The organism is Mycobacterium asiaticum (genome assembly GCF_001668675.1).
GTDB lineage: Bacteria > Actinomycetota > Actinomycetes > Mycobacteriales > Mycobacteriaceae > Mycobacterium > Mycobacterium asiaticum_D.
This window is the reverse complement of sequence record NZ_LZKQ01000046.1, coordinates 1-44,460: the sequence shown is the minus strand read 5'-3', so window position 1 is coordinate 44,460 and position 44,460 is coordinate 1. Positions and strand designations below refer to the sequence as shown.

The following is a 44,460-nucleotide window of genomic DNA, read 5'->3' as shown; positions in this document are numbered from 1 at the left end:
AAGCTCACCCAGGTAGGGGCTGGAGTGGTCGCTGAGCTCCTGCTCACGCAGGTACGACTCGATCCGGGACCGCGACCAGGGCTTCTTCCAATACGTCGCGACCACCGGGTCGTTCATCCAGGAGTGCAGCACATCCAGGTCGCGGTCCACGTCGAGGGAACGCAACGAAAAAGTGCCGTCGAATCCCTGGTGTCCGAGTGCGGCACGCCGACCTGCGAGGTCCGGCCTGTTCGTCTGCACCGCGTCTTGCACGCGGGTATCTTCCCGCACCACTGACCACGTTGTACCGGTTTCGTGGCGAACCTCGCACAACTCAAATGGCCAGGCCACGCCCGGTTGCCGGCCGCAGTCGATTGACATGGCCGCACGCGTCCAGCAACTTAGCGAAGGCTAACATAATCTGCTGGTGCGGATTGGGTGCTGGAGGGGGCCGCAGCGGTGACGAACGAGACGGAGGGGTTCATGCAGGGATTCATAGCGGGCTCCACAGGGGGGAACGCTTGATGCGTGTCGTGTCGTTCGGATTCCAGACCTGGGGGCACAAGACCCTGCAGGCCCTGATCGACCTCGGTCACGAAGTTCCCCTCGCGGTGACGCACCCGGCCAGCGACCACTCCTATAAGGCGATCTTCTCGGCGTCCGTCGAGGAGCTGGCCCGCCAACACGGTATCCCGGTGCATCTCACCGATCGGGTCGACGCGGAAACCATCGACCGGGTGCGCCGCGCCGAACCCGACGCCATCGTGGTCAACAGCTGGTACACCTGGATGCCGGCCGAGCTGTACGACCTTCCGCCGCACGGCACCTTGAACCTGCACGATTCGTTGCTGCCGAAGTTCACCGGATTCTCTCCGGTGCTCTGGGCGCTGATTTCGGGCGAAACCGAATTCGGTCTGACCGTGCACCGGATGGACGACGGCCTGGACACGGGCGACATTCTGGTCCAGCACGCGCTGCCGATCGGGCCGACCGACACCGGCACCGAGCTGGTGATGCGGGGCATGGACCTCATTCCCGGGGCGCTCGCCGAAGCGTTGAGTGCGCTCGAGTCGGGCACCGCGGTCTGGCGTCCGCAGAACAAAGCCGAACGAACCTACTACCACAAGCGATCTGAGCGCGACAGCCTGATCGACTGGAGCTGGCCGGCCGCCGACCTCGAACGGTTCGTGCGCGCGTTGTCCGATCCCTACCCTCGTCCATTCGCGTTCTACCGCGGTGAACGGATCGAGGTGCTCGAAGCCCGGGTCTCCGAAGCCCGATACGGTGGCACCCCGGGCCGGGTGATCGTGCAGGAAGGCGGCGGTGCGGTGGTGTCGGGGCCGGAAGCGTTCCGGGGCCGAAACCACGCGCTGGTGGTCACGCTGGTGCGGACCGCCGACGGTGTCGAGCACAGCGGCGACAAGTTTTTCGCGCGCGGCGGCTATGTGACATCGGAAAGTGGTTCCTGGCCGCAGGCGGTATGAGAGAGGCAGTGAGACCGACGATGGCACCCGATGCCAAGACCGTGCAGGAGCGTCGCCGTGAGCTGCTGCGCCGTCGCATCGCCGAGAGCGGCGCGGCGGGAAGCATGCCCGCAACGGACGTGGCCGTCCTCGAAGCGGGGCGACGCTACGGTCTGTCCGCCGGTCAGCGCCGGATGTGGTTCGTGCAAGCCATGGACACCGCCGACACGACGCTGAACATCTGTGTGGCATACCGATTGACGGGCGCCCTGGATGAGGAGCGGCTGCGGGCCGCGGTCGGTGAGGTCATCGCGCGTCATGCGGTCCTGCGCTCCACCTACGGGGTGGACACCGAGGGTGAGCCGTATCAGGTCTTCCGCGATAACGTTGAAATTCCCTGGCAGACAAACGATCTGACGGAACTGGCCGGAAACGGGCAGACCGTCGAGGCACTGGCTCGCCGAGAGTTCGGCCGGCCCTTCGATCTCACCGGCGAATTGCCGCTGCGGGTCACCCTACTTCGGACCGGCACCGATGAATTCGTGTTGCTGCTGGTGGTGCATCACATCTGCTGGGACGACGATTCCTGGGCGGTGTTCTTCGACGAACTGAGTGCGGCCTACCACACCGGCGCGGTCAACGGCCAACCGCCGCAATATGTTGCGGTCGAGGTGCTGGGTCGCGCGGCCACCGAGGGGACGGACCCACCGGCCGCCGATATCGACTACTGGCGCAATAACCTGCTGCCGCTACCCGATCCGCTGCAGCTGCCCGGGGCGTCGTCCCCGAACCCGTCCAAGCACGCGCGGCGACATACCTGGCCGGTGCCGGCCGACCTGTTCGGTCGGCTCGAGGACTTCGCCCGTCATCGCTCCGCCACACCGTTCATGGTGCTGCTCGCGGCCTACGGAGCGCTGATACGTCGGTACACCGGTGCCACAGACTTCCTGATCTCGGTGCCGGTGACCGAACGGCGAGCCGCCGCCGAGCGCGCGATCGGATATTTCGGCAACACCCTGTTGCTGCGCATTGCCGTGCGACCGGACGACACGTTCACCTCGTTGGTCGACCGGGTGACCGAAACCTGTTTGCAGGCCTTCGCCCGGCAGTCCGTCGGTCTCGATCGCGTGGTGCGCGAGCTGAATCCGGAGCGGACCGCAGGCCGGGACGGGATGGACCGTCTGGTCCGTCTCGGCTTCAGCATGCGCAAGACGGTGTCCGGCCTGCGCCTCGACGGTGTCACCGTTCGACAACTCGAACTCGGCGCCGTCACCGCACCGGTGCCGCTGGCGCTCGCGGTGGTGCTCGACCCGGACGGCATGATCGCCGAATTCGAATATCAGACCGAGGTGCTCTCGAAGGCTCTGGTGGATCAGATGCTGTCGCATTACGTGCAGTTGCTGGACCATGCGTTGCGCGAGCCGGCACATCGCGTCGCGGCGCTCGACCTGCTGGGGCCCGGCGAGCGAGACGCCGTGCTGGCGCAATCGCATGGCGAGCTCGTCGCAACTCCCGCCACCACCATGGTTGCCGCGCTGGAAGCGGCGGCCGCCGCCGCGGCGGATTCCCTTGCCCTGGTGTCCGACGACGCGCAGCTGACGTATGCGCAGCTGCATGGCCGCGCTAATCGCTTGGCGCGCTGGCTGATCGGCAACGGAATAGGTGCCGAGGACATCGTCGGACTGCGCATGACGACGTCGATCGAGTTCATCGTCGCCATGTTCGCCGTACTGAAGGCCGGCGCGGCCTACCTGCCGATCGATCCTGCTTTTCCCGAGGACCGCATCGAGTATCTGGTGCGGGATGCGAACCCGGTGATGGTGATCGGGCAGGCCGAATTCGCGGCAGCGGAGAGCGCCGCGGCGAGTCTGTCCGACGCTGTGCTCAGCGACGCCGATCGGCTGCAGCCGCTGCGGCCCGATCACCTGGCGTACGTGATCTACACCTCCGGCTCCACCGGCCAACCCAAAGGCGTGGCGGTGCCGCATCACGCGATCGCCGAGCACATGGACGGTTTCCTCGCCGAATGGAGCTTGAACCCCGACGACCGGGTGTTCCAGTCGTCGTCGGTGAGTTTCGACGCCTCACTGATGGAGATCTTCGCACCGCTGTCCCTCGGGGCGCGACTGATCGTGCCAAAACCCAATGCTTTCAACGACATTCCGTATGTCGCCGAGCTGATCAGCCGCCACGGCGTCACGACTCTGCACATGGTGCCCTCGATGCTGAGCACGCTGTTGCTGCTGCCGCAGGTCAGTGAATGGCGGCAGTTGCGCCATGTGCCGGTGGGCGGAGAGGCGCTCTCCGGGGAGGTGGCCGACAAATTCGCCGGCTACTTCGACGCAAAGTTGCGCAACCACTACGGCCCGACGGAGGCCGTCATCTGTGCGACCCACCTGCCCGTCGAGGGGCCGCAAGGAACCGGGGTAGTGCCGATCGGCATTCCCAACCGGAATGTCTATACCTACGTGCTGGATGAGGAACTGCAGCCCGTGCCGGCCGAGGTGGTCGGCGAACTGTATCTGGGTGGCGCGCAACTGGCGCGCGGCTACTTGGGGCGACCGGCCCTGACCGCGCAGCGCTTCGTCGCCGACCCGTTCAACCCCGGACAGCGGCTGTACCGAACCGGGGATCTGGTCCGCCGCAACATTTCCGGGAAACTGGAGTTCGTCGGCCGCGCCGACGAGCAGGTCAAGGTCCGGGGCTTCCGCATCGAACTCGGCGAGGTCGAGTCGGTGATCGCGACACATCCCGCGGTGCGGCACTGCCTGGTTATCGCCGAAGACACCGAGGCCGGGCCCAGGCTGGTCACCTACGTCGTGCCCGGCGGCGAAAACGATATCGAACTGAGCGAGATTTACGCCCACGCCGCGGCGGTACTGCCCGAATACATGGTGCCCACCGCGTTCGGCGCAATCCCCGAGATCCCGATGACGGTGCACGGGAAACTGGATAAGCGGGCCTTACCGCCGGCCACCCCGGTCGCGCGTCGCAGCTACCGGGAGCCGACCACCGACGCCGAGCACCGCCTGTGCGCAATCTTCGGGCGGCTGTTCGGTTGCGAGCGGGTTAGCGTCGACGATTCGTTCTTCGACCTGGGTGGTCACTCGCTGCTGGCGGCGCGGCTGGTCGCCCAGATCCGCGCCGAGTTCGACGTCGACTGCAATGTCCGGGCCGTCTTCGACGCCCCGACGCCGGCGGGATTGGCGGAGCTGCTGGCCGAGCGGTCCGCGGCCGCCCGCCCCGGGCTGGAACATGAGGCACGGCCCGACCGGCCGCCCCTGTCCTACTCCCAACTCGCCATGTGGTTCCAGCACCGGATGCGCGGTGCGAACGATGTCTTCAATTTGGCTTTGTCACTTCGCTTTACCGGTCCGTTGAACATCGCCGCGCTCGCCGCCGCGCTCGACGACGTGGTGGCCCGGCATGAGGCGCTGCGCACGTCGTTCGCCGAACACGACGGCATGCCCTATCAACGCGTGCAGCCGGCCCTGAGCATTGAGCTCGCCGTCGCCGACATTGCCGCCGAGCAGCTCGACGAGAAGGCCGGCGAGTTGCGCCGGCACCTGTTCGATCTCGAGTCGGGGCCGCTGATCAGCCCCACGTTGTTGGCGCTCGGCCCAGACCAGCACGTGCTCGTGGTGCTGATCCACCACATCGTCACCGATCACAACTCGCTGGGGGTCATCTACGAGGACCTTGTCAGGGCCTACCGGGCCCGGCTGGGCGGGGCGGCTCCGCACTGGGATACCCTGCCGTTCCAATTCATCGATTACGCGCTGTGGCAACGCAATACCTTCGACGTGCCGAACGAGTGGGCCCAGGGTGAGCTGAGTTACTGGTGCGACACACTGGCGGGAATGCCCACCGAGCTCTCCCTGGCCGCCGATCATGCGCGGCCACCGGTGATCGGCAGGCGCGGCGCAGTGGCGGCCTTCACGCTCCCGGCCGGACGCCGCGCGGTACTCACCCGGCTCGCCGATGCGCAGGGCGCCAGCGAGTTCATGGTCTATCAGGCCGCGCTCGCGGTATTGCTGCACAAGTTGGGTGCCGGCACCGACATCGCGATCGGTAGCCCGGTGGCGGCCCGCGGTGAACTGGCCATCGCTGCGGCGAACGGGCCGTTCGCGAACGTGGTGGCGCTGCGTAATGACCTGTCGGGCGACCCGAGCCCGCGCACCGTGCTGGCGCGATCCCGCGAAGTGGTGCTCGATGCGTTGGCGCACCAGGAAATACCGATCGACCGGCTCGTCGAAGCGCTGAACCCACCGCGCTCGAGGTCGCGCAACCACCCGCTGTTCCAAACTTCGATCCACTTCCGGGCTGAGGACTGGGCGCTGGCGCCGCGTGATCTCACGCCTGAAACGACGGTCGTCGCGATTCCGATGGAATTCGATGTCTCGCTGCTGGATCTGAACGTCAGCATGAACGTGCTTGCGGACGGCGGGCTCGAGGTACGCATCGTCGCCAATGCCGACTTGTACGAACCCCAAACCGTGCAGCACATCGCCGAGGCACTGGACGCCGCGCTGGAAGCCTTTGCGGATCAGCCCGATTCGCCGTTGTCGGCGCTGCACCTGGCGCCGGCGGAAGTGATGGAGAAGCTGCTGGCGCCCCCGACGCCGGTCGGCGCCCGTTCCGAACAACCCGTGGCGGGCGGGTCACCGGAAACCCAGCGGGCGCTCATCGCCCTCCTGGAGGAACTCCTCGAGATCGACGGTGTCGAACCGGAAGACAATTTCTTTGCGCTCGGCGGTGACAGCATCATCGCCGTCCAGATGTCGGCCCGGGCCAACGCGCAGGGACTGGCACTGGCGCCCGCAATGGTGTTCGAGCACATGACGATCGCCGAGGTGGCCGCGGCGGTCGACGCTGCGGCCGATCAACCTGCCGACCTTGCGGAATCGCAGCCCGAGTCGACCGCGACCAGCGCACCGATGAGCGCATCCGGCTTGGACGCCGACGCGTTGGCGGCGCTCACCGCATCCTGGCAGAACCGGGCCTGAGCCGACCATGACCGCCGCGCCGCCGCAGATCGAGGATGTACTTGCGCTGAGCCCGTTGCAGGAGGGCCTGTTCGCCCTATACCGCCTGGCCGAGGACAGCCTCGACATCTACACCATGCAGTTGGTGGCCGATATCGACGGGCCGTTGGACGTCGCGCTGCTGCGCCGTAGCGCCCAGGTCATGCTGGACCGCCACCCGAACCTGCGCGCGGCGTTCTGGGATCGCGACGTCCCGCGGCCGGTGCAGATCGTTCCCGCCTATGCCGAGTTGCCGTGGTCCGAGCGAGTCACCACGGCAAGCGAATTCGACTCGATCGCGCGCTCGGAACGGCGCCGGCCGTTCGACCTGAGCCGCGGGCCGGCCCTGCGCGTCGTGCTGCTGTCGGTGCCCGGCGAAACCAGGCGCCGGATGATCTTCACCGCCCACCACATCCTGGTGGACGGTTGGGGACTCGGCATCTTCTTCACCGAGATGCTCGCGGTGTATCAGGCCGGCGGCTCGACCGATGGGTTACCCGTCCCGCGCCCTTACCGGGACTACATCGCCTGGCTGTCCCGGCAGGACCGCACGGTCGCGACCGCCAGGTGGACGGATTATCTGCAGCGCGTCTCCGCGCCGCTCATCGTGGCCGATGGCATACCCACGGCAGCTCACGGCGTGCCCGAAAAAGCGAACCTGCTGTTGTCTTCCGGTGACACGGCGCGGCTGCGCCGGTGGGCGGGCCGGAACGGGCTCACGCTCAACACCGCGGTGCTTTTCGCCTGGATCGTGGTGCTCAGCCGCCTCACCGACCGGCGCGACGTGGTCTTCGGGACCGTCGTCTCCGGCCGGCCTGAGCACCTGCCCGGCGTAGAGACCATGGTCGGGATGTTCATCAACACCGTTCCGGTGGTGCATCACCTCACCGGCACGGACCCTGTGGTCGAGCAATGCAGACTCTTACAGCGGGAATCCTCGTCGTTGCGTGACATCGGCTACCTCAGCCTGTCCGAGTTGCAACGGGCGCACGGCCACGGCAGCCTCTTCGATACGCTGTTCGTGTTCGAGAATGCCCCGCTCGAGGACGCCGTCCGGCCGGTCACCACCGCGGACGGCACCCGCTTCACCCCTGTCGAAGGGGAAAGCCTGACCCACTACCCGCTGACGGTGGTCTCGCACCTGATCGAGGACGCGTTGATTGTGGTCGTCGAGGCGATTCGTGAAGCGTTGCCGCATCTTTCGTCCGCGCAACTGTGCGAGCGATTGGCCTCGGTGTTGCGGCAGCTGCCCGACATCGAAGACCAAGGTCCCGACGCGCTGGATGTTCTCACCGCCGCGGAACGCGCGGAGTTGGACGAACTTGCCGCGGTCTTGGTACCGGCGACGGATCAATCGGTGTGGCAGAGCTTCGAGCGGCAGGTCCGCGCCACGCCGGACGCGGTCGCACTGATGACCGGTGACGGCGTGCGCTACACCTACGCCGGACTGTATGCCGAGGCGGCCCGGCTGGCCCGCGAGCTGGCCGAGCAGGGTGTGGGCCCGGAAACCGTTGTCGCGCTGGTGTTGCCGCGATCGGCTTCTTCGGTGGTCGCGATCATGGGGGTGCTCGCTGCCGGCGGCGCCTACCTGCCCGTCGACGTCGCACTGCCGGATGCTCGCATCGATTCGCTGCTGCGACAGTCAAACCCGGTTCTCGCCATCACCCAGACCGGTCAGGAGGAACGGATCGGCGGGCGGCTACCCACGCTGGTGTTGGACGAGCCCGCTGCGGCGCAACGTATCCGGCAGCACGACCCCGTCCCGCCCGCGGTTCGTCATCATCCCGGACACAGCGCCTACGTCATCTTCACTTCCGGCTCCACCGGGGAGCCCAAGGGCGTCGTCGGCACGAATGCCGCTCTGCTGAGCTATTTCGCCGACCACCGCGACCGTGTCCACCGGCCCGCCGTGACGCGGCTGGGGCGTCCGTTGCGGATCGCCCATGCGTGGTCGTTCAGCTTCGACGCGTCATGGCAGCCCCTGGTCGGCCTGCTCGACGGCCATTGTGTGCACCTGTTCGACGCGGACGAGATGCGCGACGCGGACCGTTTGGTGCGGGGGCTGGCCGACTTCGGCGTCGACATGATCGACACCACGCCGTCGATGTTCGTCCAACTGCGAGCCGCCGGCCTGGCCGAGCGCAACCTGTCCGTGCTCGCACTCGGCGGCGAGGCGATCAATGCCACGATGTGGCGACAACTGCGCGCGTTGGCGCCGACCGCGGTCCACAACTGTTACGGGCCCACCGAGACCACGGTCGAGGCGGTGGTGGCAGAAGTCAACGAATACCCCGCGCCGACGATCGGCACGGTCAACTCCGGAACCTTCGGCTATGTACTGGATTCGGAGCTGCGCGTGGTGCCCCACGGTGTGGTGGGCGAGCTGTACCTCTCCGGGGCGCAACTGGCCCGCGGTTACGTAGGCCAGCCCGCGCTGACCGCCGCGCGCTTCGTCGCGGATCCGTTCCGCCCCGGCCGGCGCATGTATCGCACCGGGGACCTGGTGCGCCGGCTGCCGCACGGCGGCTACGCGTACCTGGGACGGGAGGACGACCAGGTCAAGATCCGGGGCTACCGCGTGGAGATCGGGGAGATCGAGTCCGCACTGCGCAATCAGCCCGAGGTGCACGACGCGGCGGTGTCCGTCTTGCGTCGCGAATCTGGCCCCGTCCTGGTGGGATTCGTTGTCTGGCAACACGGCTCGGAATCGGATCCGGTCCGGCTGCGCGCCGCACTTTCCGAACACCTGCCGTCGTATATGGTCCCGGCCAGGATCGTGGCGTTGCCGCGCCTGCCGGTGAATGCCAACGGCAAGCTGGACGGGGCGGTGCTGGACCGGCTGGCTCACGATGCATTGACTTCTGTGACGGCGAGCGGCGCGGCGGTTTCCACCGAAACCGAACGTGCGTTGTGCGAGATATTCGCCGAGCAGTTCAGTGGCGTGATGCCACATGTCGACGACGACTTCTTCTCACTCGGGCTGGACAGCATCTCGGCCATCTCGGTGGTCCACAAGGCCCAGCGTCGCGACATCCCCGTGACACCGCGAATGGTGTTGAGCTGCCCGACCGTTCGCCAGCTGGCGGCCGCCGTCGACGCGTGGAACGGCGCGGACGATGCTGCCACGGTCGCCGACTACGGCGAGGTGCTGCCGTTGCCGATCGTGTCCTGGGTGAACGAGTTCGGTAACTACCGGCGCTTCACCAACACCATCCTGATGCGAGTGCCCGCCGGGGTCGAGCGGCCAGTCATCGAGCTGATACTCCAACTGCTGCTCGACGGACACGAAGTGCTGCGTTCGACGCTGACCGAAACGCCCGACGGTGCCCGCCTGGTGACCCGTCCGCCCGGCGTGGTGAGTGCCGCTGAGTTGCTGTCCGAGGTGAATGTGCCGACCGGAACCGCCGTGGCCGCGGCCATCCCGGATGCCGCGCGCGCGGTGATGGACGAGATCGATCCGCACGCGGGCGCGATGGTGCGGGCGGTGTGGTTCACCGGTGCCGGTGCCGACCTGCTGCTGCTTACCATTCACCACTTGGTGGTAGACGTGGTGTCCTGGCACATCCTGGTCAGCGACATCCAGGAGGCGTGGCGTTCCCTGCAGGCCGGCGAAACACCGAAGGCGTTGCCGGAGTTCACCTCCTACCGCCGCTGGTGCCGGCTGATCTGGGAGCGGGCGGCGCAACCCGAGGTGCTGGCTCAGCGCGACTACTGGCTGGCGCAGGTCCGCGACGCTGATCCCGCGCTGGGTACGCGGCACCCCGACCCGACCCGTGACACCTGGTCGCAACTCCAGGTGACCGCCGTGTACACCCCGGTCGAAATCACCGAACGCCTGCAGGCCGCGCTCACGCGCGAGGACCGCATGCGCGCGATCCTGTTGTGCGCGGCCACCATCGCCATCGGCAACTACCGCCGGGCCGCCGGGCACGATCCGTCTTCGGGCGCGTTGATCGCACTGGACAGCCACGGCCGCGCCGACGCGGTCCTGGATACCGACACCGCGAACACCGTCGGCTGGTTCACCAACACCTTCCCGGTGCGGCTGGGGGTGGGCAGCGGCACGGACACGATGGACAGCGATCGGCTCGAGGCGAACCCCGCGGCGGCACGCGGACTGCTCGACTCGGTGACGACGCACCTGGACGAGGTGCCGCACGAAGGCCTGGATTACGGGCTGCTTCGCTATATCGCCCGAATCCCCGAATTGCAAGAGGCGGCCGAGCCGCAATTGCTGTTCAACTACATGGGCCGACTGGACCTCAGCGGCGCCACGAACGAACCGTGGTCACTGCTCAGCGGAGCCGAAATCGAAACGCTGCCTGTCGATCCCGAACCGGAACTACCGCTGCGCTTCGCGCTGAACATGAGCGTGCTGATCGCCGCCACCCCGGCCGGTTGGGTGCTGATCAATAATGTGCTGTGGAGTGACGCCCTGTTCGGCAGCGCTGACATCGATCGCCTCAGCGAGCATTGGCAGCGGGCGATCGCGGTGTTGGCCGCCGCGCTGGACCTGAATCCCGAAGCGGATTAGGAAGGACTGCACATGCCGCCGCCCGGCGAGGAGTGGATCAGCAAGGACGAGATCAAGGCCACGATCGCGGCCCAACTGGGTTGCCCGGCCGCCGACGTCGCAGACCACGACGACCTGATCCAGCTGGGGCTCAACTCTATTCGCATGATGTCCCTGGCGGGCGGTTGGCGTAAGCGCGGCGCGGACATCACCTTCGCCGAGCTTGCCGCCAGTCCGACCGTCGAATCCTGGCACGGGTTGCTCAGCGGTGACCAGTCGCTGCCACCTACTCCGGAGCGGCCACAACCGGCCGAGCCATCCACCGACAACACCCCGTTCCCGCTGGCCCCGATGCAGCACGCCTACTGGATCGGGCGATCCGACGAACAGGAACTCGGCGGCGTCGCGGCCCACCTCTACGTTGAGTTCGACGGTGCCGCAATCGATCCGCAGCGGCTGCATCGAGCGGTGGACGCGCTCGTCGCGGCCCACCCAATGCTGCGCACCAGGTTCCTGCCGGACGGCACCCAGCACACCCTGGCGCGGCCGGGTCGACCGGTGTTTGAGGTTGTCGACCTGCGCGACCGTGACGCGGATGCGGTGGAAGCAGAGCTGGCGGCCATCCGAGACCGAAAGACCCACCAGCGGTTGGCAATCGAAGACGGGCAGGTCATCGACGTCACCCTGACGCTGTACAACGACCGGGCGCGGTTGCACCTGGACGTCGATATGCTGGCCGGCGACGCGATGAGCTATCGGGTGCTGGTCACCGATCTCGCCGATGCCTACGGCGGCGCCACACTGCCGATACCCGGCTACAGCTATCAACGCTACCTCGACCAACGCCGGGCCGGCCGCGATGGCGACGCCGCACACGAGCGGGACCGGCAGTGGTGGCAGCAGCGGCTTCCCGAAATGCCCGGTGCCCCTGAGCTTCCCCGGGCGCCGGAGCGCGCCGCGTCGCGCCGCACCGTCCGGTACGACCATTGGTTGGCACCGGAAGCCAAGGAGAGGCTGATCTCGGGGGCGCACGCGCGCGGCGTCACTCCGGCCGTGGCGTTGGCGGCGGTATTCGCCGACACCATCGGTGGCTGGTCGGCCCAGGACAGGTTCCTGCTGAATGTGCCGTTGTTCCACCGGGAACCCGTCCACCCCGACATCGACCGGGTGATCGGGGACTTCACCTCATCGATCATGCTCGAGGTCGACGTCAGCGAAAACATCTCGATCGCGGAGCGCGCCAAGGCCGTCCAGCGCAGCATGTACGACAGTGGCTCGCACGCCGCCTATTCCGGCCTCGAGGTGCTGCGCGATTTGGGCAGGCACCGCGGTGAACCGGTGCTGGCGCCGGTGGTCTTCACCAGCGCCCTCGATCTCGGGGAGCTGTTCTCCGACAAGGTGGTCCGAACGTTCGGCAATCCGGTGTGGATCATCTCGCAAGGACCGCAGGTGTTGCTCGATGCCCAGATCACCGAACTGTGCGGTGGATTACTGATCAACTGGGATGTGCGCGAGGCGGCCTTCCCGCCGGGTCTGGTCGACGCCATGTTCGACACGTTCACCAAGACCGTCCAACGCCTTGGGGACGGCGACACGGCCTGGGACGCCGAAGCGGCGGTGCGGCTGCCTGCCACCCAGGCGCAGGTGCGCGCGGCGGTCAACGCAACCGACGGCCCCGCCAGCGGCCGCTGCCTGCACCAGGGCTTTTTCGACCACGCCGCGGCACATCCTGAGGACGCGGCCGTTTTGTGGGATTACGACGATGTGGCCGGCGGCTGGAACTACGGGCAACTCGCCGGCGCTGCGCTGGCGGTCGCGGGTGCGCTGCGCGCGCAGGGTGTGGCTCCGGGTGACACGGTCGCCGTCCAGTTGCCCAAGGGCAGGGACCAGATCCTTGCCGTGCTGGGGGTGCTGGCCGCAGGCGCGGCCTACCTGCCGATCGGTATGGACCAACCCAAGGCGCGGCAAGCGAAGATCCTTGCGGCCGCCGATGCTGCCGCGGTGCTGACGGCCGACGGGTCGCCGGTGGACACCGGTATCGCCAGCCTGTCCCTCGAGGCGGCCCGCGAGTATCCGGAGCCGCTGCCGGCCGCGGTCGTTCCGGATGCCAGCGCTATCGCGTACGTGCTCTTCACATCGGGCTCTACCGGCCAGCCCAAGGGCGTGGAAGTGCCGCACAGCGCGGCGATGAACACGATCGACGCGGTCAACGATTGGTTCGGGGTGGGCACCGGGGATCGTTCGCTGGGATTCTCCGCGCTCGAATTCGACCTCTCGGTCTACGACATCTTTGGCATGTTCGCGGCGGGCGGGGCGGTGGTCGTGGTCGAAGACTCCCAGCGGTCATCGGCGGATGCCTGGGTGGAACTTATTCGGCGACACCGCGTTTCGATCCTTAATTGCGTGCCGGGCATTCTGGACATGATCCTGGAATGCGCCGGAAACCGCCTTGGCGATTCCCTGCGCGCGGTCATCCTCGGCGGTGACTGGGTGGCGGCTTCGTTGGCCCGCCGGCTGGCCGCAGTGATCCCCGGATGCCGATTCGCCGGACTCGGCGGAGCCACCGAGACCGCGATCCACAGCACCATCTGCGAAGTGGCGGGCGAACCGCCACCGCACTGGGTGACCGTGCCGTTCGGTGTGCCGCTGCGCAACGTGCGGTGCCGGGTCGTGTCGCCGTCGGGCCGGGACTGCCTCGACTGGGTACCGGGCGAACTCTGGGTGGGCGGGGCCAACGTCGCCGCGGGCTACCGCAACGAGCCGGAACGCACCAGGCAACGCTTCGTCGTGCACGAGGGCATGCGCTGGTACAAGACGGGCGACCTGGCCAGATATTGGCCCGACGGCACCATCGAATTCCTCGGCCGCGCCGATCACCAGGTGCAAGTCCGGGGATACCGTGTCGAACTCGGGGAGGTGGAGAGCGCGTTGCGCACCCTGCCCGGGGTACGGCACGCCGTCGCCGCCGTCGTCGGCACCAATGCGCCCCAACTTGTGGCGGCCATCGCCGGTGACGCGGTCGAGGGTGACGTCATGGTCGCGCTCGCCGAGCTGCTACCCAGCTACATGATCCCGTCTCGCATCACAATGCTTGAGCGAATCCCGTTGACTCCTAACGGGAAACTGGATCGCCGTGCCGTGGTGGCACTGCTCGGGGAACCGGACACCCCGGCGGGAGCGCACGCCGGCCCAACCAACGATCTGGAGGCCGCGCTGGCCGAGATCGTCGCCGAGGTGCTCGACGCGCACCCGGTTGGCGTGCGCGACGACTTCTTCGCCCTCGGCGGTGATTCGGTGTTGGCCACCGCCGTCGTCGCACGTGTGCGGGACTGGCTGGAGGTCGACCACGCGGTGGTCACCGACCTGTTCGCGACCCGCACGGTCGCAGGCTTCGCCGAACGCTTGAACAAGCGCGAGGCGGCCCGCGGCACCCCGCAGCGGCTGGCGGTCATCGCCCGGCACTATCTCGACGTCGCGGCGCTCAGCGACGAAGAGGTCCTCGCCGAAGGGTAACCGGCCGTCCCGAGCGGCGAACAGCAAAGTTAAGTACCGCACTACTCTATTCGGCCGACGCGGACCGCCCCATGCTCATCCGGTGGCCGAGGGTCTCAGCAAGCGCGAGCAAGCGTTACGTAAATTGCCGTTGCCGTACTCGTTGGCGTTGCGGCTGCGCGATGCCGGTGCCGCCCGCGAGGTGATCTGCGAGTACGTCGGCGTCGAGGATGAACACCTCGACGGTGTCTATCGACTTGCCGAGGCGAAACTCATTGCGCTGCAACAGCAGATCGGGGTCGGCTAATGGTGGGAGCGGTATGGGCCGCCGAGCCGTCCGTGGCTTCGCAACTGTGACAAACCCGTCGCAGCCGGGGAAAGATTCACACGCTAGGAGAAGAACATGAAGTATCTGGTTTCCTGGTCATACCGCCTCAACGGGACCGCGTCCGAGAACGAAGATTCGTTGCGGCGTGGCTTGGCCGTGTTCTCCAAGTGGGCGCCGCCGCCAGGTTCGACCTACCACGCGTTCCTGGGCCGCGTGGACAGCGGCGGCGGCTTCGCCCTGATCGAAACCGACAACCCGGCCGACCTCGCCGACGTCACCGGAAAGTTCGCTTTCATCGCGGACTACGAAATCCACCCTGTGGTTGACATCGACCAGTCCGTGCAGATGCTGCAGCAAGGCGTCGACTTCCTCGATTCCGTAGAAACTTGAGTGATTGACTGCGCGCGGGCCCAGAGCCTCCTACGCTGACCGGGTGCGATTGACGTGGCCGCTGGTCGGCCGGTCGCAGGAGTTGGCGGTCATCGAATCCGCCATCGCCGAGGCGGGCTCGTCCGGCATCATCGTCTGCGGCGGTGCCGGTGTCGGAAAGAGCCGCATAGCGCGCGAAGCGCTCGCGGCGGTGACCGCGCGTGGCTGTGAAATTCGTTGGGCGGTGGCCAGTTCGTCGGCGCGGTCGATCCCACTGGGTGCGTTTGCCGCGTGGGTCGGTACCCCCGAACCCGCAGAGGGTCAACTGGTCCACCTGCTCCGCGATGTCATCGGCGCGCTCACCGCCGCGCCGCCGGACGCTTCGGTGGTGGTCGCCGTCGACGATGCCCATCTGCTCGACGACCTGTCCGCGTTCGTGCTGCACCAGATCGTTCAGCGGCGGGCGGCGCGGGTGCTGTTGACCGTTCGCAACGGCGAACCGGTTCCGAATGCGGTACAGGACATCTGGCGCGGCGCCGGGTTCGAGCGCCTGGACCTGCAGCCGCTCTCCGCCGACGAAACCGCCACGCTGCTGGCTGCCGCACTGGGCGGCCCGGTGGATCCCGATGCCGCCCAACGGCTCTGGCGGCTGACGCGGGGCAACGTGCTGTACCTGCGCAACATCGTCGAGCAAGAGCTGGCCGACGGGCGGCTCGCGAAACGCCACGGCCACTGGCGCTGGCACGGTGATCCGATCGTGCCGCCCAGCCTGGCCGAGCTGATCGACTCGCGAATGGGAACGCTCTCAGCCGAGGTTGGCGACGTGGTGGACGCGCTGGCGGTAGGGGAGCCGATCGAGCTGGCGTCCTTGGCGCGGATCGCCGATGCCGAGGCGATCGAGGAGGCCGACGTGCGTGGCCTGATCACGGTCGGCGAGGTCGGCGGCCGGATGGAAGTCCGGCTTGCCCATCCGCTTTATGGCGAACTACGCCGCAAGCGGGCCGCGCCAACGAGATTACGCAGGCTGCGGGGCCGGGTCGCCGCAGAGCTGGCGGCCACCGCGGAACACGGCGATGTGCGGATGGTGGTGCGGCGCGCGGTATTGAGCGTCGATTCCGATCTGGTCCCCGACCCCGATCTGCTGGTCAGGGCCGCCGACGGAGCGATGTTCCTGGCGGACGCACCCTTGGCCGACCGGCTGTCCGCCGCGGCGATAAGGGCCGGAGCCGGAGCGCAGGCGTACAACATTCGCGCGTTCGCGCTGGCGTGGCAGGGCCGCGGCGAGGAGGCCGACGCGGTGGTGGCCGGCACGCCCACCGAGGGCCTGTCCGAGTCCGACCGGGTGTACCTGCTCGGGCATCGGGGCTTCTGCAAGCTGTGGGGGCTGGGAGATCCCGATGGTGCGAAGTCGCTTTTCGACGAGGCCGCGCGGATAGCGACGACGGCGGCGACCCGCAGCTGGATCAACGCGTATCTCACCGTTTACTGGGCGTCGATGGCTCGCCCGGACAAGGCGATCGAACTCGGTGCAGGCGTCGATCTGGAACAACTGCCCGCGATCATCAGCGCGGCCGCGGCCTGGGCTCTCGTCGTCGCCAACGGCGACGCAGGCAACGGCGTGGCGGCGGACCGGGCGGCGTCGGTCGGCTCCGCATACGCACAGCGCATGGGAACCGCAGCCCACATGCGATTGCTCATCGTCGACCGGCACGTCGGTGCGCTCCTGCAGGGCGGTCGGATGGCCGACGCGACTTCGTCGGCGGAGCAGGCCCGTGCGGACACCGTCGATGTGCCGGGCGTCGCTCGTCTGCTCAGCACCGCGATCGTGGGCCGGGTGGCGCTCGGCTCGGGCCGATTGACCGAGGCGAGATCGCTGCTGGAGACGGTTGCCGAGCTGTTCACGGGCGACTCCAACGGTTTTCGGTACCGGTACCTGATTCCGCTCACCACCACACTGGCAACCTGCGGTCTGGTCGACGAGGCGGCTGCTGCGCTGCAGGCCACCGAGGCCGAACACCATCGGAGTTGGGGATTCGTCGATTACGAGCGTGATCTGGCGCGCGCCTGGGTGGCTGCCTGCCAGGGCGCGGTCAGCGAAGCAGCCAAGGTCGCGGCGGTTGCAGCCCAAACAGCTAGGACCAACGGACAATTCGCCGCCGAGGTGATGTGTCTGCAGGCCGCGACGCAATTCGGTGACAGCTCCACCGCGCCCCGGCTGCGCGAGCTCGCCAATACGGTGGAGGGCCCCCGGGTCGGTATCGCCGCTCGATTCGCCGCCGCCCTGGCCGACGGTGACGCAGCCGGATTGGCAACGGCGTCTGAACAATTCGAAGGCATGGGCGATCTCGTCGCCGCGGTGGATGCGGCCGCGCACGCGGCAATTGCGTATCGCGGTAAGGGCCTACGGGGATCGGCGCTGGGTTGCTCGACCCGCGCGCAGGCGCTTGCCGAGCGGTGCGGCGGGGCCGCCACGCCCGCGCTACGAGAAGCCAGCATCGAAGTCCCGTTCACGTTCCGCGAACGGGAGATCGTCACGTTGCTCAGCGGCGGGTTGTCCACTCGGTCGGTCGCCGAGCGCCTGACGCTGTCCGTACGCACAGTCGAGGCCCACATATACCGGGCGATGGCGAAAACCGGGGTCTCGAGTCGCGAGGAACTTGCGGCTCTACTCCGTCCCCTCGGCTGACTGTGCCGGGTCCGCATCCGGCCCGACGCATAGCTGCTACACAGCTCCGCCATAGCTCCGTGAACCGCTCATGTGGCAATGTCGATGTAACGCGGTTCGTCCGCAGAACGACACACCAGTCACAATTGGCACAACGACAACACGCGCCAGCGTGCGAGGAACACCGATGTTCCCGCCCGTTTCCGCGCGAATCCGACAGGGGGAGAGCAATCGTGCGAACCATGAAATCACTGGCCTGGGGCGTGGCCGCGGTCGCCGCGATCGGCGCAGCTGCGGCCGGTGCGACGGCCGGCGCCGGCCCGCCGACGGAGTACCAGGTGCAGCCCGTCGTCTTCGGCGCGCCACTGCCATTGGACCCGGCACCGGTACCGGCGCCGGCCAACCTGCCGACCGCCCCGCAGCTGACCGGCATCCTGACCAACCTCGCCGATCCCAATGTGTCGTTCGCCAACAAGGGCAATCTGGTCGAGGGCGGCATCGGCGGGACCGAGGCGCGCCTCGCCGATCACCAGCTGAAGAAGGCGGCCAAGAACGGTCAGCTGCCCTTGCAGTTCAACATCGCCAACATCCAGCCGGCCGCCGAGCCCGGCGCGGCCACGGCCGACGTCGCCGTCTCCGGGCCCAAGCTGTCCCCGCCGGTGACGCAGAACATCACCTTCGTCAACCAGGGCGGTTGGGTGTTGTCGCGGAGCTCGGCGATGCAGCTGCTGCAGGCGGCCTCGGGCTAAGTCCCCCTCGCGAAAAGACGCAAAAGCACCCTTTTCGGGCCCGAAAAGGGTGCTTTTGCGTCTGCTCGCGCACCCTTCCGTCACATGCGCAGCTCGAGGCGGGCCAGCCGATCCGGGTCAGCCAGCACATCGATCGCCGCGATCCGGGCGTCCCGGACCAAAAATCCCATCACCGCGACAGCTCGCCCGGCGATGAACACCACCGCCCCGGCGGCTCCGTTGACGACCGCGGCCCGCACCTCGCGCTCCGGGCCCGCATAGCCGCGGGCCAACTCGGCCACCCGCGTCGCTCCCTGGGCGCGGAACCCGGGCGTGCCGCCACCGAAATCGCCGTGCAGCACCACCTGCGGGTGCAGCACCGCAACCAGGCGGTCGAAATCTCCGCTGCGCCCGGCCGCGAAGAAGGCGGCAACCGCGTCGTGCTGGGCCGTCAGGTCGCTGTCCGGAACGGGATCCGCCTGCTGGATCCGCCGCCTGGCGCGGCTCGCCAGCTTGCGGGTCGCCTCCGGTGACCTCTCCACGATCGGTGCGATCTGGTCGAAAGGCACCGCGAAGGCGTCGTGCAGCACGAACGCCAGCCGCTCGGCCGGCGGCAGGGTGCTGAGCACCACAAACAACGCCAGGCCCACCGCGTCGGCCAGCATGGCGCGATGTTCCGGGTCGAATTCGCCGTCCGTTTCCACGATCGGATCCGGCACCTGCGCAACCAGCTGCTCACCGGCGCGGACCCGACGCGACCGCAGGGTGTTCAAGCAGATCCGCGCCACCACGGTGGTCAGCCAGGCGTCCAGGTTGTCGATGCCCTCGGTCGCGCTGGTGCTCAGTCGCAACCACGCCTCCTGAACCACGTCCTCGGCGTCGTGGAGGGAGCCCAGCATCCGGTAGGCGATGGCGCCCAGCCGCGGGCGGGCCGCCTCGAAGCGGGTGGTAAGCGCCGGGTCGGGGGTCATCCGCGGTCGGCGTCGGGCAGCGCGCACACCATGCCCTCCGATAGACCCGCCGATCCGATATTCAGCGCAAGGTTGAACCGGGCGCGCAGGTTGCCCAGCGTGATGACGTGGGTGAGGCCGACCAGTTGCGCGGTGTCGAAATGCGCACGCAGCCGCTCGAACAGCTCGTCGGTCACCTCGACGGGTGTGCGGGTCATCGCCGTGGCGTAGTCCAGGATCAATTTGTCGACTTCGGAGAAGCAGTCGGCGTTGCGATAGTCGGACATTGCCAGCAGCTCCTCATCGGTGATGCCCCATCCGCGGGCGATTTGGGAGCCGAGGTCGATGCAGAATTCGCAGCGCGCCGTCATCGCCGACTTGAGTTCGGCGAGCGCGCGGTGCCGCGGGCTGAGGACGTCGAGTTTCGCCTCGGCCTGTTCCAGGCGCCCGTAAGCCCGCAACAGCCGGGGGATATGGGCATACATCCGCATCGGTTCCAGCATCGTCGCGGTTTCGCGGCCCGTCATCCGTTTGAACTGGCGCCTGGTGAAGAAAAACGCGATCTTTGCGCTCAAGCCGGCGTCGCGGTCGGCGACTCCGGTCAGTCGTGGCCCGGATTTCGGTGTCATGGCACCTCCTGGAATGTGTCCCTAGTTCTCTGACTAGATCGACACTCGGCCGCGCACGGATGTGACCGGTTCCCCGCGAGAAGACGCTAAAGCACCTTTTCGGGGACCGAAAAGGGCGCTTTAGCGTCTGTTCGGCCCAGTTACCCGACGGCCATATCCATGTCGTAGACCCGTGCGTGCAGCACGGTCCGGTTCCGCAGCGCCGCGCGCACCGCTCGGTGCAGCCCGTCCTCGAGGTAGACGATGCCGCGCCACTTCACCGCGTGCGGAAACAGATCGCCGTAAAACGTCGAGTCCTCCGACAGCAGACGATCCAGGGCGAGCACCGTGGTCGTCGTGACCAACTCGTCGAGCCGGATCTGTTGCGGCGGAATCTGGGACCAGTCTCTATAGGACAGCCCGTGCTCCGGATACGGCTTGCCCTCGCGTACGCCCTTGAAGATCATTCGCTGTCGCTTTCGCCTGGCGTGCTCCACGGGAACATTTGGGTAAGGCTATAGCGACACGGGCGCCGATGCCGTATCGGCCGCAGATCCCGGTTGGCAGGTCAGGTCCTGCTGAGACCGTAAAATGAACGCGGCCAGTGGGTGTATAGGAGGTGACAGTCGATGGGAAGCGCAGACGAGCGTCGTTTCGAGGTGCTCCGCGCAATCGTTGCCGACTTCGTTTCCACCCACGAGCCGATAGGTTCCAAATCCTTGGTGGAGCGTCACAATCTGGGCGTCTCCAGCGCCACCATCCGCAACGACATGGCGGTCCTGGAGGCCGAGGGTTACATCACTCAGCCACACACCAGTTCGGGCCGGGTGCCCACGGAGAAGGGCTACCGCGAATTCGTCGACCGACTCGACGACGTCAAGCCGCTGTCGTCGGCCGAACGGCGCGCGATCCAGAACTTCCTCGAGTCCGCCGTCGACCTCGACGACGTGCTGCGCCGGGCGGTGCGGCTGCTGGCCCAGCTGACGCGTCAGGTCGCCGTGGTGCAGTACCCGACGCTATCCACCTCCACCGTCCGCCACCTCGAAGTCATCGCGCTCACCCCGGCCCGGCTGCTCATGGTGGTGATCACCGACTCCGGCCGGGTCGATCAACGCATCGTCGAACTCGGCGACGTCATCGACGAGCACCAGCTCACCCAGCTCCGAGACATGCTCGGCCAGGCACTGGTGGGCAAGCGGCTGGCGGCGGCGTCGGTCGCGGTGGCCGATCTGGCCGGCGGGCTGCACAAGGGCGACGGCCTGGGCGACGCCGTGGGGCGCTCGGCGACGGTGTTGCTGGAATCGCTGGTGGAGCACACCGAGGAACGTCTGCTGATGGGCGGCACCGCCAATCTGACCCGCAATGCGGCCGATTTCGGCGGCTCCCTGCGCTCCATCCTGGAAGCGCTGGAGGAGCAGGTCGTCGTGCTGCGGTTGCTGGCTGCGCAACAGGAAGCCGGCAAGGTGACCGTGCGCATCGGCCACGAGACCGAGGCGGAGCAGATGGCCGGCACCTCGATGGTGACGACCGCCTACGGCACCAACGACACCGTTTACGGCGGTATGGGTGTGCTGGGACCCACTCGGATGGACTATCCGGGAACTATGGCCAGTGTTGCCGCGGTTGCCATGTATATCGGCGAAGTGCTGGGCGCTCGATGACCGCGCGCCCGCAACAGAGTTTGGGTACGGCCCCGTAGGGGGCGGGCTTACAGGGCTCTCGACAGAGCTTGGGAAGGGTTAATCGTGGCACGCGATTACTACGGGTTGCTGGGCGTCAGCAAGGGCGCCAGCGACACCGAGATCAAACGCGCTTATCGCAAGTTGGCGCGCGAACTGCATCCGGACGTTAACCCTGATGAGGCGGCGCAGGCCAAGTTCAAGGAGATCAGCGCCGCGTACGAGGTGTTGAGCGATCCGGAGAAACGCCGCATCGTCGACCTGGGCGGCGACCCGCTGGAAAGCGCCGGCGCGTCGGCGGGCGGGTTCGGCAACTTCGGTGGCCTGGGCGACGTGTTCGAGGCGTTCTTCGGCGGCGGGTTCGGCGGGGGCGGTTCGCGCGGCCCCATCGGCCGGGTGCGGCCGGGGTCGGACTCGCTGCTGCGGATGCGGCTGGACCTCGAGGAGTGCGCCACCGGCGTCACCAAGCAGGTCACCGTCGACACTGCGGTGCTGTGTGACCGATGCCAGGGCAAGGGAACCAACGGCGACTCGGCGCCGGTCCCGTGCGACACCTGCGCGGGCCGCGGCGAGGTGCAAACCGTGCAGCGATCGCTGCTCGGGCAGATGTTGACCTCGCGGCCGTGTCCGACCTGCCGCGGCGTGGGCGTGGTGATCCCCGACCCCTGCTATCAGTGCATGGGTGACGGCCGGGTGCGCGCCCGCCGGGACATCACCGTCAAGATCCCGGCCGGCGTCGCGGAAGGCATGCGAGTGCGACTCGCCGCGCAGGGCGAGGTGGGCCCGGGCGGGGGACCGGCCGGCGACCTCTACGTCGAGGTTCACGAGCAGGCCCACGACATCTTCGCGCGGGAGGGCGACGACCTGCACTGCACGGTCTCGGTGCCGATGATCGACGCCGCCCTGGGCACCACCGTCACCCTGGACGCGATCCTGGACGGCATGAGCGAGGTCGTCATTCCGCCCGGCACCCAACCCGGCGCAACGATCACGCTGCGCGGCCGCGGGATGCCCCAGCTGCGGTCCAGCACGCGCGGTGACCTGCATGTCCACGTCGAGGTGGTGGTGCCCACCCGGCTGGACCACCGCGACACCGAGTTGTTGCGCGAGCTGAAGAGCCGCCGCAGCCGCGACGTTGCTGAGGTCCGCTCGTCGCACGGCGGAGGCGGCGGGCTGTTCAGCCGGCTGCGCGAAACCTTCACCGGACGCTAGTCTCCGCGCGGGCCGCTCATGGTGGCGACGCTGTTCTACGTCGACGGGCTGCCCGACGTCGGCGGCCTCGCCGTCGTAGCCGGCGACGAAGGGTTTCATGCGGCCACCGTGCGGCGGATCCGGGTCGGCGAGGAGCTGGTGCTGGGCGACGGCGTCGGGGAACTCGCCCGTTGCGAGGTCGAGCAGTCCGGACGCGACGGTCTGCGGGCGCGGGTGCTGGAGCGCTGGAATGTCCAGGGCGCGCAACCACCCGTGACAATCGTGCAGGCGCTGCCCAAGTCCGAGCGCTCCGAACTGGCCATCGAGTCGGCGACCGAGGCCGGTGCCGACGCGTTCGTGGCCTGGCACGCGGCGCGCTGTGTCGCTCGCTGGGAGGGCGCCCGGGTCGACAAGGGCTTGCGCCGGTGGCGAGCCGTGGCGCGCGCGGCGGCGCGCCAATCCCGTCGGGCGCATATCCCGGCCGTCGACGGGGTGCTGTCCACCGCGGAATTGGTGACGCGGGTGGTTGACGAGGTCGCCGCCGGTGGTGTGGTGGCGGTGCTGCACGAGTCGGCGACGCAACGGATCGCTGATTGCCCTCTGGCGCAAGCCAATTCGGTGACCCTTGTGGTCGGTCCCGAGGGCGGCATCGCGCCGGACGAGCTGGCCGCCCTGACCGGTGCCGGCGCCGCGGCGATTCGGCTGGGGCCCACCGTGCTGCGCACCTCGACCGCGGCCGCGGTGGCGATGGGGGCGCTGGGAGTGCTTACCGCGCGGTGGGATTCGCCGTCCAGTCTCTAGCCAGTGAGTCGCGAGGAAATCTATGCCTCGGTCAAGTCGGCGAGTGGCGAGGCCACTCACGAATGGACAATTTGATCCGTTAATGTATCCTAAACGCAAATGTATCGGATTGCGGGGACGTGTCGTCCCCGCGTCGACGACGGACCGGGCGCATGGCGACAGGAGGAGGTCGCCCGCTCGCGAACCGGGTGACTTGCACTCAGGTGCAAGGAAAGGAACGGTTGTGCTGTGGTGAACTTCGCGGTGTTGCCGCCGAAAATCGGCTCTGCGCACATTTTCCCAGGCATCAGCGATCTGAGGCCTTCTGGCAGAACGGGTGTCAACAGCTGCCGAGTCATTCGCGGCAGTGACTTCTGAACTCACCGCATAGCGCAGCAGTACTTTCCTCGAAATTCCTTAATTCCCAGAGCTTTTCGACTTCATGGCCGGAGGGTGGTTTTGTCATGTCCTTTGTGTTTGTGGCGCCTGAGTTCGCGCAAGCCGCGGCAACCGATCTGGCCGGTATCGAGTGGGCGCTGGGCCAAACGAACGCCGCGATCGTGACCTCGACGACAAGCGTGGCGGGTGCCGGTGCCGACGAAGTGTCCGCGGCGATCGCGGCGCTGTTCAATGCTCATGGCGCGGCCTATCAGACGATCAGCGCTGAGGCCTCGCTGTTTCATCAGCAGTTCGTCGCGTTGTTGAGCGTGGGCACGCACTCTTACGCCACCGCCGAGGCCGGCAATGTCTCGATGCAAAGCGTCGATCAGCAGCTGCTCGGGGCGCTCAACGCGCCCACCAACGCGTTGCTGGGACGCCCGCTGATCGGTGACGGGACACCCGGAAGCGCGGCCAACCCCAACGGTGGAGCCGGTGGTCTGCTCTGGGGCAACGGCGGCAACGGCTACAACGGTGCCGGCGGAGCGGGCGGCGCAGCCGGACTTATCGGCAACGGGGGCGTCGGAGGCGCCGGCGCCGCGGGCCAAACGGGTGGCAGCGGCGGGGCTGGTGGCTGGCTCTACGGCACCGGGGGCGCCGGAGGTGATGGCGGAATCGCCATCTCGACCGCGGGGACGGGCGGCGTCGGTGGGGTCGGCGGCGCGGCGGGCCTGTTCGGTAACGGCGGCGCCGGAGGCACTGGCGGCGCCGGTGTGGATGGAGCAAGCCCGTGGGCCAATCCCGGGGCGGTCGGCGGGCAAGGCGGTGCCGGTGGGGCCGGCGGACACGGCGGCGTGCTGGGCGGCGGCGGTGGCGCGGGCGGAACCGGCGGCGCCGGCGGCAGCGGTGGCACCGGCGGACGGCTGCCCATTCCCACCGGCGGGGGTTTCGCCGGTGGGCAAGCCGGCAACGGGGGCGGCGGAGGAATCGGTGGGGACGCCGGACTGCTGTTCGGTAGTGGCGGCACCGGCGGCGTCGGGGGTGCCGGCAGCGTTGGCGGTGCCGGCGGCAACGGCGACATCCTGACTGGTGCTGGTGGTTACGGTGGCTTCGGCGGAAAGGGCGGTGTCGGCGGTGCCGGGGGCCACGGCAGCCTGTTCGGTAACGGCGGCGACGGCGGCACCGGCGGGGCCGCAGGCAAGGGCGGAGCAGGAGGCAATCCCGGCATCGGCGGAATCGGCGGTCTCGGCGGGCTGCCCGGCACACCTGGACACGGTGGCCAGGGCGGCCAGGGGGGAGCGCTGGGTCAACCCGGCGCGACAGGCGCATCGGGCGCTACTGCCGAACCGGGCCAGGGCTCCGCCACCAATCCCGTCAGCGTCGTCTCGGGAGGTTTGAACACCACATACGACTTCGCGCAAAACATCAACACCGAAGTGGCGAGAGTCAACAGTTACGTCAATTCCTTTGGCGCCTCTATCACTAACAGCGTTGCCCAATCGGTGCACCAATGGGCCGTGATCGCACAGGAAGCGATCCTCGACGCTACCGGCCTGTCGTTCCTCGACGGCGGCAGCGGCAACTTGGGACTGCTGAACTTCGGTGACAACAACCAGGGATTCCTCAACTTCGGCAACGGCAATCACGGGATGCTGAACTTCGGTGACGCCAACAACGGCAGCCTCAACCTCGGCGGCGCCAACACCGGCAACTTCAACGTCGGCTTCAACAACATCGGCAACAACAACTTCGGCCTGGACAACATCGGGGACCGCAACGTCGGGGTCAGCAACCTCGGCGACAACAACCGCGGCTTCGACCTCACGGGCAACCGTGCGATCGGCGTCAGCGCGGCCGCGCTGGCACTGCCGTTCTAACGGCTCGACAATTAGAGGAGGCGCGAGATGGATTGTGCGTTACCGACTCCGGCTGAGCTGCCCGACTGGGCGGCGGTCCTACAGGAGCTGGCCTTGATCGCCGCCAGCTCCTGTCTTGCGCTGCGCTGCGAGCTGGCGGACGCAGCACGCGGTTTTCGCCGCGGCAGCTGATCGCGCAGGGGTGGGGTCGGCGTTACTGGTCGTGCCTACGGCACAGTGGGCTTCGCCGTACAGTCGCCAGCCAGCCGGGCCCGCAATTCGTCGATGCCACTGCCGCTCAGGTATTGAAGCGCCCACGGTCGGCCGGCCAGCACCGACGCCAGCTGCGCCGCACCGCCGATCACCGTCCGGGTGCCGTTGCCGTGTGTCCAGTCGACGTCGGTGGCGCGCAACCGCAGTCCACGAGCCCGTGCGGCCGCGGGCACGAACGGGTTCGGCACGCGCACTTGCGTATTGAGCACCGCAACCAAAGCTGCGGGGGTTACCTCAGGCGTCCGGTTCAGCGCGAAGGCGATGTCGAGTTCGTGAACGATGTGATCGCCCAATAGAAGTCGCCGGGGAAAGACGCGGCCCACGCCACGGGGCCGACGGATCAATGTCGAGAACTCATCAAGCAGAGCGGCGGGACCGCGCCGCCGCGCCACATCGATGGACAGAGCGCTGTTCGCGCGGTCGAACGATCCGCGGTGTCTGAACAGGTATCGGCCGAGCTCGGTCCCCGAGGCCCGGTACCCCACCACCAAATGGGCCAGCACGTCGTGATTTCGCCATCCCATGCACAGGCTCGGTTGTTGCCACTCGGCGTCCGGTAGTTGCCCGGCCCAGTGGACGAAGCGGGAATCGTTGTCGTGCAATAGCTTACGCAGATCCGACATGCAAATGCTCCTTCAGGAAAGCGGTCTGGTCGGCGAGCAGGCCGGCCAGCAGCGGCGGGTGATAGATCTGGAAGTGGTCGCCGTCGTAGTAGCGAGCCACGCCGTGCGGCGCTCGTCTGGCGACGTCCTCGGCATGACGGGGATCCATCAGCGTCTCGCGTTGCGATACGCACACCAGCAGCGGCGCCGCGATCCGGCGCGCCTTGCGTTTGGCGCTGGTGACGGCGATCTCGACGACGTTCGCAGCGGCGATACGGTTGTCGAACGAACCGCCGGGATCCACGGTCGAGTTCCACCCGTCCTCGGCGCCGGCGACGGTGACGGCGGCCGAAGTGCCCGGCGGTCCCACGATGGGTACGTAGCGGCGGGGCCGTCCGGTGGCGGCGCGCACGGTGTCTGCGGCGACCGCCGGCCCTACCCGCAGCAACGAAGCCCAGCCCAGTCGGCGCAGCGCCGCAGGCCCGTCGACGATCGGGCACTGCACCACGACGGCGGCGACGCCGGGCCGTTCGGCGGCCACCCGCAACACGTGCATTGCGCCCAGACTGGTGCCCCACAGAGCAACCCGGGCCGGGTCGATGCCGGGCGCCGAACGGATGAAGCCCAGGGCCGCCACGATGTCGCGGCGATGACGACGCAGGCTGAGCCGCTGCCGCGGGTCCCCGTCGGAGGCGCCCAGGTTGCGGTAGTCGAATGCCAGGGTCGCGATCCCGGCAGCGGAGAAGTGCCGCTCGTAACGGGCCAAGGCCATCGTGTGGTTGGCGCCCAGACCGTGCGCCAGGACGACGGCCGGATGCGGGCCCGCATCGGCCGGCCGAGTGAGCCACGCGGCGCAACGGGTTCCTTCTGAAATGAATTCGGTGGCGACGGTGCGGGGGATGACGGTCATGAACCCTCCTGATACGTACGATGTACGTGTTGTACCTTACGTACGATGTACGTGTCAACGAAAGGGGATCCGGATGCGCGCTCGCTTCTCGGTGGCCGATATCGCCGCGGCGGCTTTGGAGATCGTCGACCGCGACGGGCTGGGCGGGCTGAGCATGCGCTCGCTGGCGACGGCGCTCGGCACCGGCCCGATGACGCTGTACAACTACGTCAAGGATCGGCGCGAGCTGGAGGAGCTGGTCGCCGAGGCCGTCATCGCCGAGGTGAAAGTTCCTGCGGGAACCGATGATTGGTGTGCCGACGTGCGCGCGATCGCGACGGCCATGTGGGAGGCGGTGCGCCGGCACCCCAACGCCGTGCCACTGGTGCTGACTCGACGAACGGTGTCAGCGTCGAGCTATGCCGCCGCCGACCGGTTGATTGCGGCTCTCAATCGCGCCGGGCTGGCCGAACACGACGTGCTGGCCAGTTTCCGCGCGGTGCTGGCCCTGGTCACCGGCAGCGCACAGGCGGAGTTGGCCGGACCGCTGGCCGGAGCCGGACGGGATCGCGAACAGGTCGCCGTGGCGGCGCGGATAGGTGGCCTGGCCGGTGACGAGCATCCCCACATCGCTGCGCTCGCGCACGTCAGCCAGCGTTCGACGGCGGCCGCCGACTTCGACCGCGGGCTGGGCATCCTGCTGGCAGGCATCAAATCTTTGGGAACAGGTCACCCACCGGCGGTAGACTGAATTCGGCTTTTTCGTCCGCACGCACGTCCCCACGCCAGAAAGCAGGCAGCAGAAACCACGTGACGCCCCGCGAGACCCGCGCTGCTGACGCTGGCGTGACCCGTCAGACCGACGCTCAAGTTCGCAGCAGCTTCGATGTTCCGCCCGACCTCGTCATGGGCCTGCTTGGCTCGGCCGACGAGAATCTACGTGCCCTCGAACGCAATCTGAACGCCACCCTGCATGTGCGGGGCAACACCGTCAGCTTTGCCGGTGAACCGGCCGATGTCGCCCTGGCCGAGCGGGCCGTCTCCGAACTGGTCGCAATCGTCGACAGGGGACAGGCGTTGACGCCGGAAGTGGTGCGGCACAGCGTCGCCATGCTGGTCGGCACCGGCAACGAATCCCCGGCCGATGTCCTTACGCTCGACATCCTGGCCCGCCGCGGCAAGACGATTCGGCCCAAGACGCTCAACCAGAAGCACTACGTCGATGCGATCGACGCCAACACCATCGTGTTCGGGATCGGTCCGGCCGGTACCGGAAAGACGTATCTGGCCATGGCCAAGGCCGTGCACGCGCTGCAGACCAAGCAGGTGACCCGGATCATCCTGACCCGGCCGGCGGTGGAAGCCGGTGAGCGCCTTGGCTTTCTGCCCGGCACGCTGAGCGAGAAGATCGACCCTTATCTGCGCCCGTTGTACGACGCGCTCTACGACATGATGGACCCCGAGTTGATCCCCAAGCTGATGTCGGCCGGGGTCATCGAGGTGGCGCCGCTGGCATACATGCGCGGCCGGGCGCAACCGGTCTTCACCAAAGTGTTGACTCCCAGTGGTTTCCGACCGATCGGAAGCCTGCGGGTCGGTGACTTCGTGATCGGCTCGGACGGGCGCCCGACGGAGGTTCTCGGGGTTTATCCGCAAGGCTTCAAAGAGATCTATCGGGTCTCTGCGCAGGACGGTTCGTCGACCTTGGCGTCGGGTGACCATCTCTGGTCTGTCTACACGCGCTCGGACAAGCGGCGCGGCAGACCCGCTCGAGTCCTGCAGACCAAGGAGATGATCGGCAATCTCCGTGCCGCGCATTACCATCGCTACGAACTGCCGATGCTGAGCGCGCCGGTGCAGTTCGCATCCCGGGCGGTCCCGCTCGACGCCTACGCGCTTGGGTTATTGCTTGGCGACGGGTGCATCACCTGCTCGACTACACCCGGCTTTGCGACGAATGACCCAGAGTTGGCGCATGCTCTGGAATGCCTGATTCCAGGGATAACCCTCCGTCGTAAGAGCGACGTGGATTACGTGCTGAACCGGATTACATCACCCGGGGACGTCATCACGAAGGCGAATCCGGTCACCGACGCGCTGCGGCAACTGGGACTGGCCGGTACCCGATCCGACACCAAGTTCGTGCCCCCCGAGTACCTGTTCAATTCCGTCGATGTGCGCCTGGGGGTGCTGCAAGGTCTGCTCGACACCGATGGCGGCCCGGTCACCCAGCAGGGACGCTCCTGCCGCATCCAGTTCACAACCGTGTCCGATCGGTTGCGCGACGATATGACGTTCCTGGTGCGATCGCTCGGCGGCGTCGTGTACACGCGGGCTCGGCCGGCCGAAGGCCGCAAGCCAGCTCTGGCGCGCGGCCGGGCGGTGCCGCATCGGTCCGACGCGCACATTCTCGACATCCGTTTGCCGGCCGGCGTCATCCCGTTCCGGCTGGCGCGCAAACTCGCGAAGTACGACGCCGACGGGTGTGGTCGCCCCATGCGTTTTGTCGACAGCATCGAATCCGCGGGCACCGAAGAGGCCGTGTGCATCCAGGTGGCCGCCGCGGATTCGCTTTATGTCACCGAGGACTTCCTGCTCACGCACAACACGCTCAACGACGCCTTCATCGTTCTGGACGAGGCGCAGAACACCACTGCCGAGCAGATGAAGATGTTCCTGACCCGGCTCGGCTTCGGCTCCAAGGTCGTCGTCACCGGCGACGTCACCCAGGTCGACCTGCCGGGCGGCGCGCGGTCCGGATTGCGGGCGGCCGTCGACATCCTCGAAGACATCGACGACATCCATATCGCCGAGCTGACCAGCGCGGATGTGGTTCGTCATCGCCTGGTGGGGGAGATCGTCGACGCCTACGCGCGTTACGAAGAGCCCGGTCACGGGATGAATCGGGCGGCTCGGCGGGCATCCGGCAGCCGCAATCGTCGATGATGGGTGCGTGAGCGCCTTATGAGCATCGAAGTGTCCAACGAGTCGGGCATCGACGTCTCCGAAGCCGAACTGGTCAGTGTGGCCAGGTTCGTCATCGATCAGATGGACGTGCACCCGGCCGCCGAGCTCTCGATGGTGTTGCTGGACACGGCGGCCATGGCCGACCTGCACATGCGGTGGATGGACCTGCCCGGTCCGACGGACGTGATGAGCTTCCCGATGGACGAACTCGAGCCCGGCGGTCGCCCCGATGCGCCCGAGCCGGGTCCGGCGATGCTGGGCGACATCGTGCTGTGCCCTGAGTTCGCCGCCAAGCAGGCCGCCGCGGCGGGTCACAGCCTCGGGCATGAACTTGCGCTGTTGACCATCCACGGCGTGCTGCACCTGCTCGGCTACGACCACGGCGAGCCGGACGAGGAACGCGAGATGTTCGCCTTGCAGGACAGGCTGCTGGAGGAGTGGGTGGCCGAGCAGGTCGAGGCCTACCAGTACGACCGCCAGCACGAGCGGGACCGCCGCCTGCTCGACAAGTCAAGGTATTTCGACCAGCCGTGACCAGTCTCTATCAGCTGCTCAGTGCGGTCGTGTTGATCGGTCTGGGCGGGATCTTCGCCGCGCTCGACGCCGCCATCAGCACCGTCTCGCTGGCCCGGGTGCACGAGTTGGTGCGCGACGAGCGGCCCGGTGCGAGGTCGTTGCTCAAGGTGATGGGCGACCGCCCGCGATACATCAACCTGGTGGTGCTGCTGCGCATCGTCTGCGAGATCACCGCGACCGCGCTGCTGGTGGTGTATTTCCGGCACAAGGTCAGCATGGACTGGGGTCTGTTCTACGCCGCCGCCATCATGGTGGTGACCAGCTTCGTCGTGATCGGTGTGGGGCCCCGCACGCTGGGTCGCCAGCATGCCTATTCCATCTCGCTGGCGACGGCCCTTCCGCTGCAGGTGATCTCGTGGCTGTTGATGCCGATCAGTCGGGTGCTCGTGTTACTCGGTAACGCGCTCACTCCCGGCCGCGGCTTCCGCAACGGGCCGTTCGCCTCCGAGATCGAGCTGCGCGAGGTCGTCGATCTGGCGCAGCAGCGCGGTGTGGTCGCCGCCGACGAACGCCGGATGATCGAGTCGGTGTTCGAGCTCGGAGACACCCCGGCGCGCGAGGTGATGGTGCCGCGCACCGAGATGGTGTGGATCGAGAGTGACAAGTCGCCGCACCAGGCAATGGCGCTGGCGGTGCGCAGTGGCCACTCCCGCATCCCGGTGATCGGCGAGAACGTCGACGACATCCTCGGCGTCGTCTATCTGAAAGATCTTGTGCAGCAGTCCGTTTTCTCCCGCAACGGCGCCCGGGAGACCACCGTGGCGCAGGTCATGCGGCCGGCCGTGTTCGTCCCGGACTCCAAGCCGCTGGACGCGTTGCTGCGCGAAATGCAGCGCGACCGCAACCATATGGCGCTGCTGGTCGACGAATACGGTGCCATCGCCGGCCTGGTGAGCATCGAGGACGTGCTGGAAGAGATCGTCGGCGAGATCGCCGACGAGTACGACCAAGCCGAGACGGCTCCCGTGGAAGACCTGGGCGACGACCGTTTCCGGGTGTCGGCGCGACTGCCGATCGAAGACGTGGGCGAGCTCTACGGCGTGGAGTTCGACGACGATCTCGACGTGGACACCGTCGGCGGGCTGCTGGCGCTTGAACTCGGGCGCGTGCCGTTGCCCGGTGCCGAGGTGGTGTCGCATGGCCTGCGGCTGCACGCCGAAGGCGGTCGTGATCATCGCGGACGGGTCCGGGTGGGCACCGTGCTGCTGAGCCGGGTCGAGCCGCCGGAGAGCGAGGGTGATGAGTGATTTCCGTTCCGGCTTCGTCTGTTTGGTCGGCAGGCCGAACACCGGCAAGTCGACACTGACCAACGCCCTGGTCGGGGCGAAGGTGGCGATCACCTCGATGCGCCCGCAGACGACCCGGCACACGATCCGCGGAATCGTGCACCGCGAGCACTTCCAGATCATTCTGGTGGACACCCCGGGCTTGCACCGGCCCCGCACTCTGCTCGGCAAGCGCCTCAACGACTTGGTCCGCGACACCTACAGCGAGGTCGACGTCATCGGTTTGTGCATCCCGGCCGACGAGGCGATCGGTCCCGGAGACCGCTGGATCGTCGACCAGATCCGGGCGGTCGCCCCGAAGACCACCCTGGTCGCGATCGTCACCAAGATCGACAAGGTGCCTAAAGACCGGGTGGCCGCCCAGCTGGTCGCGGTCAGCGAATTGGTCGCCAATGCCGCTGAAATCGTGCCGGTGTCGGCGGTGTCCGGCGCGCAGGTCGACGTGTTGACCGACGTGCTGGCCGCGGCACTGCCGCCGGGCCCGGCGTATTACCCCGACGGTGAGCTGACCGACGAGCCCGAAGAGGTGTTGATGGCCGAGCTGATCCGCGAGGCCGCCCTCGAAGGGGTGCGCGACGAACTGCCGCATTCGCTGGCCGTCGTGATCGACGAAGTCAACCCCCGCGAGGGGCGCGACGATCTGATCGACGTGCATGCCGTGCTCTATGTCGAGCGGGACAGCCAGAAAGGCATCGTGATCGGCAAGGGCGGGTCCCGGCTGCGCGAGGTGGGTACCGCGGCGCGCAACCAGATCGAGAAGCTGCTCGGCACCAAGATCTACTTGGATCTGCGGGTGAAGGTCGCCAAAAACTGGCAGCGCGACCCCAAACAGCTTGGGCGCTTGGGTTTTTAGCGGGTGCGTCGAGTGTGGGCCTACGTAGGCGAATCGGCCTCCGCGCCGCCATAAGCCGCACGCTCGACGAGCAAAAGCTCACGCACCACGGCGGCGGCCGGTCACCGCGGAGCGCGGCAGCCGCCCGGCACGCGAGTGCCCGGTCATGACGTCGCCGTCGAACACCACATCGAAGGACAGATTGAGCCGCATCGGCTTGCTGACAGATTGCCGCCAGGTCAACCGGCTGCCACCTTCCGCGTCGACAAGCGAAAGATCCCGCAGCGCGACCGTTTCATCCTTGTAGGTGGCGGTGCCGGCGAGACCGTCCGGCCCGCGGGTGAAGACGTACTGCACCCCCAGGGTGCCGATCGGCGTCTTGATCGCCACGTCCCAGTCACCGTCGATGTCCACGCTATGCCTCCACCGGTACCCGGCCGGCATTGCGCCACACGGTGCCCCGCCGCTCGTACTCGAAGAGTTTCTCGACGGCAAGGGCGATCCGCGGCCCGTACCACCGGTCCAGCAGGTACAGGCCCAGGTCCAACCCCGATGTCACCCCGCCGGCGGTGACCAGATCGCCGTCGTCGACCACCCGGGCCGACACCGCGTGCACCCCGGCCGCGTCCAGCAGGTCCAGGCCCAGATGATGGGTCACCGCGTGCCGTCCCTCGATCAGGCCCGCCATCGCCATGATCACCGAGCCGCCGCACACCCCCGCGACCGTCACGGCCGAATTGTCAAGGGCCTTCTGCAGTAACGTGCCCAGCTCCGACTGGGCGGCCCGCGCGAGCAGCACTGGGATGGTCTCGACACCCTCGTCGGGGTCGACCGCAACCGGTCCGCTGGCACCGGGCACCAGGACGCACCCATCCAGCGTCGGATCGAGCGCCGCGGTGGCGGCCAATTCCAGACCGCGGGTGCCGCTGACGACGCGGCGTGGCCCCTCCGCAGACACGAGCCGCACGTCCAGGTCACCACCGAGATAGTCGCTGCCGGCGGCGAAGACCTCGAAGGGCCCGATCACATCGAACGGGTCGAAACCGTCGTAGAGCACGATCTGCACCAGCATGCGCTCAATGGAAACCGATCGGGCGTACCCAGAACAGTGGCAGGATAGCCACGATTCGGCGGTATATTGCCATACTGTGCACGCGATAGCCGTCCTGGCCGAACCGGACGTGATCGCGTTCGATCTGGCCATCGCGCTAGAGACCTTCGGCCATGCGCGGCTGGCCACGGGCGAACCGGGCTACCGGATACGGGTGTGTGGCTGCGAACCCGTTGTCGCCGCGGGAGCGATCGGAATCAGCACCAAGTACGGCCTGGCGGAGCTGGCACACGCCGACACCATCGTCGTACCGGGTCGCCATGACGTCAGCCGGGCGGTGCGCGACGACGTCGTGGTCGCGCTGAAGGCCGCCTACGGCAACGGAACCCGAATCGCATCCATCTGCAGTGGGGCATTCACCCTGGCCGCCGCGGGAATCCTGGACGGCAAACGGGCGACCACGCACTGGATGGCGGCCCAAGCCTTCGCGGCGGCCTATCCAAGCGTCCGGCTAGACGCCGACGCGCTGTACGTCGACGAAGGCCAGATCCTCACCTCGGCAGGCGCGTCCGCCGGCCTGGACCTGTGCCTGCACATGATCTCCCGCGACTACGGCTCGGCCGTTGCAGCCCACACTGCGCGGCTGGCGGTCGCCCCGCTGCACCGCACCGGCGGTCAAGCGCAATTCATCGTCCGGAATCGCCAGCAGGCCAACACCGAACTGGACGGTGTCCTGGCCTGGATCGAGAACAACGCCCACCTACCACTGACCCTCGACGAGCTTGCCCGGCGCGCCGCCACCAGCGTGCGGACATTGAATCGCAGTTTCAAACGCGAGACGGGGCAAACACCCATGCAGTGGGTCAACGGCGTTCGGATCAGGCACGCACAGGAACTGCTCGAGGCAACCGACGACGGGATCGAAAGCATCTCGCGCCGCGTGGGTTTCGCCTCCACAACCAATTTCCGCGACCAGTTCCGCCGGGCGGCAGGGGTGTCGCCGCAGAGTTACCGCAATACCTTTCGCGAACGCACCGCTAGCTCATAGCCGACGAATTTCGTTTCGTGTAAGCCGGTTTCGCATCCGCGGCGAACCGTTTGAATGTGGGGTGCTCGGGTACCACAGGTCCACCGATACAGCCCAAATCGGAAGGTAGTTATGGACGCTTTAACGTTTCTTCGCCAGGACCACAAGAGTGTGCTCGGCCTGTTCGAGACGCTCGATGGAGCGCCGTCGGGCAGTGGGGCCGAGGCCAGTGGACTGGAGACGGTGGTGAACAACCTCATCATCGCCGAGTCGCAGCACGAAGCCATCGAGGAGCAGTTCTTCTGGCCGGCGGTGCGTGACGCGATCGGTGACTCGATCGCCGACAAAGCGGTCGAGCAAGAACAGGCCGGCAAGAAGCTGCTGCAACGACTCGAAGACGGTAAGCCGGGCGACCCGGATTACCACGAGGCGCTACAGGAATTCATCGCCCTCGGCCGGGAGCACATTGCCTACGAGCAGGATGTCGTGTGGCCACAGGTAGAGAACGCCCTGAGCCGTGACGAGCTCGAGAAGATCGGCTCCAAGCTGGAGGCGGCCAAGAAGATGGCGCCCACCCGGCCCCACCCGAACACCCCGCCCAATTCGACTGTGCTCAAGACAATGGGAATGGGTGCGGCGGTGATGGACCACGTCCGGGACGCGGTCACCGGCCGCTCGCAGGACAATCCACCGGATCCCCAGATCGAGTGAGCCCCAGCGGCGCCGGGTCGGAGATTACGCCGGCTCGGCGACCGGACTATTCACCTCGAGCAGCCCATGTTCGCGGACCGCTGCCATCGACAGTGTCCGGTAACCGAATTCGTCGAACAGCACCGTGACGCGTTCCTCTTCACCGCCGATCACCATGCCGTGGCCCCATTGCCGATGCTCCACGTCGGTGCCAACCGCAATAGCCGGGCGCCCGGCACCGCCCTCGCTGAGTCCGTCCGCGCAGGCATCGCAGTTGCCGCACCCGCCGGAGTATGACTCGCCGAAGTAAGACAACAGGAAAACCCTTCGGCAGTATTGCGTTTCGGCGTAGCCGCGCATCATGTCCACCCTGCTCAGATCCACTCGTTCACGCAGTCCGGCCTCCTGCAGCGCCAGCGCCACCGCCCGTTTGGTGGAAAGGCGGGCCGCTACGAACCCCTTGCGGGTAGCGCGGATGGCATCGCATTCCTCGAGGAGGTTGACGGCGTTGGTGAGCTTGCGGCCCCGCGTGCCGAGCGAGCGGCGCAACGCCTTGAGCTTCATCGGCCGTGCCTTGTCCAGCGCGCCGAATACCGACCGAAGTAGCCCTTCGTCGGGTCGCCCGGAGGTGAAAAACCGTGCCAGCCCGAGATCTTCGGCGCGGTAGAACAGCAACGCCGCCGCGTCGGCGCCGTCGCGTCCGGCACGGCCGATCTGCTGGTAGTAACTGTCCAGCGAGTCGGGGATCGAAGCGTGTGCCACGAAGCGCACGTTGGGCTTGTCGATTCCCATGCCGAACGCCGATGTCGCCACGACCACGTCGAATTCGTCATCGTGAAAACCGGCGTGTACCGCCTCGCGCTGGTCGGCCGAGAGGCCGGCATGGTATGCGGCAGCTCGAACACCCCTGTCGCGCAATGCCTCAGCGTATTCCGCGGCCTCTTTGCGGGTCGCCACGTACAGCAACCCCGGACCCTGCATCTCCGGTATGGCATCCAGGACGGCCGCACGCTTGCGGTCGGCGTCGGTGTGCCGTTCGACCCGCAGCCGCAGATTCGGACGGTCGAAACTGCCGACGATGATTGCGGGGTCACGCAAACCGAGCCGGTCCACGATGTCGCGTCGTACCACCACGGATGCCGTGGCGGTCAGCGCGATGATCGGAATCGACGGACCCAGCCGGGCAAATACGTCCGCCAGGCGACGATAGTCGGGACGAAAGTCGTGTCCCCAGGCCGAAACGCAATGCGCCTCATCGACGACGAGCAGCGATAGCTTGGCCCGGCTGAGTCGTTTGACCACGTCATCGTTGGCCAGTTGTTCGGGGGATACGAAAATGTAATCCGCGCGGCGCTGGTCGATCAATTCCCAACTGCGTTGCTCCTCAGCCGGACTCAGTCCCGAGTTGACGGCGACGGCGACACCGGCGGCACGGTGTTCGAGCGCGGCGATCTGGTCCTGCTGCAACGCGATGAGCGGCGACACGACCAGCGTCGCGCCCTCGGTCAACAGCGACGGAAGTTGGTAGATGCCCGACTTTCCGGATCCGGTGGGCAGCACGGCCAGCACGTCCCGGCGCCGCAGAACCGCGCGCATCGCCTCCCGTTGCTCATCGGTCAGGCTTTCCCAGCCGAACCGGTCACGGGCGATCTCGTCGAGGTCCACCGAAGGCTGAGCTTTCACCGTCGTCCTCTACCCGATGTGCAGAACGGCAAACGGACCCCACGCGAAACACCTTGGCCCGCTTGGCCAAATCCCCGAAAGCTCAGTGTCGGGGCAACGGTACGCTGTGAATCGGCGGCGTGCTGTTACCGGTGTTCCACCACACCTCGGGCTGCTTGGCGGCCCAGCCGCTGACCGCTTCGAGCTCGGCGGCCAGCGAGATCAGCATGCCCTCGCTGTTGGCCGGTCCCATCAGCTGCACGCCGATCGGCAAGCCGTCGGAGGTGAAGCCCGCCGGCACGTTGATCGACGGCCAACCCAGCACGTTCCACGGCCAGGTGTACGGGCACGCGGCGATGATCGCGCGGTCGGTGCCGATGCCGCTCAGCCGGTCGAAGGCCCGCACCTGCGGGGGTGGCTGTGCGGTGGTCGGTGCCAGCACGACGTCGACGATGTTGAAGATCGAGCCAACCCGCTGCTGGTCGGCGGCCTCGTGGCGACGCGCGCTGCGCAGCGTGGCCTGCGAAAGCATATGACCGGTGCGCATATTCGACAGGGTGCGCGGGTCCCAGTTGACGCCGTCGCCCAACCGTTCCTCCCACGCCCACAACCCGGACGTGGACCGCGCCAGGAAGTCCCACGACAGCCGCAGTCCGTAGTCGGGGTTGCCCTTCACCACGGTGTGGCCGAGCAGCTCCAGCAGTTCACCCATCTTCTGGGTCGCGGCCAGGATCTCGGGATGCAACTTGGCCCGGAAGAAGGTGTACGGAAACCCGGTCGACAGTGCGATTTTCAACGGGCCGGGCGCAATGCCGACGTAGTCGGATGCGGTGAGCGGTGGCGGTTTGTGCAGGTCGCCCTCCACGTTGCCGGACGCCGCGTCCAACACCAGCGCCGCGTCGGCGACCGTGCGGGCCAGCACCCCGTTGACGGTGATGCCGTTGAACGCCTCGGGCAGCGGCCAGGTGGAAATGCGGCCGCGCTGCGGCTTGATGCCCACCAGGTGGGTCCATGCCGCCGGGATGCGCACACTGCCCGCGCCGTCGGAGCCGATGGCGGCGGTCACCAGGCCGGCGGCCACCGCGGCGGCGCTGCCGCCCGAGGAACCGCCCGGCGTGTGCCGACGCGACCACGGGTTGCGGGTGTGGCCGAAGCCGGGGCCGCTGGTGAATGGCCATTGACCCAGTTCGCAGGTGTTGGTCTTGCCGACGATCACCGCGCCGGCCTCCTTCAGCCGGCGGACGACCTCGCTGTCCTGCGTGGCGGGCCGGACGTACCCGTCGGTGCCGAACGCGGTGGGCACTCCAGCAACGTCGACGTCGTCCTTGACCGCAATCGGGATGCCCAGCAGCGGCGCGGTGTCGCCGGCCGCGCGTCGCCGGTCGGCCGCCGCGGCGTCGGCCAGCGCCGACTCGGTGAGCACCACCCGGAAGGCATTGAGTGTGGACTGGCTCACATCTATGGCGTGCAGCGAACGGCGCGCCAGTTCGGCGGCCGTCACCCGTTTGGTCGCCAACTGATAAAGCAGGTCGGTTAACGTGGGCAAGCGCCGTTTACTGGAGCCGGAATCGACCCCAGAAGTGGACCTAGAAGCGCCAACCACGGGGTACGAGACTATCGGCGCGGATACGCGCGATGTCGCGGCGGGGTGCAAAAATATGCTGATGCGGCTGTATCGAGACCGGGCTGTTGTGCTGCGTCAGCACAAGCTTGGCGAAGCCGACCGAATCGTCACCCTGCTGACCCGAGACCATGGGCTGGTCCGTGCGGTCGCCAAGGGAGTGCGGCGCACCCGCAGCAAATTCGGCGCGCGCCTGGAGCCGTTCGCGCACATCGACGCGCAACTGCATCCCGGTCGCAACCTCGACATCGTCACCCAGGTCGTCTCGATCGATGCGTTCGCCACCGACATCGTCAGCGACTACGGCCGTTACACGTGCGGTTGCGCGATGCTCGAGACCGCCGAACGGCTGGCCGGCGAGGAGCGGGCCCCCGCACCCGCGCTGCACCGGCTCACGGTGAGTGCGTTGCGGGCGGTCGCGGATGGCCGCCGGCCTCGCGATCTGTTGCTGGACGCCTACCTGCTGCGCGCCATGGCTACCGCCGGGTGGGCGCCGGCACTGACCGAGTGCGCCCGTTGCGCGGCACCCGGTCCGCATCGCGCGTTCCACATCGCCGCCGGGGGCAGCGTCTGTACCCATTGCCGTCCGGCCGGAGCCACCACGCCGCCGTTGGGCGTGCTGGACCTGATGTCCGCCCTGCACGACGGCGACTGGGAGACCGCCGAGCGGGCACCACAGTCACACCGCGGGTACGTCAGCGGTTTGGTGGCCGCACACCTGCAATGGCATCTGGAGCGCCAGCTCAAGACGCTGCCGCTGGTGGAGCGGGTCTACCACGCCGATCGTTCGGTTGCCGACCTTCGTGCTGAGCCGATCGGGCAGGATACGGAGTGTGGCTAGAAAGGCCGAGCGACAGCTGAAGTCCAGCGACTTCCCGCAGCTCCCCCCGGCGCCCGACGACTATCCGACCTTCCCCGACAAGTCGACGTGGCCTGTCGTCTTCCCGCAGCTACCGCCCGCACCCGACGGGGGACCACGCCGTCCGCCGCAGCACACCTCCAAGGCCGTCGCCCCGCGGATCCCGGCCGACCAGTTGCCCAACCATGTGGCCATCGTGATGGACGGCAACGGCCGGTGGGCCACCCAGCGCGGGCTGCGCCGCACCGAGGGGCACAAGATGGGCGAGGCCGTTGTGATCGACATCGCCTGCGGCGCAGTCGAACTCGGCATCAAATGGCTCAGTCTCTACGCCTTCTCGACGGAGAACTGGAAGCGTTCCGCCGAGGAGGTCCGGTTCCTGATGGGGTTCAACCGCGACGTGGTGCGGCGCCGGCGGGCGATCCTCAACGAGATGGGCGTCCGGATCCGGTGGGTGGGCTCGGCGCCGCGGCTGTGGCGCAGCGTCATCAACGAACTCGCGGTCGCGGAGGAAGTGACGAAGAACAACGACGTCATCACCATCAACTACTGCGTCAACTACGGCGGCCGCACCGAGATCGCCGAAGCCACCCGGCGGATCGCCCACGAGGTCGCGGCGGGCAAGCTCAACCCCGACCGGGTCAACGAGTCGACGATCTCCCGGCACATGCAGCGACCCGACATACCCGATGTGGACCTGTTCCTGCGGACCTCGGGGGAGCAGCGGGCCAGCAACTTCATGCTGTGGCAGTCGGCCTACGCTGAGTACATCTTCCAGGACAAATTGTGGCCCGACTACGACCGCCGGGACTTGTGGGCGGCCTGCGAGGAGTACGCGTCGCGCAATCGCCGGTTCGGGAGCGCCTAGTGGCCTCCCTGCAGGACCGGCTCACCTCGATCCTCGGCGAGGTCCTTCCCGTCGACCAAGAACCCGACGGCGCGCTGACGGTTCGGCATAACGGCACGTTCGCCTCGCTGCGGGTGGTGACCATCGCCGAGGATCTCGACCTGGTGTCGCTCACACAGGTACTGGCGTGGGATCTGCCGCTGAACAAAAAGGTCAGCGATCTGGTGGCCAAGGAGGCGCGGGACGCGAACTTCGGCTCGGTGACTCTGCTGGAGAAGGGGACCAAAGCCAAGAAGACGGGCGACGTCATGCTGCGGTACAACTTCCCCGGCGCGGGGCTGACCGACGACGCGTTGCGCACCCTGATCCTGTTGGTGCTGGACACCGGTGCCCGGATCCGCGAAGAGCTGACCAGCTAAGTCACCGGCAGTCGGAGCAGGTTCCGAAAATCTCGATGGTGTGGCTGACGTCGGTGAAGCCGTACTTGGCGGCGACCTCGGCGGCCCACGTCTCGACCTCGTGGTCGCCGATCTCAATGGTGGAGCCACAGCTGCGGCACACCAGGTGGTGATGGTGGTGCTCCGAGCACAGGCGGTAGACCGATTCCCCGGTGTCGGTGCGCAGCGTGTCGACCATCCCCGCCGCGGCCATCGACTGCAGCGTGCGGTACACCGTGGTCAGGCCGATGTTCTCGTTACGCCGACGCAGCTCGTCGTGCAATTCCTGCGCCGACCGGAAGTCGTCCAATGTCTCCAGCAGGGTGAAGACCGCCGCCCGCTGCCGGGTGGAACGGACGCTCGCACCGGTCACGGGGTGTCCTCGCCGGCGTGCGCCACCGCATCGACCACGATGTGGGCCAGGTGATGGTCGGCGAGCCGATACAGCACTTCCCGGCCGGACCGTTCGCCGGACACCACGCCGGCGGCCTTGAGGATCTTCAGGTGCTGGCTCACCAGCGGTTGCGGAACCCCCAGCGCGTCGACCAGCTCGTGTACGCAGCGCTGGGACTCGCGTAGCTGCAACACGATAGCGATCCGCACCGGCGCGGCCAGCGCCCGCAGCAATTCGCCGGCACCGTCGAGGATCTCCCGCGGCGGCGGCGCGGGATATGCGGGATGGTCGGCGAAATCACCGGCCCCGTGGTCGTGGAGACCGACCAAATCGTCTTCGGCGGCGGTAGGAGTCGACGGCGACGTCACCGTTTTGAGTCACCACCTCAAGGAGTTCGGAGGAGAATCGCACCGCTTCGGAGTGCCGATGCGATGTCCGCGGCTGACCTCCACTGTCACATGCATGATGATGCATGTCAAAGAGCGTGGCAGTGATCGCTACCATGACTGATGATTTGCGGGCAACGGTTACCGCTGTCCACTCGGGTCATCTGTACGGCCATCTTCTTCGAAGGGAGCGCACCACCCCGTGGCGTCCGTCATCGACACCGTCGTCAACCTGGCCAAGCGCCGCGGCTTCGTCTTTCCCTCCGGCGAGATCTACGGGGGTACCAAGTCGGCGTGGGACTACGGTCCGCTCGGGGTTGAGCTCAAAGAGAACATCAAGCGGCAATGGTGGCGTGCCGTCGTGACCGGCCGCGACGATGTCGTCGGACTCGACTCGTCGATCATCCTGCCGCGCGAGGTATGGGTGGCATCCGGCCACGTCGAGGTGTTCCACGACCCCCTGGTCGAGTCGCTGATCACGCACAAGCGCTACCGGGCCGACCACCTCATCGAGGCGTACGAGGCCAAGCACGGGCACCCGCCACCGAACGGGCTGGCCGACATCCGCGACCCGGAGACCGGCGAACCCGGCCAGTGGACCGAGCCGCGCGAATTCAACATGATGCTCAAGACCTACCTCGGGCCGATCGAGACCGAGGAGGGGCTGCACTACCTGCGGCCGGAAACCGCCCAGGGCATCTTCGTCAACTTCGCCAACGTGGTGACGACCTCCCGCAAGAAGCCGCCGTTCGGTATCGGCCAGATCGGCAAGAGCTTCCGCAACGAGATCACTCCCGGCAACTTCATCTTCCGCACCCGCGAGTTCGAGCAGATGGAGATGGAGTTCTTCGTCGAGCCGTCGACGGCCAAAGAGTGGCATCAGTACTGGATCGACACCCGGCAGCAGTGGTACATCGACCTCGGCATCAATCCGGAGAACCTGCGGCTCTACGAGCACCCGAAGGACAAGCTGTCGCACTACTCCGACCGCACCGTCGACATCGAGTACAAGTTCGGCTTCGTGGGCAACCCGTGGGGCGAGCTGGAAGGTGTGGCGAACCGCACCGACTTCGACTTGTCCACGCACTCAAAGCATTCCGGGACCGAGTTGTCGTTCTACGATCAGGCCAGCGACACCCGCTACACGCCGTACGTGATCGAGCCCGCAGCCGGACTCACCCGCTCGTTCATGGCGTTTCTCATCGACGCTTACACCGAGGACGAGGCGCCCAACGCCAAGGGGGGCATGGACAAGCGCACGGTGCTGCGATTGGACCCCCGCCTCGCGCCGGTCAAAGCCGCGGTGCTGCCGCTGTCCCGGCACGCCGACCTCAGTCCCAAGGCCCGCGACCTGGCCGCCGAATTGCGCAAATCCTGGAACATCGATTTCGACGATGCCGGAGCGATCGGCCGGCGCTACCGACGGCAGGACGAGATTGGCACTCCGTACTGCGTGACGGTGGACTTTGACTCGTTGGAAGACGATTCCGTGACGGTGCGGGAACGCGACGCCATGACGCAGGAACGCATCACGATCGACAAGGTCGCCGACTACTTGGCCGTGCGCCTGAAAGGTGGCTAGGCCGCGCGCGTCCTCGAAGGCCGCGCGACCCCTCCATTTCGCGACACGGTGCCCCACTTCGTAAATCCGGGGATTTGGTGATCGCCCGCCCTATGGTCCGTAGTGGTGGTGTGCGGTAGCCCGTCCGTAACGCCCGATCGCGCGGATGAGATAACCCGTCAAAGGAGGGGCGCTGGGAGATGAGTTTCTCGGTATTGCCGCCGGAGATCAATTCGTTGCGGCTGTTTTCTGGTGCGGGTTCGGCGCCGATGTTGGCGGCTGCGGGGGCGTGGGCGGGGTTGGCTGATGAGTTGGGGTTGGCGGCGGAGTCGTTTGCGTCGGTGACGGGGTCGTTGGTGGATCAGGTGTGGCAGGGTGCGGCGGCGTCGGCGATGGCGGCTGCGGCGGTGCCGTATGCGGGGTGGTTGGGTGAAGGGTGTCAGTGTGGTTGCGGCGGCGGAGGCGCCGGCGTAGCTGTACATGGCGGCGGCGTCTTG

36 protein-coding genes and 3 pseudogenes are annotated in these 44,460 nt (G+C 67.3%); 27 read left to right on the top strand and 12 right to left on the bottom strand.

What is annotated here, in order from left to right; genetic code table 11:
• Positions 1 to 252, bottom strand: a 252-nt coding sequence (locus tag A9X01_RS04470; protein WP_253848924.1) for a GNAT family N-acetyltransferase, incomplete at its 3' end; no start/stop codon positions are given.
• A gap of 251 nt (positions 253 to 503) precedes the next feature.
• On the opposite strand from A9X01_RS04470, the gene A9X01_RS04465 reads away from it, so the two are divergent.
• The 8 genes from A9X01_RS04465 to A9X01_RS04430 all read left to right on the top strand — a co-directional run bounded on the left by A9X01_RS04465 (position 504) and on the right by A9X01_RS04430 (position 18,582).
• Positions 504 to 1,463, top strand: coding sequence for a methionyl-tRNA formyltransferase (locus A9X01_RS04465; RefSeq protein WP_065119478.1), 960 nt, complete (start codon positions 504 to 506; stop codon positions 1,461 to 1,463).
• Between the two features lie 20 nt (positions 1,464 to 1,483).
• Complete coding sequence (locus A9X01_RS04460; RefSeq protein ID WP_065119477.1) at positions 1,484 to 6,448, top strand: non-ribosomal peptide synthetase; 4,965 nt, start codon at positions 1,484 to 1,486, stop codon at positions 6,446 to 6,448.
• A gap of 7 nt (positions 6,449 to 6,455) precedes the next feature.
• Positions 6,456 to 11,000, top strand: coding sequence for a non-ribosomal peptide synthetase (locus A9X01_RS04455; protein WP_065119476.1), 4,545 nt, complete (start codon positions 6,456 to 6,458; stop codon positions 10,998 to 11,000).
• A gap of 12 nt (positions 11,001 to 11,012) precedes the next feature.
• On the top strand, positions 11,013 to 14,492 hold the full coding sequence (locus tag A9X01_RS04450) for a non-ribosomal peptide synthetase (RefSeq protein WP_065119475.1): 3,480 nt from the start codon (positions 11,013 to 11,015) through the stop codon (positions 14,490 to 14,492).
• An 82-nt stretch (positions 14,493 to 14,574) separates the two neighbouring features.
• Complete coding sequence (locus tag A9X01_RS04445) at positions 14,575 to 14,778, top strand: hypothetical protein (RefSeq protein WP_065119474.1); 204 nt, start codon at positions 14,575 to 14,577, stop codon at positions 14,776 to 14,778.
• 96 nt (positions 14,779 to 14,874) lie between these two features.
• The gene (locus tag A9X01_RS04440; RefSeq protein ID WP_065119473.1) at positions 14,875 to 15,189 is read left to right on the top strand and encodes a DUF3303 domain-containing protein; all 315 of its coding nucleotides are present in this window, start codon (positions 14,875 to 14,877) and stop codon (positions 15,187 to 15,189) included.
• 43 nt (positions 15,190 to 15,232) lie between these two features.
• Positions 15,233 to 17,854, top strand: a complete 2,622-nt coding sequence (locus A9X01_RS04435) for a LuxR C-terminal-related transcriptional regulator (protein WP_065119472.1) — start codon at positions 15,233 to 15,235, stop codon at positions 17,852 to 17,854.
• 221 nt (positions 17,855 to 18,075) lie between these two features.
• Positions 18,076 to 18,582, top strand: a complete 507-nt coding sequence (locus A9X01_RS04430; RefSeq protein WP_436405230.1) for an MTB12 family secreted protein — start codon at positions 18,076 to 18,078, stop codon at positions 18,580 to 18,582.
• Between the two features lie 80 nt (positions 18,583 to 18,662).
• Here the strand turns inward: A9X01_RS04430 and A9X01_RS04425 are convergent, their stop codons facing one another.
• The 3 genes from A9X01_RS04425 to A9X01_RS04415 all read right to left on the bottom strand — a co-directional run bounded on the left by A9X01_RS04425 (position 18,663) and on the right by A9X01_RS04415 (position 20,586).
• Complete coding sequence (locus A9X01_RS04425; protein ID WP_065119481.1) at positions 18,663 to 19,532, bottom strand: sigma-70 family RNA polymerase sigma factor; 870 nt, start codon at positions 19,530 to 19,532, stop codon at positions 18,663 to 18,665.
• A complete protein-coding gene (locus tag A9X01_RS04420) occupies positions 19,529 to 20,140 on the bottom strand; it encodes a carboxymuconolactone decarboxylase family protein (protein WP_065119470.1) in 612 nt (203 codons plus the stop codon). The genes A9X01_RS04425 and A9X01_RS04420 overlap by 4 nt, the downstream gene beginning before the upstream one ends.
• 140 nt (positions 20,141 to 20,280) lie before the next feature.
• Positions 20,281 to 20,586: a type II toxin-antitoxin system VapB family antitoxin gene (locus A9X01_RS04415; protein ID WP_065119469.1), complete on the bottom strand. Its 306-nt coding sequence runs from the start codon at positions 20,584 to 20,586 to the stop codon at positions 20,281 to 20,283.
• 162 nt (positions 20,587 to 20,748) lie between these two features.
• Here A9X01_RS04415 and hrcA point away from each other — a divergent pair, with 162 nt between their 5' ends.
• The 5 genes from hrcA to A9X01_RS29670 all read left to right on the top strand — a co-directional run bounded on the left by hrcA (position 20,749) and on the right by A9X01_RS29670 (position 26,195).
• Entirely contained in the window at positions 20,749 to 21,780 is a 1,032-nt protein-coding gene (gene hrcA / locus A9X01_RS04410) for a heat-inducible transcriptional repressor HrcA (protein WP_065119468.1), read from the top strand.
• A gap of 84 nt (positions 21,781 to 21,864) precedes the next feature.
• The gene (gene dnaJ, locus A9X01_RS04405; RefSeq protein ID WP_065119467.1) at positions 21,865 to 23,010 is read left to right on the top strand and encodes a molecular chaperone DnaJ; all 1,146 of its coding nucleotides are present in this window, start codon (positions 21,865 to 21,867) and stop codon (positions 23,008 to 23,010) included.
• Positions 23,011 to 23,028: 18 nt separating this feature from the next.
• Positions 23,029 to 23,790 (top strand): 16S rRNA (uracil(1498)-N(3))-methyltransferase, encoded by a 762-nt coding sequence (locus A9X01_RS04400; RefSeq protein ID WP_065119466.1) that lies wholly within the window; start codon positions 23,029 to 23,031, stop codon positions 23,788 to 23,790.
• Between the two features lie 443 nt (positions 23,791 to 24,233).
• Positions 24,234 to 26,024 (top strand): PE domain-containing protein, encoded by a 1,791-nt coding sequence (locus tag A9X01_RS31040; protein WP_065119465.1) that lies wholly within the window; start codon positions 24,234 to 24,236, stop codon positions 26,022 to 26,024.
• Between the two features lie 27 nt (positions 26,025 to 26,051).
• Entirely contained in the window at positions 26,052 to 26,195 is a 144-nt protein-coding gene (locus A9X01_RS29670) for a hypothetical protein (RefSeq protein WP_155771925.1), read from the top strand.
• Between the two features lie 35 nt (positions 26,196 to 26,230).
• Here the strand turns inward: A9X01_RS29670 and A9X01_RS04390 are convergent, their stop codons facing one another.
• Complete coding sequence (locus A9X01_RS04390; protein WP_065119464.1) at positions 26,231 to 26,899, bottom strand: maleylpyruvate isomerase family mycothiol-dependent enzyme; 669 nt, start codon at positions 26,897 to 26,899, stop codon at positions 26,231 to 26,233.
• Positions 26,883 to 27,788 carry an alpha/beta hydrolase gene (locus A9X01_RS04385; protein WP_065119463.1) on the bottom strand — a complete coding sequence of 302 codons (906 nt, stop codon included), beginning with the start codon at positions 27,786 to 27,788 and terminating at the stop codon, positions 26,883 to 26,885. Before A9X01_RS04385 ends, A9X01_RS04390 begins: the two co-directional genes overlap by 17 nt.
• 73 nt (positions 27,789 to 27,861) lie before the next feature.
• Here A9X01_RS04385 and A9X01_RS04380 point away from each other — a divergent pair, with 73 nt between their 5' ends.
• The 7 genes and pseudogenes from A9X01_RS04380 (at position 27,862) to era (ending at position 33,449) form a co-directional block, all read left to right on the top strand.
• Positions 27,862 to 28,518, top strand: coding sequence for a TetR/AcrR family transcriptional regulator C-terminal domain-containing protein (locus A9X01_RS04380; protein WP_065119462.1), 657 nt, complete (start codon positions 27,862 to 27,864; stop codon positions 28,516 to 28,518).
• A gap of 59 nt (positions 28,519 to 28,577) precedes the next feature.
• A pseudogene (locus A9X01_RS31035) lies at positions 28,578 to 29,297 on the top strand (PhoH family protein); the annotation flags it as partial.
• Positions 29,286 to 30,110, top strand: a pseudogene (locus A9X01_RS32030) (LAGLIDADG family homing endonuclease); the annotation flags it as partial. The pseudogenes A9X01_RS31035 and A9X01_RS32030, both read left to right, overlap by 12 nt.
• Before the next feature lie 264 nt (positions 30,111 to 30,374).
• Positions 30,375 to 30,713, top strand: a pseudogene (locus tag A9X01_RS31025) (PhoH family protein); the annotation flags it as partial.
• An 18-nt stretch (positions 30,714 to 30,731) separates the two neighbouring features.
• Positions 30,732 to 31,268 carry an rRNA maturation RNase YbeY gene (gene ybeY / locus A9X01_RS04370; RefSeq protein WP_036358693.1) on the top strand — a complete coding sequence of 179 codons (537 nt, stop codon included), beginning with the start codon at positions 30,732 to 30,734 and terminating at the stop codon, positions 31,266 to 31,268.
• Positions 31,265 to 32,557 carry a hemolysin family protein gene (locus A9X01_RS04365; RefSeq protein ID WP_065119460.1) on the top strand — a complete coding sequence of 431 codons (1,293 nt, stop codon included), beginning with the start codon at positions 31,265 to 31,267 and terminating at the stop codon, positions 32,555 to 32,557. Before ybeY ends, A9X01_RS04365 begins: the two co-directional genes overlap by 4 nt.
• Positions 32,550 to 33,449, top strand: coding sequence for a GTPase Era (gene era / locus A9X01_RS04360; protein ID WP_065119459.1), 900 nt, complete (start codon positions 32,550 to 32,552; stop codon positions 33,447 to 33,449). Before A9X01_RS04365 ends, era begins: the two co-directional genes overlap by 8 nt.
• Before the next feature lie 78 nt (positions 33,450 to 33,527).
• Here era and A9X01_RS04355 read toward each other — a convergent pair whose 3' ends face one another.
• Together A9X01_RS04355 and A9X01_RS04350 are read right to left on the bottom strand one after the other, a co-directional pair.
• On the bottom strand, positions 33,528 to 33,842 hold the full coding sequence (locus A9X01_RS04355) for a hypothetical protein (RefSeq protein WP_065119458.1): 315 nt from the start codon (positions 33,840 to 33,842) through the stop codon (positions 33,528 to 33,530).
• A 1-nt stretch (position 33,843) separates the two neighbouring features.
• Entirely contained in the window at positions 33,844 to 34,500 is a 657-nt protein-coding gene (locus tag A9X01_RS04350; protein WP_065119457.1) for a DJ-1/PfpI family protein, read from the bottom strand.
• Positions 34,501 to 34,576: 76 nt separating this feature from the next.
• Here A9X01_RS04350 and A9X01_RS04345 point away from each other — a divergent pair, with 76 nt between their 5' ends.
• Together A9X01_RS04345 and A9X01_RS04340 are read left to right on the top strand one after the other, a co-directional pair.
• A complete protein-coding gene (locus A9X01_RS04345) occupies positions 34,577 to 35,527 on the top strand; it encodes a GlxA family transcriptional regulator (RefSeq protein WP_065119456.1) in 951 nt (316 codons plus the stop codon).
• Between the two features lie 111 nt (positions 35,528 to 35,638).
• Positions 35,639 to 36,217, top strand: a complete 579-nt coding sequence (locus A9X01_RS04340; protein WP_065119455.1) for a hemerythrin domain-containing protein — start codon at positions 35,639 to 35,641, stop codon at positions 36,215 to 36,217.
• Between the two features lie 24 nt (positions 36,218 to 36,241).
• Here A9X01_RS04340 and A9X01_RS04335 read toward each other — a convergent pair whose 3' ends face one another.
• Together A9X01_RS04335 and A9X01_RS04330 are read right to left on the bottom strand one after the other, a co-directional pair.
• The gene (locus tag A9X01_RS04335; RefSeq protein WP_065119454.1) at positions 36,242 to 37,879 is read right to left on the bottom strand and encodes a RecQ family ATP-dependent DNA helicase; all 1,638 of its coding nucleotides are present in this window, start codon (positions 37,877 to 37,879) and stop codon (positions 36,242 to 36,244) included.
• 82 nt (positions 37,880 to 37,961) lie between these two features.
• On the bottom strand, positions 37,962 to 39,461 hold the full coding sequence (locus tag A9X01_RS04330) for an amidase (protein ID WP_065119453.1): 1,500 nt from the start codon (positions 39,459 to 39,461) through the stop codon (positions 37,962 to 37,964).
• A 61-nt stretch (positions 39,462 to 39,522) separates the two neighbouring features.
• On the opposite strand from A9X01_RS04330, the gene recO reads away from it, so the two are divergent.
• Genes recO through A9X01_RS04315 form a run of 3 tightly spaced genes read left to right on the top strand, consistent with a single transcriptional unit; the run spans position 39,523 to position 41,604 of the window.
• Complete coding sequence (gene recO, locus A9X01_RS04325; RefSeq protein ID WP_065119480.1) at positions 39,523 to 40,320, top strand: DNA repair protein RecO; 798 nt, start codon at positions 39,523 to 39,525, stop codon at positions 40,318 to 40,320.
• Positions 40,313 to 41,206, top strand: a complete 894-nt coding sequence (locus A9X01_RS04320; protein ID WP_081282201.1) for a decaprenyl diphosphate synthase — start codon at positions 40,313 to 40,315, stop codon at positions 41,204 to 41,206. The genes recO and A9X01_RS04320 overlap by 8 nt, the downstream gene beginning before the upstream one ends.
• On the top strand, positions 41,206 to 41,604 hold the full coding sequence (locus A9X01_RS04315) for a hypothetical protein (protein WP_065119452.1): 399 nt from the start codon (positions 41,206 to 41,208) through the stop codon (positions 41,602 to 41,604). The genes A9X01_RS04320 and A9X01_RS04315 overlap by 1 nt, the downstream gene beginning before the upstream one ends.
• Before the next feature lies 1 nt (position 41,605).
• Here A9X01_RS04315 and A9X01_RS04310 read toward each other — a convergent pair whose 3' ends face one another.
• Together A9X01_RS04310 and A9X01_RS04305 are read right to left on the bottom strand one after the other, a co-directional pair.
• Positions 41,606 to 41,995, bottom strand: a complete 390-nt coding sequence (locus tag A9X01_RS04310; RefSeq protein ID WP_065119451.1) for a Fur family transcriptional regulator — start codon at positions 41,993 to 41,995, stop codon at positions 41,606 to 41,608.
• Positions 41,992 to 42,384: an ArsR/SmtB family transcription factor gene (locus A9X01_RS04305; RefSeq protein WP_065119450.1), complete on the bottom strand. Its 393-nt coding sequence runs from the start codon at positions 42,382 to 42,384 to the stop codon at positions 41,992 to 41,994. Before A9X01_RS04305 ends, A9X01_RS04310 begins: the two co-directional genes overlap by 4 nt.
• Before the next feature lie 220 nt (positions 42,385 to 42,604).
• Between A9X01_RS04305 and A9X01_RS04300 the strand changes: the two genes are divergently transcribed.
• Positions 42,605 to 43,984, top strand: coding sequence for a glycine--tRNA ligase (locus A9X01_RS04300; protein WP_065119449.1), 1,380 nt, complete (start codon positions 42,605 to 42,607; stop codon positions 43,982 to 43,984).
• Between the two features lie 179 nt (positions 43,985 to 44,163).
• The coding region (locus tag A9X01_RS04295) for a PPE domain-containing protein (RefSeq protein WP_155771924.1) at positions 44,164 to 44,460 on the top strand (297 nt) is incomplete at its 3' end.

What these genes read in the sequence shown, in the direction of transcription:
- A9X01_RS04465 (WP_065119478.1), top strand. Translation starts at nt 504, where the DNA reads ATGCGTGTCGTGTCGTTCGGATTCCAGACCTGGGGGCACAAGACCCTG.
- A9X01_RS04460 (WP_065119477.1), top strand. Translation starts at nt 1,484, where the DNA reads ATGGCACCCGATGCCAAGACCGTGCAGGAGCGTCGCCGTGAGCTGCTG.
- A9X01_RS04455 (WP_065119476.1), top strand. Translation starts at nt 6,456, where the DNA reads ATGACCGCCGCGCCGCCGCAGATCGAGGATGTACTTGCGCTGAGCCCG.
- A9X01_RS04450 (WP_065119475.1), top strand. Translation starts at nt 11,013, where the DNA reads ATGCCGCCGCCCGGCGAGGAGTGGATCAGCAAGGACGAGATCAAGGCC.
- A9X01_RS04440 (WP_065119473.1), top strand. Translation starts at nt 14,875, where the DNA reads ATGAAGTATCTGGTTTCCTGGTCATACCGCCTCAACGGGACCGCGTCC.
- A9X01_RS04430 (WP_436405230.1), top strand. Translation starts at nt 18,076, where the DNA reads ATGAAATCACTGGCCTGGGGCGTGGCCGCGGTCGCCGCGATCGGCGCA.
- A9X01_RS04425 (WP_065119481.1), bottom strand. Translation starts at nt 19,532, where the DNA reads ATGACCCCCGACCCGGCGCTTACCACCCGCTTCGAGGCGGCCCGCCCG.
- A9X01_RS04420 (WP_065119470.1), bottom strand. Translation starts at nt 20,140, where the DNA reads ATGACACCGAAATCCGGGCCACGACTGACCGGAGTCGCCGACCGCGAC.
- A9X01_RS04415 (WP_065119469.1), bottom strand. Translation starts at nt 20,586, where the DNA reads ATGATCTTCAAGGGCGTACGCGAGGGCAAGCCGTATCCGGAGCACGGG.
- hrcA (WP_065119468.1), top strand. Translation starts at nt 20,749, where the DNA reads ATGGGAAGCGCAGACGAGCGTCGTTTCGAGGTGCTCCGCGCAATCGTT.
- A9X01_RS04400 (WP_065119466.1), top strand. Translation starts at nt 23,029, where the DNA reads ATGGTGGCGACGCTGTTCTACGTCGACGGGCTGCCCGACGTCGGCGGC.
- A9X01_RS31040 (WP_065119465.1), top strand. Translation starts at nt 24,234, where the DNA reads ATGTCCTTTGTGTTTGTGGCGCCTGAGTTCGCGCAAGCCGCGGCAACC.
- A9X01_RS29670 (WP_155771925.1), top strand. Translation starts at nt 26,052, where the DNA reads ATGGATTGTGCGTTACCGACTCCGGCTGAGCTGCCCGACTGGGCGGCG.
- A9X01_RS04390 (WP_065119464.1), bottom strand. Translation starts at nt 26,899, where the DNA reads ATGTCGGATCTGCGTAAGCTATTGCACGACAACGATTCCCGCTTCGTC.
- A9X01_RS04385 (WP_065119463.1), bottom strand. Translation starts at nt 27,788, where the DNA reads ATGACCGTCATCCCCCGCACCGTCGCCACCGAATTCATTTCAGAAGGA.
- A9X01_RS04380 (WP_065119462.1), top strand. Translation starts at nt 27,862, where the DNA reads ATGCGCGCTCGCTTCTCGGTGGCCGATATCGCCGCGGCGGCTTTGGAG.
- ybeY (WP_036358693.1), top strand. Translation starts at nt 30,732, where the DNA reads ATGAGCATCGAAGTGTCCAACGAGTCGGGCATCGACGTCTCCGAAGCC.
- era (WP_065119459.1), top strand. Translation starts at nt 32,550, where the DNA reads ATGAGTGATTTCCGTTCCGGCTTCGTCTGTTTGGTCGGCAGGCCGAAC.
- A9X01_RS04350 (WP_065119457.1), bottom strand. Translation starts at nt 34,500, where the DNA reads ATGCTGGTGCAGATCGTGCTCTACGACGGTTTCGACCCGTTCGATGTG.
- A9X01_RS04340 (WP_065119455.1), top strand. Translation starts at nt 35,639, where the DNA reads ATGGACGCTTTAACGTTTCTTCGCCAGGACCACAAGAGTGTGCTCGGC.
- recO (WP_065119480.1), top strand. Translation starts at nt 39,523, where the DNA reads ATGCGGCTGTATCGAGACCGGGCTGTTGTGCTGCGTCAGCACAAGCTT.